The sequence below is a fragment of the Aeromonas sp. FDAARGOS 1407 genome (assembly GCF_019048725.1).
GTDB lineage: Bacteria > Pseudomonadota > Gammaproteobacteria > Enterobacterales > Aeromonadaceae > Aeromonas > Aeromonas enteropelogenes.
The window spans coordinates 2,629,017-2,686,687 of record NZ_CP077399.1 but is presented as its reverse complement, the minus strand read 5'-3'; the positions used below and the strand labels follow the sequence as shown (position 1 = coordinate 2,686,687).

The 57,671-nt window shown below is 60.5% G+C and carries 50 protein-coding genes, 1 tRNA gene and 1 pseudogene (2 of these 52 cut by a window edge); 32 read left to right on the top strand and 20 right to left on the bottom strand.

The annotated features are described in order from the left end of the window. The 4 genes from I6L37_RS12880 to secD all read left to right on the top strand — a co-directional run. Positions 1 to 238: the final stretch of a phosphotransferase gene (locus tag I6L37_RS12880; RefSeq protein ID WP_254203578.1), read on the top strand. 566 nt of this gene lie to the left of the window's left edge; the window shows 238 of its 804 coding nt (coding positions 567–804); the start codon falls outside the window, past its left edge; the stop codon is at positions 236 to 238. Between the two features lie 3 nt (positions 239 to 241). After that, positions 242 to 1,099 (top strand): DUF6279 family lipoprotein, encoded by an 858-nt coding sequence (locus I6L37_RS12875; protein WP_216992037.1) that lies wholly within the window; start codon positions 242 to 244, stop codon positions 1,097 to 1,099. A gap of 94 nt (positions 1,100 to 1,193) precedes the next feature. Further along, on the top strand, positions 1,194 to 1,613 hold the full coding sequence (locus I6L37_RS12870) for a hypothetical protein (protein ID WP_201940106.1): 420 nt from the start codon (positions 1,194 to 1,196) through the stop codon (positions 1,611 to 1,613). 156 nt (positions 1,614 to 1,769) lie between these two features. Further along, positions 1,770 to 3,572, top strand: coding sequence for a protein translocase subunit SecD (gene secD, locus I6L37_RS12865; RefSeq protein WP_216992036.1), 1,803 nt, complete (start codon positions 1,770 to 1,772; stop codon positions 3,570 to 3,572). Here the strand turns inward: secD and I6L37_RS12860 are convergent. Next, positions 3,562 to 3,714, bottom strand: a complete 153-nt coding sequence (locus I6L37_RS12860) for a hypothetical protein (RefSeq protein ID WP_216992035.1) — start codon at positions 3,712 to 3,714, stop codon at positions 3,562 to 3,564. The genes secD and I6L37_RS12860 overlap by 11 nt on opposite strands. Between I6L37_RS12860 and secF the strand changes: the two genes are divergently transcribed. From secF to tyrA, 4 genes are all read left to right on the top strand, one after another. Next, on the top strand, positions 3,692 to 4,606 hold the full coding sequence (secF, locus tag I6L37_RS12855) for a protein translocase subunit SecF (protein WP_216992034.1): 915 nt from the start codon (positions 3,692 to 3,694) through the stop codon (positions 4,604 to 4,606). The genes I6L37_RS12860 and secF overlap by 23 nt on opposite strands. Positions 4,607 to 4,828: 222 nt before the next feature. Beyond that, entirely contained in the window at positions 4,829 to 6,148 is a 1,320-nt protein-coding gene (gene glgC, locus I6L37_RS12850) for a glucose-1-phosphate adenylyltransferase (protein ID WP_216992033.1), read from the top strand. 370 nt (positions 6,149 to 6,518) lie between these two features. Continuing rightward, positions 6,519 to 7,592 carry a 3-deoxy-7-phosphoheptulonate synthase gene (locus I6L37_RS12845; protein WP_216992032.1) on the top strand — a complete coding sequence of 358 codons (1,074 nt, stop codon included), beginning with the start codon at positions 6,519 to 6,521 and terminating at the stop codon, positions 7,590 to 7,592. A gap of 70 nt (positions 7,593 to 7,662) precedes the next feature. Continuing rightward, positions 7,663 to 8,802, top strand: a complete 1,140-nt coding sequence (tyrA, locus tag I6L37_RS12840) for a bifunctional chorismate mutase/prephenate dehydrogenase (RefSeq protein ID WP_216992031.1) — start codon at positions 7,663 to 7,665, stop codon at positions 8,800 to 8,802. A 496-nt stretch (positions 8,803 to 9,298) separates the two neighbouring features. On the opposite strand, the gene I6L37_RS12835 is transcribed toward tyrA, so the two are convergent. Next, a complete protein-coding gene (locus tag I6L37_RS12835) occupies positions 9,299 to 10,357 on the bottom strand; it encodes a porin (protein WP_216992030.1) in 1,059 nt (352 codons plus the stop codon). A 396-nt stretch (positions 10,358 to 10,753) separates the two neighbouring features. On the opposite strand from I6L37_RS12835, the gene dinG reads away from it, so the two are divergent. The 3 genes from dinG (at position 10,754) to I6L37_RS12820 (ending at position 14,636) form a co-directional block, all read left to right on the top strand. Then, entirely contained in the window at positions 10,754 to 12,826 is a 2,073-nt protein-coding gene (gene dinG / locus I6L37_RS12830; protein ID WP_216992029.1) for an ATP-dependent DNA helicase DinG, read from the top strand. A 154-nt stretch (positions 12,827 to 12,980) separates the two neighbouring features. Then, positions 12,981 to 13,640, top strand: coding sequence for a DUF2057 domain-containing protein (locus tag I6L37_RS12825; protein ID WP_216992028.1), 660 nt, complete (start codon positions 12,981 to 12,983; stop codon positions 13,638 to 13,640). Between the two features lie 99 nt (positions 13,641 to 13,739). After that, positions 13,740 to 14,636 (top strand): histone deacetylase, encoded by an 897-nt coding sequence (locus I6L37_RS12820; protein ID WP_216992027.1) that lies wholly within the window; start codon positions 13,740 to 13,742, stop codon positions 14,634 to 14,636. Between the two features lie 129 nt (positions 14,637 to 14,765). Here I6L37_RS12820 and I6L37_RS12815 read toward each other — a convergent pair whose 3' ends face one another. Further along, positions 14,766 to 15,914, bottom strand: a complete 1,149-nt coding sequence (locus tag I6L37_RS12815) for an MFS transporter (protein ID WP_216992026.1) — start codon at positions 15,912 to 15,914, stop codon at positions 14,766 to 14,768. 291 nt (positions 15,915 to 16,205) lie between these two features. Then, positions 16,206 to 17,156: a ribosome biogenesis GTPase YlqF gene (ylqF, locus tag I6L37_RS12810; RefSeq protein WP_010633500.1), complete on the bottom strand. Its 951-nt coding sequence runs from the start codon at positions 17,154 to 17,156 to the stop codon at positions 16,206 to 16,208. A 332-nt stretch (positions 17,157 to 17,488) separates the two neighbouring features. On the opposite strand from ylqF, the gene I6L37_RS12805 reads away from it, so the two are divergent. From I6L37_RS12805 to I6L37_RS12755, 11 genes are all read left to right on the top strand, one after another. Continuing rightward, positions 17,489 to 18,880, top strand: a complete 1,392-nt coding sequence (locus tag I6L37_RS12805) for an alkaline phosphatase (protein WP_024942425.1) — start codon at positions 17,489 to 17,491, stop codon at positions 18,878 to 18,880. A gap of 11 nt (positions 18,881 to 18,891) precedes the next feature. Beyond that, positions 18,892 to 20,274: an alkaline phosphatase gene (locus I6L37_RS12800; protein ID WP_216992025.1), complete on the top strand. Its 1,383-nt coding sequence runs from the start codon at positions 18,892 to 18,894 to the stop codon at positions 20,272 to 20,274. A 53-nt stretch (positions 20,275 to 20,327) separates the two neighbouring features. Beyond that, positions 20,328 to 21,011, top strand: a complete 684-nt coding sequence (locus I6L37_RS12795) for a hypothetical protein (protein ID WP_216992024.1) — start codon at positions 20,328 to 20,330, stop codon at positions 21,009 to 21,011. Positions 21,012 to 21,094: 83 nt separating this feature from the next. Then, a complete protein-coding gene (locus tag I6L37_RS12790; protein ID WP_216992023.1) occupies positions 21,095 to 21,835 on the top strand; it encodes an ABC transporter substrate-binding protein in 741 nt (246 codons plus the stop codon). Between the two features lie 227 nt (positions 21,836 to 22,062). Beyond that, positions 22,063 to 22,458, top strand: coding sequence for a nucleoside diphosphate kinase regulator (gene rnk, locus I6L37_RS12785; RefSeq protein WP_026456481.1), 396 nt, complete (start codon positions 22,063 to 22,065; stop codon positions 22,456 to 22,458). 180 nt (positions 22,459 to 22,638) lie between these two features. Then, on the top strand, positions 22,639 to 23,229 hold the full coding sequence (gene uhpA / locus I6L37_RS12780; RefSeq protein WP_042025474.1) for a transcriptional regulator UhpA: 591 nt from the start codon (positions 22,639 to 22,641) through the stop codon (positions 23,227 to 23,229). Beyond that, positions 23,226 to 24,746 (top strand): signal transduction histidine-protein kinase/phosphatase UhpB, encoded by a 1,521-nt coding sequence (gene uhpB / locus I6L37_RS12775; RefSeq protein ID WP_216992022.1) that lies wholly within the window; start codon positions 23,226 to 23,228, stop codon positions 24,744 to 24,746. The genes uhpA and uhpB overlap by 4 nt, the downstream gene beginning before the upstream one ends. A gap of 27 nt (positions 24,747 to 24,773) precedes the next feature. Continuing rightward, a complete protein-coding gene (locus I6L37_RS12770) occupies positions 24,774 to 26,108 on the top strand; it encodes an MFS transporter (RefSeq protein ID WP_216992021.1) in 1,335 nt (444 codons plus the stop codon). Positions 26,109 to 26,500: 392 nt separating this feature from the next. Continuing rightward, complete coding sequence (locus I6L37_RS12765; protein ID WP_026457279.1) at positions 26,501 to 27,301, top strand: transporter substrate-binding domain-containing protein; 801 nt, start codon at positions 26,501 to 26,503, stop codon at positions 27,299 to 27,301. A gap of 98 nt (positions 27,302 to 27,399) precedes the next feature. Further along, positions 27,400 to 28,359 carry an amino acid ABC transporter permease gene (locus tag I6L37_RS12760; RefSeq protein WP_026457278.1) on the top strand — a complete coding sequence of 320 codons (960 nt, stop codon included), beginning with the start codon at positions 27,400 to 27,402 and terminating at the stop codon, positions 28,357 to 28,359. A gap of 89 nt (positions 28,360 to 28,448) precedes the next feature. Then, on the top strand, positions 28,449 to 29,192 hold the full coding sequence (locus I6L37_RS12755; RefSeq protein ID WP_216992020.1) for an amino acid ABC transporter ATP-binding protein: 744 nt from the start codon (positions 28,449 to 28,451) through the stop codon (positions 29,190 to 29,192). A gap of 110 nt (positions 29,193 to 29,302) precedes the next feature. Here the strand turns inward: I6L37_RS12755 and I6L37_RS12750 are convergent, their stop codons facing one another. Further along, positions 29,303 to 30,094 carry an ABC transporter substrate-binding protein gene (locus I6L37_RS12750; protein WP_254203487.1) on the bottom strand — a complete coding sequence of 264 codons (792 nt, stop codon included), beginning with the start codon at positions 30,092 to 30,094 and terminating at the stop codon, positions 29,303 to 29,305. Between the two features lie 194 nt (positions 30,095 to 30,288). On the opposite strand from I6L37_RS12750, the gene I6L37_RS12745 reads away from it, so the two are divergent. After that, positions 30,289 to 31,134, top strand: coding sequence for a sterol desaturase family protein (locus I6L37_RS12745; protein ID WP_216992019.1), 846 nt, complete (start codon positions 30,289 to 30,291; stop codon positions 31,132 to 31,134). Between the two features lie 57 nt (positions 31,135 to 31,191). Here I6L37_RS12745 and I6L37_RS12740 read toward each other — a convergent pair whose 3' ends face one another. The 7 genes from I6L37_RS12740 to tadA form a co-directional block, all read right to left on the bottom strand. Further along, complete coding sequence (locus I6L37_RS12740; protein ID WP_216992018.1) at positions 31,192 to 31,734, bottom strand: hypothetical protein; 543 nt, start codon at positions 31,732 to 31,734, stop codon at positions 31,192 to 31,194. A gap of 20 nt (positions 31,735 to 31,754) precedes the next feature. Continuing rightward, entirely contained in the window at positions 31,755 to 33,077 is a 1,323-nt protein-coding gene (locus I6L37_RS12735) for a hemolysin family protein (protein ID WP_216992017.1), read from the bottom strand. A 188-nt stretch (positions 33,078 to 33,265) separates the two neighbouring features. After that, a complete protein-coding gene (gene phoU / locus I6L37_RS12730; protein ID WP_042025462.1) occupies positions 33,266 to 33,976 on the bottom strand; it encodes a phosphate signaling complex protein PhoU in 711 nt (236 codons plus the stop codon). A 102-nt stretch (positions 33,977 to 34,078) separates the two neighbouring features. Next, complete coding sequence (pstB, locus tag I6L37_RS12725; protein ID WP_042071957.1) at positions 34,079 to 34,897, bottom strand: phosphate ABC transporter ATP-binding protein PstB; 819 nt, start codon at positions 34,895 to 34,897, stop codon at positions 34,079 to 34,081. 204 nt (positions 34,898 to 35,101) lie between these two features. Next, positions 35,102 to 36,751 carry a phosphate ABC transporter permease PstA gene (gene pstA / locus I6L37_RS12720; protein WP_216992016.1) on the bottom strand — a complete coding sequence of 550 codons (1,650 nt, stop codon included), beginning with the start codon at positions 36,749 to 36,751 and terminating at the stop codon, positions 35,102 to 35,104. A gap of 16 nt (positions 36,752 to 36,767) precedes the next feature. Continuing rightward, positions 36,768 to 39,005, bottom strand: coding sequence for an ABC transporter permease subunit (locus I6L37_RS12715; RefSeq protein ID WP_216992015.1), 2,238 nt, complete (start codon positions 39,003 to 39,005; stop codon positions 36,768 to 36,770). A 217-nt stretch (positions 39,006 to 39,222) separates the two neighbouring features. Further along, positions 39,223 to 39,777, bottom strand: a complete 555-nt coding sequence (gene tadA, locus I6L37_RS12710) for a tRNA adenosine(34) deaminase TadA (RefSeq protein ID WP_216992014.1) — start codon at positions 39,775 to 39,777, stop codon at positions 39,223 to 39,225. 225 nt (positions 39,778 to 40,002) lie between these two features. Here tadA and I6L37_RS12705 point away from each other — a divergent pair. The 4 genes from I6L37_RS12705 to aceA all read left to right on the top strand — a co-directional run bounded on the left by I6L37_RS12705 (position 40,003) and on the right by aceA (position 44,121). Further along, positions 40,003 to 40,079 (top strand) — tRNA-Pro (locus I6L37_RS12705). A gap of 221 nt (positions 40,080 to 40,300) precedes the next feature. Continuing rightward, the gene (locus I6L37_RS12700) at positions 40,301 to 40,441 is read left to right on the top strand and encodes a hypothetical protein (protein WP_167335331.1); all 141 of its coding nucleotides are present in this window, start codon (positions 40,301 to 40,303) and stop codon (positions 40,439 to 40,441) included. 685 nt (positions 40,442 to 41,126) lie between these two features. Then, positions 41,127 to 42,734 (top strand): malate synthase A, encoded by a 1,608-nt coding sequence (aceB, locus tag I6L37_RS12695; protein ID WP_216992013.1) that lies wholly within the window; start codon positions 41,127 to 41,129, stop codon positions 42,732 to 42,734. Positions 42,735 to 42,807: 73 nt separating this feature from the next. Beyond that, positions 42,808 to 44,121: an isocitrate lyase gene (gene aceA / locus I6L37_RS12690; protein ID WP_026456134.1), complete on the top strand. Its 1,314-nt coding sequence runs from the start codon at positions 42,808 to 42,810 to the stop codon at positions 44,119 to 44,121. Positions 44,122 to 44,223: 102 nt separating this feature from the next. Here aceA and hda read toward each other — a convergent pair whose 3' ends face one another. From hda to upp, 3 genes are all read right to left on the bottom strand, one after another. Then, entirely contained in the window at positions 44,224 to 44,925 is a 702-nt protein-coding gene (gene hda / locus I6L37_RS12685; protein ID WP_042071964.1) for a DnaA inactivator Hda, read from the bottom strand. A gap of 102 nt (positions 44,926 to 45,027) precedes the next feature. Then, complete coding sequence (locus I6L37_RS12680; RefSeq protein ID WP_216992012.1) at positions 45,028 to 46,047, bottom strand: DUF2066 domain-containing protein; 1,020 nt, start codon at positions 46,045 to 46,047, stop codon at positions 45,028 to 45,030. Positions 46,048 to 46,188: 141 nt separating this feature from the next. Continuing rightward, complete coding sequence (gene upp / locus I6L37_RS12675; RefSeq protein WP_026456137.1) at positions 46,189 to 46,815, bottom strand: uracil phosphoribosyltransferase; 627 nt, start codon at positions 46,813 to 46,815, stop codon at positions 46,189 to 46,191. A 176-nt stretch (positions 46,816 to 46,991) separates the two neighbouring features. Here upp and purM point away from each other — a divergent pair, with 176 nt between their 5' ends. Together purM and purN are read left to right on the top strand one after the other, a co-directional pair. Further along, complete coding sequence (purM, locus tag I6L37_RS12670; RefSeq protein ID WP_216992011.1) at positions 46,992 to 48,029, top strand: phosphoribosylformylglycinamidine cyclo-ligase; 1,038 nt, start codon at positions 46,992 to 46,994, stop codon at positions 48,027 to 48,029. Further along, positions 48,026 to 48,664, top strand: a complete 639-nt coding sequence (purN, locus tag I6L37_RS12665) for a phosphoribosylglycinamide formyltransferase (protein ID WP_216992010.1) — start codon at positions 48,026 to 48,028, stop codon at positions 48,662 to 48,664. The genes purM and purN overlap by 4 nt, the downstream gene beginning before the upstream one ends. A 118-nt stretch (positions 48,665 to 48,782) precedes the next feature. Here purN and I6L37_RS12660 read toward each other — a convergent pair whose 3' ends face one another. The 5 genes and pseudogenes from I6L37_RS12660 to I6L37_RS12640 all read right to left on the bottom strand — a co-directional run bounded on the left by I6L37_RS12660 (position 48,783) and on the right by I6L37_RS12640 (position 54,677). Beyond that, positions 48,783 to 49,544, bottom strand: a complete 762-nt coding sequence (locus tag I6L37_RS12660) for a Nif3-like dinuclear metal center hexameric protein (protein WP_216992009.1) — start codon at positions 49,542 to 49,544, stop codon at positions 48,783 to 48,785. Positions 49,545 to 49,664: 120 nt separating this feature from the next. Then, complete coding sequence (locus I6L37_RS12655; RefSeq protein ID WP_216992008.1) at positions 49,665 to 51,005, bottom strand: sigma-54 dependent transcriptional regulator; 1,341 nt, start codon at positions 51,003 to 51,005, stop codon at positions 49,665 to 49,667. Beyond that, on the bottom strand, positions 51,002 to 52,036 hold the full coding sequence (locus I6L37_RS12650) for a PAS domain-containing sensor histidine kinase (RefSeq protein ID WP_216992007.1): 1,035 nt from the start codon (positions 52,034 to 52,036) through the stop codon (positions 51,002 to 51,004). Before I6L37_RS12650 ends, I6L37_RS12655 begins: the two co-directional genes overlap by 4 nt. 106 nt (positions 52,037 to 52,142) lie before the next feature. Then, positions 52,143 to 53,565: pseudogene (locus I6L37_RS12645) on the bottom strand (sigma-54 dependent transcriptional regulator). A 242-nt stretch (positions 53,566 to 53,807) separates the two neighbouring features. Beyond that, on the bottom strand, positions 53,808 to 54,677 hold the full coding sequence (locus I6L37_RS12640; RefSeq protein WP_216992005.1) for a DUF2726 domain-containing protein: 870 nt from the start codon (positions 54,675 to 54,677) through the stop codon (positions 53,808 to 53,810). 235 nt (positions 54,678 to 54,912) lie between these two features. On the opposite strand from I6L37_RS12640, the gene I6L37_RS12635 reads away from it, so the two are divergent. From I6L37_RS12635 to ppx, 3 genes are all read left to right on the top strand, one after another. Beyond that, positions 54,913 to 55,425, top strand: coding sequence for a glycine cleavage system protein R (locus I6L37_RS12635; protein ID WP_042025450.1), 513 nt, complete (start codon positions 54,913 to 54,915; stop codon positions 55,423 to 55,425). 72 nt (positions 55,426 to 55,497) lie between these two features. Beyond that, positions 55,498 to 57,567 carry a polyphosphate kinase 1 gene (gene ppk1, locus I6L37_RS12630; RefSeq protein WP_026456854.1) on the top strand — a complete coding sequence of 690 codons (2,070 nt, stop codon included), beginning with the start codon at positions 55,498 to 55,500 and terminating at the stop codon, positions 57,565 to 57,567. Further along, on the top strand, positions 57,557 to 57,671 hold the start of the coding sequence (gene ppx, locus I6L37_RS12625) for an exopolyphosphatase (protein WP_216992004.1). The gene runs 1,376 nt beyond the window's last position; only the first 115 of its 1,491 coding nucleotides appear in the window; it begins with the start codon at positions 57,557 to 57,559; the stop codon falls past the right edge of the window. Before ppk1 ends, ppx begins: the two co-directional genes overlap by 11 nt.

Here is a 57,671-nt window from a genome sequence, read left to right as displayed (position 1 = left end):
GGGCTTCGAGGTCGCCAGCATCCAGCGCACCCACGGCTGGCAGCCACAGGAGCGGGAGGCGCTGGAGGAGCACTATCTGCGCACCCTGCCCCGGGAACGACGGTTTTCCTTTCACGGCGAAGCGTTCCTGCCCTGGGTCGATTACATCGCCCTCCTGTGGGCTCTGCTGATGGCCGAACAGCAAGACCATCCCGATTATCACGGGCTGATTGATCTCAATCGGCAACGACTGGAGTAACCGATGACAAACAAGGTACGCTGGTACCAACCGAAAACCTGGGGTCTGTTGCTGCTGACGCTGATGCTGGTGGGCTGCTCCACCCGGATCATCTACTACTGGCTCGACACCGCCATCATCTGGCAACTGGATGACTATTTCGCCCTCTCCTCCTCGCAAAAGAGCCTGCTCAGCCGCGAGGTGAAGGGGTTGATGGCCTGGCACCGGCAACACGAGCTGCCCCGCTATGCTCAGGATCTCGATGTGCTGGCAAAAGCGGTGGCCAGCCCCATGACCCCGGCACAAATCGAGACCAATCTCGATGCGGTGCAGGGGAGCCTGACCCGCACCCTGGAGAACACCATCCCCCGGGCGGTGCGGCTTGCGCGCACCCTGACCGACGAGCAGGTGACCCGCTTCATGCAGGACAGGGTCAAGCGCCAGCAGGAGCGGCAACAGGAATTTGCCGATCAGCCGAAGGAGCAGATGCTGGCGGAGTTTCGCGACAAGATGAACAAGCGGCTCGCGTTCTGGATTGGCGAGGTCAAACCGGCCCAGGCACCGCTGGTGGCCCAGTGGGCCGAGTGGCAATACGAGCTGATGCCCCCCTGGATCGAGTTTCAGACCTCCTGGACCCTGGAGCTGGAGCGGTTGATGAAGCAGCGCCAGAGCCCGGATTTTACCCGGGAGCTGACCGATCTGCTGGCTCAGGGGGATGGCCTGATGGATGGCCGCTTCACCGGCTACACCGAGCAGTCGCGCCAACGCACCATCAAGTGGCTGAGCGCAATGAGCCAGTCGCTGGACATCTCGCAACGGGCCCACCTCTACAGCCTGCTCAAGGGGTATGCCCGCGATTTTTCGCAGATGACCGGCAGTTGATTCACTCCCAAGCCGGCACGGCAGGACTGTGCCGGCTTGTCCGACCCCGCCTCCTGTGATAGCTTGCCCCTCTCGTTTCTCTGGAATTGATCGTTTGCGTCCCATCGACAAAGTCAAACTGGTGCTGATGACCCTGGTCATCTCCTTCACCCTGCTTTGTTCCATCGTCCAGGTGGAAGGGCCACGGCTGCCCGCGGCGACGCAAACCCATACCCTCTCCCAGGCAAGCGACAGCGACGACGGCATCATCAAGTTTGTCGCGTCCCATCAGAATCATCTGCTGCGCCTCGAGCAATCCCAGCGCAATGACACTCAACCCAGAACCCTTGTCTATGAACTGGTGCACAGCTGGTCTGCCGAGGCCATCCTGCTGTTGCTGCTCGGCTGGCTGACGCCTGTCATCCTGCTCTATCACAGACAGAGTTTTCGGGACTTTTTCGGTGCCATTCACCGGCACCGCTTGCAGCGTCAGCACCTGCAATACCGCTTCAGCCAGAGCTATCTGACCGCCTGACCCCGAGGGGTTGGCACATCTCTTTTTCGCGCTTCTCCTCCCCTTTAACGGGTTGCACCCAGGTGTCATCCCGCCCTGTTCGCATCTCTATTTTTTAGCGCCTTGCCTGCCCCAAGGGCCGGCCCGCGCGCCTTCTCCTGACAGAGGCGATTTGCCATGAGAAAACATCACAGCGCCATTCTCAACCGCATGAGCAGATGGCAGTACGCACTGCTGCTGCTGATGCTGTTCACCTTTACCTTTTACTCCCTGCCCACCTTCTTCGGTGAGCAGCCCTCCCTCGGCCTGCACGGACAAGCGGCCTTGACCGTCAGTCAACATCAGCTGCTGGCTGAAAACCGGATTGCGCCGGTCAAGACGGTGCAGCAGCAAGACAAGGTCGAGCTGGTGTTTGCCACCCAGCAAGAACAGCAAAGAGCCAAGCAGTTGCTGGAGCAGCAGGGGGTCGACAGCGCCGCCCTGACCCTGGAGTTTCACTCCAACGCCCCAGGCTGGATCAGCCGGCTCGGCGCCTCCCCCATCAAACTCGGGCTGGACTTGCGCGGTGGCTCCCAGCTGCTGATCGGGGTCGACGTCAATTTCGTCATCGACGCCCAGACCAACAATCTGGTGGACTCCCTGCGCAGCCGCTTTCGTGATGCTCATCTGCGCGGCGCCAACGTGATGCGGAGCGAGCAGGGCACCGTGATCGTGACCCTGCCGGAGGCGGCCGAGCAGGCCCCCTGGCTCACCATCGTCAAGGAGAGTGCCGGTACCCTGCAGGGGCAGTGGCAGCTCACCCGCAGCGGCAACGAGCTGCGCCTGGTGTTGAGCGAGGCCGAGCGTACCCTGCTGGTCAACAACGCCGTGACCCAGAACCTGTCGATCCTGAAAAAACGGATCAACGAGCTCGGCATCGTCGAGGCCTCGGTCCAGCGTCAGGGGCAGGAGGGCATCCGCATCGAGCTGCCCGGGGTGCACAATCCCAAGCAGGCCAAAGAGGTGATCGGGGCCACCGCCTCCCTGGCCTTCTACGAGACCAAGGCAGACAGCCACTTCTATATGTCCGATCGCCACGGGCAGGCCATCCCCATGGCACGCAAGCCGGTGCTGACCGGCGAGCATATCGTCGACGCCCGCGCCAGCATGGGCGAGATGGGTCAGCCCCAGGTCAATATCGTGCTCGACACCCTGGGGGGCAGCAAGATGAACCAGTTCAGCCGCCAGCACGTGGGCAAGGCGATGGCCACCGTCTTCACCGAGTACAAGACCAATGCCCAGGGGCACCTGAGAGCCCACAGCGAGGTGATCAACGTCGCCACCATCCAGACGGCCCTTGGCAACCAGTTCCGCATCACAGGCCTTGCCAGCATGCCCGAGGCACAAGAGCTGGCCATGCTGCTGCGGGCCGGTGCCCTCACCGCGCCGCTCAAGATCCTGGAAGAGCGCAGCATAGGCCCGACCCTCGGCATGCAGAACATCGAGGCGGGCTTCACCGCCCTGGCTTTTGGCATGGCGGGCATGATGCTGTTCATGATGGCCTGGTATCGCAAGTTCGGCTGGGTGGCCATCACGGCGCTGATCGGCAACCTGTTGATGCAGGTCGGCATGCTGGCGGTACTGCCGGGCGCCGTGCTGACCCTGCCGGGGATCGCCGGCCTGGTGCTGACCGTGGGCATGGCGGTGGATACCCATGTGCTCATCTTCGAGCGGATCAGGGATAGGCTGCGTGAAGGTGGCAGCCTCGCCAATGCCATCGATTTCGGCTATCGCTCGGCCTTTCGCACCATCTTCGATGCCAACATCACCACCCTGATCTGCGCCGTGGTGCTCTACTCCATCGGCTCCGGACCGCTGCAGGGCTTCTCCATCACCCTCATTCTGGGGCTCGTCTCCAGCATGATCACTGGGATCTGGGGTACCCGCGCCATCATCAATCCCCTGTGGGGACGCAGCCGCGAGCGCACCCTCAGGGTGTGATGGGCCAGCGCCCTCTCAGGTAGCTTCGCAACCAGCCGGCACCAAGGCCGGCCACCCTTTTTATCTCGCGCAGGTCCGCCTGCGCGAGCAAGGCCACTTCGGTGGCCAGGAGAAACAACATGTTGAGAATGATTGTTGCCATGGGCCTGACCCGTTGGCGCTACATCGGTCTGTGGGCTTCCATCCTGCTGACCCTGGCCAGCATCGCCATCCTGCTGGTGAACGGCCTCACCCTCGGGCTCGATTTTACCGGCGGGATCTTGCTGGAGTTTCACATCCAGACCCTGAAAGAGGCCCATGAGCTCAACGCCATGCTGACCTCCCCGCTGGCCGGCGCGCTGGAGCTCTGCTCAGCGGGCGTGCCGGGGGAGTGGCTCATCAAGCTGCCCCCCCACGAGCTGCCCTGGGCCGCCCCCGAGCTCGCCGCCCTGCTGGGGGAACAACTCGGCATGCCGGTCGAGCTCTTGCGCACCACCATCGTTGGCCCGCAGGTGGGGGCCGAGCTATTCCAGCAAGGGATGCTGGCGGTGCTGGTAGCCTCGGTGGCCATGTCGGCCTATCTGGCGTTTCGCTTCGAGTGGCGTCAAGCCATCGGCATCCTGCTCTCGGTGGTGCACGATGCCATCGTCGCGCTTGGGCTGCTGGCGCTATGCAACATCGAGTTTGATCTCAATGTGATCGCGGGCTTGATGGCGGTGATCGGTTATTCGCTGAACGACAGCATCGTCATCTCGGATCGGCTGCGGGATCTGCTGAGCTCCCGCACCAGGATGAACATTCATGAGTGTTCCGATGTCGCCATCAAGGCCACCTTCAGCCGCACCATGATCACCTCGGGCACCACCCTCTTCACCGTGGGCGCCCTGCTGCTGTTCGGGGGGGATGCCCTCTACGGCTTCTCCTTCATCCTGTTTGTCGGCATCCTGGTGGGAACCATCTCCTCCATCACAGTCGCATCGACGGTGCAGGAGCTGCTGGGACTGACACCCCAGGCGTATCAGAAACAGGCGGAGCCTCTGCCTCAGGAGGCATAACCCTGGCGCCCCTGCCACCGCTGGCAGGGGCCATCCTTCTTTCCCCCTTCCCTTTGCCATTCCGTCTGACTCTCGAAAGTCTGATTTCCCCCTCGGTACATCACATTACTGACAACAAAGTCACTTAATAATCGTCACGACGAATGTTCTGTGATTGAAAGCACTTTCATTGGGCCTCAAAAGAGGCATTATCAGGATAAGTTAGCCACAAAGGGATAGAAGATGTTGTTACAACCTGCCAATACTGCAAGATCCAGACAGTTGCTGAACGAGACCATGGCGTTGGTGCTCGCAGGAGGGCGGGGCAGTCGCCTCAAGCAGTTGACCGATAACCGGGCAAAACCGGCAGTCCATTTTGGCGGCAAATTCCGCATCATCGATTTCGTGTTGTCCAACTGCATCAACTCCGGCATTCGTCGGGTTGGCGTGGTGACCCAGTACAAGTCCCACAGCCTGTTGCGCCACCTGCAATCCGGCTGGTCCTTTTTACGCTACCAGATGAATGAATTCATCGATCTGCTGCCCGCCCAGCAACGGGTGGACGAGGTGCACTGGTATCGCGGCACCGCGGATGCGGTCTACCAGAATCTGGACATCATCCGTGATCACGCCCCCAAATATGTGGTGGTGCTGGCCGGGGATCACATCTACAAGATGGATTACGCCGCCATGCTGCTCGATCACGTCAATCAGGGCGCCAAGGTCACGGTGGCCTGCATAGAGGTGCCTCGCAGCGAAGCCAGCGCCTTCGGGGTGATGGCCATCGATGAGGATCGCAAGATCAACGCCTTCGTGGAAAAACCCCTCAACCCGCCAGCCATGCCGGGCAAGCCCGACACGGCGCTGGCGTCCATGGGGATCTATATCTTCGACGCCGACTATCTCTACCAGCTGCTGGAAGAGGACATCGCCAACGAACACTCCCACCACGACTTCGGCATGGACGTGATCCCGCGGGTCGTTGAGGAGGGCACCGCCTATGCCCACCCGTTTGGCATGTCCTGCGTCGGCTGCTGCTCGCAAAAGCGCCCCTACTGGCGCGACGTGGGCACCCTGGATTCCTTCTGGGAAGCCAACATGGATCTCGCCTCCGTCACTCCCGAGCTGGATATCTACGATCAGGAGTGGCCCATCTGGACCAGCCAGAACATGACGCCCCCCGCCAAGTTCGTGCAGGACAGAAACGGCCAGCACGGCATGGCCATCAACTCCATGTTTGCCGGCGGCACCATCGTCAGCGGCTCCTTTATCGTGAGTTCGGTGCTGTTCACCAATGTGCGGGTCGACTCCTTCTGCACCCTGGATCAGGCGGTGATCTTCCCGGGTGTCGAGATTGGCTCGGGTTGCCGTCTGCGCCGGGTGGTAGTCGACAAGGGGTGCAAGCTGCCGCAAGGCATGGTGATCGGTGAGAATGCCGATGAAGATGCCCGTCGCTTCTATCGCTCGCCGCAAGGAATTGTGCTGGTGACCAAGGAGATGCTGGACGCACTGGCCCGCAGCCAGCGGGTCGCTGGCGCCGCCAAGGTGACCGTGACGGTATAAGCAGGGCTTAACAGATCTGGTTTGTGACGGGGGGCCTTCGCCCCCCGTTTCTCTGCCTGACAATCAGGCCGGAGCACCAATTGTAATTATAAGTTTACAAAATCATATTCCACCTACCTTTAATCTTTCTTTTTCATGCCATTTAACGCTATCTGATTTTTACTTAGATACTTTTGTAGCGTAAAAGCGCGCTTTTCACTTGCTTGTTTGCCATTCCTTGCTATGGTGGGCAGCAATCCGTAACAAGAAGTGGACAGTGTAATTAAATATTCACACCTCTCTCTTGGTTTGCTGACGATGCGATGACGCATCACCCAGTGGCAACCCGGATCCAGAATCAATATGCGACACCCAGCAGAGAGAAGCCGCCATGCATCGAGATCCCCTGAACAACATCCATATCCAGTCCGAGCAAGTGATGATCACCCCGGCCCAACTCAAGGAGAAACTGCCCATCTCCGAGCGCGCGCTGGCCTTCGTGCAAGGTGCCCGCAACACCATCGCCGATATCATCCACCGTCGTGACCACCGTCTGTTGGTGATCTGCGGCCCCTGCTCCATCCACGACATGGACGCCGCCAAGGAGTACGCCACCCGGCTCAAGGCGCTCCATGATGCCTATCAGGATTCTCTCTACATTGTCATGCGGGTCTACTTTGAGAAGCCGCGTACTACGGTGGGCTGGAAGGGCTTTATCAATGACCCGAACCTGGACGGCACCTTCGACGTGGAGCTGGGGCTGCACCGGGCCCGCGAGTTGCTCTGCTGGCTCGCCGAGCTGGAGCTGCCGCTGGCAACCGAGGCGCTCGACCCCATCAGCCCGCAATACCTGGCGGAGCTCTTCTCCTGGTCGGCCATCGGTGCCCGCACAACAGAATCCCAGACCCACAGGGAGATGGCGTCCGGCCTCTCCATGCCGGTCGGCTTCAAGAACGGCACCGACGGCAACCTGGGCACCGCCATCAATGCATTGCAGGCGGCCTCCAGCCCCCACGCCTTCATGGGGATCAACCAGCAGGGCCAGGTCGCGCTGCTGCAGACCCAGGGCAACCCGGATGGCCACGTGATCCTGCGCGGCGGCAAGCACCCGAACTACGATTCGGTCAATGTGTCGCTGGCGGAAGAGGCGCTGGAAAAAGCGGGCCTGCTGCCCGGCCTGGTGGTGGATTGCAGCCACGGCAACTCCAGCAAGGATCACCGTCTGCAGCCCAAGGTAGCCGACAACGTCATCCACCAGATCCAGGAGGGCAACCGCTCCATCATCGGCATCATGCTCGAATCCAACCTGTTCGAGGGCAACCAGTCCAGCGAGCAGCCCAAGTGCGAGATGCGCTACGGGGTCTCCATCACCGATGCCTGCATCGACTGGGAGACCACGGACGCGCTGCTGGCCCGTTGCCACAGCCAGCTGGCGGCGCCACTCAAAGGCAGAACCGCCTCTTGAGTCGTGGTATCTTGTTGTAACCTATTGAATCACAGGGCGTCGCAGCCAGCGGCGCCGACAGGGACTGGATATGGCTGAAGAGTTGAATGCCCTCAGGGACAAGATAGATGCGGTAGACAAACAGCTGATCGATCTGCTGGCCGCCCGTCTCGCCCTGGTGGGGGAAGTGGGTGAGGTGAAGAGCCGGCACGGCCTGCCCATCTATGCCCCGGATCGGGAGGCGAGCATGCTGGCTCGCCGCCGAGCCGAGGCCGAGACACTGGGGGTGCCCGGCGATCTCATCGAAGACGTGCTGCGCCGGGTGATGCGCGAATCCTATATTCTGGAATCCGCCAGCGACAAGGAGCACCACTTCAAATGCATGAAGCCGGACCTTGGCAAGGTGGTCATCATCGGCGGTCAGGGCCAGCTTGGCCGTCTGTTTGGCAATCTGTTCAGCCTCTCTAGCTATCGGGTCGAGACCCTCGAGCAGGAAGACTGGCCGCGAGCTGACGAAATCCTCGCCGATGCGGGACTGGTGATGGTGGCGGTGCCCATCGACATCACCTGCCAGATCATCGACCGGCTCGGCAACCTGCCCGCCTGCTGCCTGCTGGTGGATGTCACCAGCGTGAAGGAGGCGCCGCTTGAACACATGCTGGCGGTGCACAAGGGGCCTGTGCTGGGACTGCACCCCATGTTCGGGCCGGATGTGGCGAGCCTCGCCAAGCAGGTGATCGTCTGCTGTCAGGGGCGCGACGCTGCCGCCAGCCAGTGGCTGCTGGATCAGATGACCATCTGGGGAGCACGGTTGCAGCAGGTAGAGGCCAAAGCCCACGACGAGGCCATGACCCTCATCCAGGCGCTGCGCCACTTTGCCACCTTCGCCTATGGCTGGCACCTCTCCCGCGAGCAGGCCAACATCGACCGTTTGCTGCATTTAAGCTCCCCCATATACCGGCTGGAGCTGGCCATGGTGGGACGGCTGTTTGCCCAGGATCCGCACCTCTATGCCGACATCATTTTGTCGTCACCGCAGAACCTCGCGATGATCCGCCGCTACTACCAGAACTTCGGCGAGGTGCTGGGGTTGCTGGAGCAAGGGGACAGGGCCGGCTTTATCGATGCCTTCAGCCAGGTATCCGGCTTCTTCGGCGAACATGCGCAGCAGTTCCTGAGGGAAAGCCGTACCCTGCTGGCCCAGGCCAACGACCGTCGTCACCACGGCTAAGCCCGGTTTGTCATCTTGCATACATAAAAAGAGGGAAGGCAGAGCCTTCCCTCTTTTATTGCTCCCGCCCAGTAATCCCAGCAGGCCCTCTTCCTGATAAGAACTTGTCAGTATTCCCAATCCTGCTTACCAGGCTTCTCCTCCTGCTGCCTGACCCCAATATCTGTAACCTAGCCCCTCACTCTGTCAGCTACAGCTTCTGTTTACACCAGCATGGGTAACTCTCACAGCCAATAACGAGACTCTTTAGTGGTCAACTAAATCCTGACAAGCTGAAGGCTTCTTTCGCGTGATGGGACAGGATAAGGAGACAACGGAAACCACTTTAGAAAACATCCAGGGGCATATCGGAATAAATGGTGAGGTCATCAGGGACAGGAATCAGAAGGGTTCTGGGCCGTATCGGGGTAGTAGAAATGAAAATGGCCAGACTGAACAGTCTGGCCATTCAAGCGTCGAGTCAAAGACTCAAGCTAGGACTTCATGCAAACACAACTTAGAAGTTGTACTGCAGAGCAACAGTCCACTCGTCGTCTTGCTTGTCGATGCCCTGGATCTTGTACTCGGTGTAGGCTTTCAACTTCGGAGTGAAGGCGTACTGAACACCCAGCAGGGTTTCGTCGATCAGGTCCTGATAGCTTGCACCGGCAGCTTGGGCATTGTCCTTGCCTTCTTTGAAGTTGTAGCCAGCCAGGAAGGTCCAAGCGTCTACGTTGTAGGAAGCAGCCAGTTCATAGCCACGGCCTTCGTCCTTCATGCCCAGAGTCTTATTCTTCACTTCACCATCAGTGTAAACACCGGCGAAGTAGAAGCCGTTGATGGCATAGTGTGCACCAACAGCCCACTCTTCTTTCTTACCAGTGTTGCCATTGGTTTTGTGTGCCAGGTCAGAATAAGCGTAACCTGCGTTGAAGCCCAGACCGAAGTCGAAGTCGTAACCGGCAGCAACTGCATAAGCATTCTTACGCTTAACATCCGGACCAAAAATCGGATCTGTTTTGATACTCTGTCTTACGTCAGTAACTTTAACAGCTTCTTCATCGTTGGTTTGATAAGAGACTTTGCCCTTGAAACCACCGAAGCTATTGGAGTAGATGATCTGGCCTTCTTGACGACCATCATAGAAGTTACCGTAGCTACCCCACTCATTGAAGATATCGGTGGCTTCCAGCACGTCGTAGAAAGCGGTGTCGGTCTGACCGAAGATGATCTGACCGTACTGGGAACCATCAAAACCCGCATAAATATGACGTGAGTTGAACTTGTTATCGGAGTTTTCAGCAGCCACTTGCCACTCGGTCTTGGCGATACCGGACCAGGTGTCGTTCAGCGCCACTTTACCGGACCAACCCAGACGGGAAGAACCGATCAACTCTGCAGAGCTGTTCTTGTCAGCGCCAGAGAGCGGGTTAGGGTTATCACTTTCACCGTAGTAGTTAGCCTGTACACGGCCGTATACGTCGAAAGTGGTACCGTCTTTGTCATAGATCACTGCGGCGTTAGCGGCGGATGCAAACAGAGCCGGAATGGCAATAGCCAGAATTGTCTTTTTCATAGTTTCCAATGCCTACTGTAATTAAACACTAAGTCGTTGTTATTCCCTGTGTTAGCGATGTACTTTGCATCACTATGGCGCCGAGACTAGCACCCAGATTTCTGAACCGCAATGAAAAAACTTGGAACTTTTTATGGAAATCATGGTCACCGAGGGAAAAATGTGAGCCAAGTCCCATATTGCCTACCCACGAAAGGAAAACGTTTACAACCCATTTTGCTGTATTTTTGGCCTTGAATAGCTTGTTTCACAGGCTATGTCGTTTAACTGCCTGATAAACCACCAAAGTGGTCTGATCTGCACGAAAAAGCCGTGATCATGGCCTCCATCTCGACCCCGACAGTGCGTTACAGGTATCCTACCTCTTTGATTGATTTCCTGACTGGCCTCTTCCTTATGTTGTCAACTCGCCTCAAAGCGACCATTCGCCATACCTATCGCCAGATTGCCGATGGATTACCCGGTTTCATGCCCCGCAAGGAGCAGAATTTCCTGGTGGCGGAAATCGCCAAGACTCTGACCGGAGAGTATGACAAGCAGCGCCGTATTCTGGTGGCCGAGGCGGGTACCGGTATCGGCAAATCTCTTTCCTATGCCCAGGGTGCTATCCCGGTGGCCCGTCTGACCCAGAAAAAACTGGTGATCTCTACCGCCACCGTGGCCTTGCAGGAACAGTTGATCCACAAGGACCTCCCTTTTTACCATCAACATAGCGAACTGCCGTTTCGTTTCATGTTGGTCAAGGGACGCCAGCGCTACTGCTGCGAACATCTGCTGGAGCAGGCGGCGAGTGGCAGCGAGATGGCCAACTTCGAATTCGACTTCACTGCGCTCAGCAAGCACAAACCGTCGGATGCAGACAAGGATCGCTACCAGGTCCTGTGGCAGGCCTATACCCATGGCAAATGGGACGGAGACAGGGACAACTGGCCCGATCCTATCCCGGACTCATGCTGGGATCGCATTGCCGCCGACCGCCATACCTGCAACAAGGCGCTCAGTCACCATCAACACTGTCCCTTTCATCGTGCCCGCAATGACATGGATACGGCTGACGTGCTGGTGGTCAACCACGCCTTGCTGCTTTCCGACCTCACCATGGGGGGCGGCATCATATTGCCGCCCCCAGACGAGTGTATCTATGTGCTGGATGAGGCCCATCATTTGCCCACCATCGCCCGGGATCACGGCGCCGCCAGTGCCAGCGTGAAAGGTTCACGCCGCTGGCTGGAAAAACTGGTGCAAAGCGCCGGCAAGCTGGGGCGAACCCTGAACAAGGAGAGCCTGCTCGACCCGCAACTGAAGTTGCAGGATGCCCTCGCCTCCATCCAGCCCGACTTGAAAGCCGTCGAGCAGTGGCTGGCTGCCAACGATCGGTTATTTGGCAGCGAGCCCCATTACCGCTTCAGTGACGGCATCTTGCCGGATCCTCTGCCCATGCTGGCGGAGAATCTGAAGGAGTCGAGCAAGAAGGCGCTGCGGGCACTGGATCGGCTGCAGGGCGCCATTGGCGAGGCCCTGAAGGATGGCGAGATCCGCCGCAAGGAGGCCGAACCTCTGTTGGCCGAGAGTGGTTTTCACCTGCAGCGGCTGGAAAACTTTTGCGCCCTGTGGGAGATGCTTAGCCGCCATACGCCAACAGGCAAGACTCCCCTCGCCCGCTGGATGGCCAGGAGCGAGGATGGCGATATCTGGCTGCATGCCTCCCCCATCGAGGTGGGCTACCTGCTGGAGGAGTGGCTCTGGTCCAAATGCCTGGGAGCCGTGCTGGTCTCTGCTACCCTCACCGCCCTCTCCTCCTTCAGCTATTTTCGCCATCAGGTGGGGCTCAAGGAGCATGACGGTACCCGCTATCTGCGCCTGCGATCCCCGTTTGATTACCAGAAAGCCGAGCTCTATTTGCCAAAGATGGCCCACGAGCCCAACTCCCCGGCCTTTACCCAGGAGTTGATCGATACCTTGCCACGCTTGCTGGCAGGCAAGGAGGCAAGCCTGGTGCTCTTCTCTTCCTACCGACAAATGAATGAAGTGGCGCAGGGTCTGCGGGCCAAGGGGCTGTCACTGCTGGTACAAGGAGAAGCCTCCCGCCACGCCCTGCTCACCCTGCACAGGCAAAAGTGCGACGGGGGACAAGCCAGCATACTATTTGGCACCGGCAGCTTCTCGGAAGGGCTGGATCTGCCGGGCCACTACCTCACCAACCTGGTGATCACCAAGCTCCCCTTCGCGGTCCCAAATTCACCTGTGGAAGAGGCCACGGCCGAGTGGGTCGAACAGCGGGGAGGCAACCCCTTCCTGCAGCTGACGGTGCCTGAAGCCTCTCGCAAACTGATCCAGGCCTGTGGTCGTCTGATCCGCAAGGAGGCGGATCGGGGGCGGGTCACCATCCTCGATCGTCGCCTGCTGACCAAGCGTTATGGCAAGGGGCTGCTGGATGCCCTCCCTCCGTTCAAGCGACGCATCGAGTAGACCAAGCCTCGATTGTTGACAAAAAAGCGGGTAACGGGACGAATGCCCCTCACTATAACGTGCAGTTGAAAGAGCAATTGCCGCCATGGGTCAAACCTGCAAGAATGAGCCCCTGTTTTCAGTGGGCAAACGCCTGACTGTTCAAGGAGATGAGATGAAACTGACTGTTCTGGTGCCAGCGCTGGCTGGTCTGTTATGGGCAGGTAGTGCCCTGGCCGATGCCCAATTGGAAGTCACCAACCCCTACGTGGTTCAACTGATCGATGGCCAGTCCATCAATCCCAAGCTGCTCGACAAGACCAACAGCTTCCCGCTCTCTGCCGGCAAGCACCAACTGGTGATCGCCTTTGAAGGCAACTACTCCAGCCGTAGTGATATCAAACTGGTCACCGCCGAGCCGCTGGTGATCAACTTTACCGCCGCCGACAACCAGCAGCTGATGCTGGATTACAAGAAGCCCCGCAACGAAACCGAAGCCAAGCAGTTCACCAAGGATCAGAAGGTGGTGCTGAAAGACAAGGCCAGTGGTCAAGTCGTTGCCAGCGAGCAGTTTGTGATGCCGAAAGTGGAAGGCTTCCAGCTGACCCGCGACTATCAGCAAGAGCTGATCAACATGGGCAAGGCATTCAACCAGCCCAAAACGGTAGCTGTCTCCACTGCCGCCGTGATGGCCGCCAACAGCGCACCGCTACAGGTGGCACCGAGCAAGGCCATGAGCAACCCGGAAGCCCTGACCCAGCTGCAAAACTGGTACAACAAGGCCGATGCAGAGACCCGCAAAGCCTTCCAGATCTGGGTTATCCAGCAGCAATAATCAATCTGTCCATCTCTATGATGGAGCAGCGACAAGGGGAGCCTGGCTCCCCTTTTTCATGACACAATTTCAGATAACTGCATCCACCCCATCGACCTTATGTCACTGCAGATCTTCTACCACCCTTTCTATTCCGCCCTGACGCTGCCCGAGCGACACCGCTTCCCCCTGGCCAAATACCAGGGTCTGTTTGAGCGACTCACCTCGGAGGGTTATCCTCTTGTCCGGGCACCTGCGGCAAGCACCGCGCAGATCTGCCGCATCCATGACAAGGATTATGTGGCGGCCGCCCTGGCCGGCCAACTGGATGATCGCGCCATCCGCCAGCTCGGTTTTCCCTGGTCACCCATGCTGATTGAACGTACCCAGCATTCGGTCGGTGCTACCATAGCCGCCAGTCATCATGCGCTGGCACAAGGCTGCGGCCTGCAGATCTCCGGTGGCTATCACCACGCCCACCGGGACTTTGGCAGCGGCTTTTGCCTGTTCAACGATCTGGTGATCGCCGCCCAGACCTGTCTGGACGAAGGGCGCTGCGAACAGGTATTGATCGTCGATCTCGATGTCCATCAAGGGGATGGCAGTGCCGCCCTGTGCCAGGATCGGCGCGACATCATCACCCTCTCCCTGCACGGGGAGCACAACTTTCCCCGCCACAAGTCCGCCTCCCACATGGATTTTCCCCTGCCAAGCGGCATGGAGGACGATGCCTACCTCACTACCCTGGCCCAGGCTCTCGACCTGGCGCTTCGTCTCTACGCACCGGATCTTATCCTCTATCAGGCCGGGGTGGACGTGCATCATGCCGACGAGCTTGGCTATCTCTCCTTGAGTGATGAGGGGGTGCGCCAGCGCGATGCCATGGTCTTTGACTGCGCACAACGGCACGGGCTGCCCATTGCCGCCGTACCGGGCGGCGGCTACCGCCGTGACTGGCAACAGCTGATCCCGCTGCATATGTCCTTGTTTGAAGAGGCGAACAGGCGCTACGGCTAGCCGTTGAGCTCTGCCTGGCCACCGTTGCAGACAACAAGAAGACGGCCCTAGGGCCGCCTCTACTTTATATGGCGTGCCATCCAGCCCCCTATCGGGAAGCGAGGATGGTGTCCTGCCGCCGACCACAGTTCAGGCGTGGGCCACCGGTGTCGAGTATTTCCCCATGGGGCGCAGCAACATCAGCAGATAGAGCAAGGCCACGCCGGCGATCATGATAAACAGCAGGTTGTCCGAAAGGTGCTGCATCAGGAGCGCGGTATAGGCCGGACCGAGCAGGCTGCCAATGGTGTAGCTCAGCAGCAGCGCCTGGTTCATGGCCACCAGCTGATGGTGCTCGACCTTCTCGCAGGCCCACGCCATGGCCACCGGATAGAGGGTAAACCCGGCGGCGCCCAGGATGAACAGCGCCGGCCCCATCGCCACGCCGCCTAGCATGGCCCCGCACCCCAGGATCACCACCAGCACCTGCACCCGCAGCACCGGCAGGCGGCCGAACCTGTCCGCCAGCCGGCCCACCGGCCACTGCCCCAGGATGCCGGCACTCACCATCACCGCCATCCAGTAACCAATGCCGGCATCGCTCACCCCCTGATGGTTCAGGTAGAGCGGCATCAGGCCGTAGAGGGAGCCCAGCACGATACCGGAGATGATGCAGCCGTCGACCCCGAGCCGTGCCTGACGCAGCCGCAACATGGACCAGATCCGGGTTGAGCCCTGCGCTTCGCTACGCTCACTGACGATGCGGGTGAACAACAGCGGCAGGATAGCCGCCAGGATCAGCCCACTCGCCCAGGGCAGTACCTCCATCAGGCCGGTCGGCAACTTGCTGACCAGCAGCTGCCCGAGCACGGTGCCCAGGTAGTAGACCATCATGTAGGCGGCCAGCAGGCGCCCCCGATTGTGCGCGTTGCCGCTGCACATCAGCGCGCTCTCCACCACCACCCAGATCATGGCGCAGCCGATACCGGCGAGGAATCGCCAGCCGAGCCAGCTCCAGAAATCAAGGGTAATGCCGAGCCCGACACAACCGGCGGCAAAGATGGCGGAGGCCAGGTAATAGCTTCGGTTGAAGCCGCAGCGCCTGATCAGGGTGCCCGCCAGCAGGGTGCCCAGCAGGTTGCCGCTGAAATAGGAGGAGCCGACCATGCCCACCTGCCAGGTCGGCAGCTGTTCATGGGCAAGCCAAAGCGGTACCAGGGTATTGAGCACCGCGATGGAGAGGGTCAGCAGCAACAGGCCACAGAGCAATAACAGCACTGGCCGGGTGTATGTGGTCATGGGTAAAACCGTGAGGAGAGTCAAAAATGCGAGCGCATCATGCCACCGCCAATGCCATTGTCAATCGGCACTGAAAGCAGGATCGCAAGGTTTTATCGAATGCTGCTGGTGCGGTGCTGCACTGCACTGTTTGGCGCCTAGCTTATCCCCTTGATTCACGGCCTCTTTGGCCATGATGACGGGCAGATGCCGGTTGCCTATCGGCCTCTTGGCCTCCCCCTCAATCCAGGACGCCATAACGAGAAGAGGCGACCCCGGGTCGCCTCTTCTTTATACCTGGCACAAGGCCGGTCAGCGCTGACGCTTCTTGGCGTACTTGCGGCGGGCCCGCGCCTGACGCTCCTCTTCCCGCTCCGCCTTCTCCTTGGCCTTCTGTTCGGCCTCGGCATCGGCCTCCACGATCTCGCTGCTCACCATCTGCGGGGTCTCCAGCGAGATGCGGCCCAGCAGGCCAGAGCGGAACTCGTTGACCAGGATCTCGGACGCCTTGTGCAGATCCGACAGCCCCCCCTTGCGCATGAAGCCGCGCTGACGAGCAATGAGATCCAGCAGTTCGATCTCGGTCTCGGGCAGCGCGTCAATCTGATAGCGCGCCTGGATCCGCTCCGGATAGGCCTTGAGGAAGTAGTCAGCGGCGAACATGGCGATGTCCGCATAGTCATAGACGGTGTCCTTGATGGCGGCCGTGATGGCCAGCCGATAACCGCAGGAGGGCGGGTTGAGTTTGGGCCACAAGAAGCCCGGGGTGTCGGTCAGGATGACGTTGTTGTCGAGCTTGATCCGCTGCTGGGACTTGGTCACCCCCGCCTCGTTGCCGGTGCGGGCGATGATGCGCCCCGCCAGGGTGTTGATCAGGGTCGATTTGCCCACGTTGGGAATGCCCATGATCATGGCGCGCACGCCGCGCAGCTCCAGATTGCGCTCCGGCAGCATCTCGTGGCAGAGGGTCAGCAGCTGCTTGATCTTCTCCGGCTCCTGCTGGGTCAGGGGCAATGCCTTGATCCCCTTCTCCTGTTCCATGTGGGCCACCCACAGCGCGGTGATCTCGGGGTCGGCGAGATCCGCCTTGTTGAGCACCTTGATCACCGGAGTATCGCCGCGCAGCTCGGGCACCAGCGGGTTTTCGCTGGAGAAGGGGATGCGGGCGTCGAGCATCTCTATGATGACATCGACCTGGGGCATGACCTCGGCAATCTCTTTGCGGGCCTTGTGCATGTGGCCGGGGAACCAGTTGATGGACATATCCGTTACTCTCATCTAGGGACTGCGGGCGCGGGCTTGCGGTGGCGCGAGCGGCGGGCGATGGCGGACGCAGGGCGTCGCAAGGGGGCGCATTTTACCTGCACCCGCCCCGATTTGACAGGCCATTCTAGCCGCCAGCCGGCAAACCGGCCAGATTTTCGCCAGCCCCCTCCCCTCGTCAGCTGATGTGACCGGCCCCGGCTATTGATAGATAAGTGATTGATACAACATAACATTCACGTAACACCTTCATCGGATTGTCATCCAGTTTCACTAAAAGTGTCATCTGCGACCTCTAGGCTGCGCTCAGGTTTTACAAGGAGCGAACCCCAATGAGAAAGATGGCAGGACTTGCATTGATGATCGGCGCCGCCCTGGCCGCCGGCTGCAACTCCAACAACGACAGCAGTGCGCCCGAGCCCGGTGCCAAGAACGTGATCTTCTTCCTCGGCGACGGCATGGGTCTCAACACCCTGACCGCCGCCCGCATCTACGGCGTCGGTGAAGAGGGCAGCCTCACCATCGATACCCTGCCGGAGACGGCCTTCATCAAGACCTTCTCCCACGACGCCCAGGTGACCGACTCGGCCCCCTCCATGTCCGCCTACATGACCGGGGTCAAGAGCAACAACGGTGTCATCAGCATGGACGGCGATGCCACCCAGGAGAACGACTGCAGCAAGAGCGCCGGCAAGCCGGTCACCACCTTGCTGGAGCTGGCCAAGGCCGCCGGCCGCGGCACCGGCGTGGTCACCACCACCCGGGTGACCCACGCCACCCCGGCCGCCACCTATGCCCACCTCTGCAACCGGGATCTGGAGGCGGACATCGCCGCCCAGCTGGTACCCGGCGGCGCCGGTTACAACAGCGCCCTTAAAGAGGGGGTGGACGTGGTACTCGGCGGCGGCAGCAGTTTCTTCTTGCCCAAGGCCGACAAGGGCAAGCGTGAGGATGGCCGCAACCTCATCGACGAGATGAAGGCCAAGGGCTATCAGTTTGCCGCAACCCTGGACGAGCTGAACCAGGCCGATGCGAGCAAGCCGCTGCTGGGGCTGTTTGGCTCAAGCCACATGAAATATGACCTGGACCGACCCGCCAGCGAGCCCTCCCTGACCCAGATGACCCTGGCCGCCATCAAGCAGCTCAAGGACAAGAAACAGGGCTACTTCCTGATGGTGGAAGGGGGTCGCATCGACCACGCCCTGCACGACACCAACGCCAAGCGTGCCCTGCAGGACACCCTCGCCTTCGACAACGCCATCAAGGCGACCATCGACGAGGTGAAGAAAACCGATCCCGAGCTGAAAAACACCCTGATCGTGGTCACCGCCGACCATGACCACACCTTGGTGCTGAACGGCTACGCCAAGCGGACCGGCAAGACCACCGCCGACAACCCAGGCGTACTCGGGCTGGTGAAGAACTACGAAACCGGCGAACCGAGCAAGGATGCCGACGGCATGCCCTACACCATCATCGGCTTTGGCAACGGCTACAACCGGGTGGATGGTCCGCGCAGCAGCGTGGCACCGCTGGACGACGCCACTGTCTCTGCCAACGACTATCACCAGGAGGTGGTGGTCAAGGTAGGCGAGATAGGCAACGAGACCCACGGCGGCACCGACGTCTTCCTCGGCGCCATCGGCCAGGGAGCAGAGAGCTTCCACGGCTCACTCGACAACACCGCCGTGTTCGGCAAGGTCAAGGCTGCGGCCGGGCTGTAAGGAGCATTCCCATGAAAAAAATCATGCAAAAAAACCTGGTCTGCACCGCCCTGCTGAGCGCACTGGGCACTCTCTCCCAGGCCCAGGCGGCCGATGCCAAGAATGTGATCCTCTTTATCGGTGATGGCATGGGCCCCACCGTCCTCACCGCCACCCGCCTCTACAAGGTGGGGGAAGAGGGCAATCTGGAGATAATGAAGCTGGCCCGCAGCGCCCGCATCAAGACCTTCTCCAACGACGCCCAGACCACCGATTCGGCCCCCTCCATGGCGGCCTACACCACAGGGGTCAAGATGAACAACGAGGTGATCGCCATGAGCAGCGACACCAAGGCCGTCGCGCCCGGCAAGGACGTCAACGGCAACAAGGGCATCAACAACTGCAGCAGCGATAACGGCAAGCCGGTGCCCACCATTCTTGAGCTGGCCAAGGCGGCCGGCAAGTCGGTGGGGGCCGTCACCACCACCGAGCTGACCCATGCCACCCCGGCTGCCACCTACTCCCACATCTGCCATCGGGATGCTGCCTACGCCATCGCCGAGCAGGCGGTACCTGGCGGCGCCGGCTTCAACACCGCGCTGGGGGATGGGGTCGACGTGCTGATGGGGGGCGGCGCCAACCACTGGACGCCCTACAACAGCACCAGCAACAAGGGCGGTCGCGCCGACGGGCGGGATCTCACCGCCGAGCTGACTGCCCAGGGCTACCACTACGTCACCACCAAAGAGGAGCTCTCTGGCGTCAACTCGGGCAAGGTACTTGGGCTGTTCAGCGCCAAGTCCCACCTCGACTACGAGCTGGACCGGGTCGCCAAGGGGGCGGCAAGCACCCAGCCGTCCCTGTCCGAGATGACCGCCAAGGCGATCGATCTGCTCAGCCAGAACAGTCAGGGTTACTTCCTGATGGTGGAAGGGGGACGTATCGACCACGCCCTGCACGGCACCAATGCCAAGCGCTCGCTCACCGATGCGGTGGCGCTGGACGAGGCGGTCAAGACGGCGCTGGGCAAGGTCGATTTGAACGATACCCTGATCGTGGTCACCGCCGATCATGACCACACCATGACCATCAACGGCTACGCCGCCAAGGGCAACCCTGTGCTGGATCTGGTCAAAAACGGCGACGGCTCGACCCAGAACGACGTGGATGGCAAGCCGTTCACCACCCTGGTGTTCGGCAACGGCCCCAACCGCGCCGACGTGCGCCCCACCCTCACCAGCGATCAGGTGATGGCGGACGACTACCTGCAGGAGACCGGGGTCAAGCTCGGCTCCGAGACCCACGGCGGCGGCGATGTGATGCTGTTTGCCGATGGTGCCGGCAGCCGTCGCTTCAAGGGGACGCTCGACAACACCGGGGTGTTCGGCAAGCTCAAGGAGGCGCTCGGCCTGTAAGCGGCAGGAGCCTGGACGCAACATCCGGGCCCCTTCCTCTCGAGCGAAACCACATGATGCGATTGTTACTTCCGTTGTGGCTGCTTGGCAGCACCCTCTCATTTTCGCTGTACGCCGCCGACATCCCCGACCTGGCCGCCCGGATCCACTATCAGGAGAGGGTCACCAGCAACGACGGCATCGCCAGACAGAGCGAATGGCGGGAAAACTGGCTGCGAGTCGGCAACCAGGTGTGGAGCCAGCGGCTCATTCCCCTGCCTCTGGCCCGCGCCTATCATGCCGCCCACGATGCCAACCCGGGTCACAAGCACTTTATTCACCAGATGGCGGCCCGCTGGGTGACGCGAACCAAAATGGGTGAGCTTGAGCTGCGCTACGCCGATGGCTGGCACAAACAGCTGGTGGAGGTGCCGGTGGAAGAGTATGGCCAGGTGGCCTTCAAGCCCGACTGGGCGCGCATTCGCCATCTGGTGGACCCAGCACTGCTGCAGACCATGACCCCGCTGGAGGATGCCGCCCCCGAGCAGGCCCGCTGGTATGAAAAGCGCGAGGGCAAGCAGCGCACCCGCATCCTCTGGTCGAGTCAGTGGCAGATCCCTCTGGTGGTGGAGTCCGCCAGCCTCGACGGCTACCGCAGCTACCGGATGGAGGTGACCCTGCGCAAACTGCCGAGCCAGTATCCCTGGCGGCAACTGGCGGATCACGAGGTGCGCGATCTGCGGGATTTCTTCGACTGAGATCCCATCCCTCCTTGCCGAGGGAACGTTTTCAAAGGCAGGAGTGTTACACTCGATTCATTCCCCCCTGGTTCACTCGATGAATGCGTACATCCTGCCTGTTCTTTACCGCCCTGCTGCTGATGCTGATCCCGTCAGCTGCCCAGGCCATCGTGCTGGTGGCGGCAGAACTTCCTCCTTATGTGATCCGTGCCAAGCAGGGCAACCCCAGCGGCATGATCATCGAAATCATGGAAGAGGCGGCCCGTCGCCTGGGGGAGCCGCTGACCGTGGAACTGATGCCACTGGCCCGCGCCCTCACCGAGACCAATCATCGCCAGGATGTCTTGTTCGTCCCCCCGGTGCGCAGCGCCCGGCGCGAACACCTCTATGACTGGATAGCCCCCCTGCTGGAGGAGGATTTCGTCATCGTTACGGATCGCCGTCATCACCCCGTCCCCCTCAAGGTTCGGGAACTGCCAGCCCTTCGGGTGGGCACCCTGCGCTACTCCTTTGGCGAGACGCTGCTCAGGCAGCGACTCAATCTCGCGAGTCAGACGGTCGCCACCGAGGTACTCAACGCCCACAAGCTCCATCGTGGCCGCATCAATGCCTGGGTCGCTGCCTGGGACACCATCCTCTACAACCAGCAGCTTGGCGGATATGACGAGGCCCGGCTGGTACGAGGGGAGACCCTGATGAGCACTTCCCTGTTCGTCGCCGCCAACAAGGCGTTTCCTGCCGAACAGAAGCGGCGCTGGCAGGCTACCCTGGCCCGGATGCGCGCAGACGGCAGCCTGGCACGGATCATCAAGCAGTACCACTATCAGGCGCCCGCTCGCTAATCCAATCCGGTTGCCAAGGGTGATCAGAATGGTTATGGTATCCACATGAAAATATTCGTTATTTCTCCCTGTTTGCTCACACCCTGTTAAGCCCCCGCCTCGCTCCTTCGGCCGCGAGTCGCCAGGGGGCATGGTGTTTCCCGTCTGTTTTTTTCAGCACTGACATCCGAATTTCGACCAGCTTGCCTGCCATCCTGGTCATTTAACCCATTGATAAGGAATATCCTATGAAACAACCCCATCTCGTCATCTCCAGCCTGGACCTGGATCGTATCGAACAGCTGCTCGGCAACCACCCCCAGCACCTGGCCCTGCAAGAGGAGCTGGATCGCGCCGAGATCCGCGAGCCGGCCGACATGCCGCCGGACGTGGTCACCATGAACAGCACGGTGCGCTTCAAGATGCAGAGCAGCGGCAACGAGTTTTGCCTCAATCTGGTCTATCCCCGCGATGCCAAAGGGGACGAGAGCAACATCTCGGTGCTGGCGCCGGTCGGCAGCGCCCTGCTGGGGCTGAAAGTCGGTGACAGCATCGCCTGGCCCGGCCCTGCCGGTCGCACCATTCAGGTGGAGATCCTCGAAGTGGTTTATCAGCCGGAGCGCGCAGGCGAGCTGCACCGCTGATCCCTCGGTGCGGGTCCGGGCAGCGCGACCCACCCGCACCAACTGATCCCGATCAAGCTTTGCGCCGACAGATAGGCGCTTTCCTCCTTTCACTCCCACTGCGGCTTGAGCCTGACCCGCCGGGCAGGTATCTTGTTGGCCGCGTCATGGTCATGACGCCCCGAATTTCAGGCTGACATCATGATTAAGATTGCCCTCATCGACGATCATCAGATCGTCCGATCCGGTTTTGCCCAACTGCTCAATCTGGAGCCCGATCTGCAGGTGGTCGCCGAATTCGGCTCCGCCAGCGACGCCCTGGCCGGTCTGCCCGGCAGCGGCGCCCGGGTCTGCGTCTGCGACATCTCCATGCCGGATCAATCCGGGCTGGAGCTGCTCAAGCAACTACCCTCAGGCCTCGCCGTGGTGATGCTGTCGGTGCACGACAGTCCGGCCCTCATCGAGCAGGCGCTGCAGAGCGGGGCCAAAGGGTTTCTCTCCAAACGCTGCAGCCCGGACGAGCTGATCGCCGCGGTGCGCACCGCCGCCCTGGGTGGCTGCTACCTCACTCCGGACATCGCCCAGAAGCTCGCCAGCAGCAGCCGGGATCCTCTCACCAACCGGGAGCGGGAGATAGCCCAGCTGCTGGCTCAGGGGCTGGAGGTGAAGAGCATCGCCGAGCGCCTCGGCCTCTCCCCCAAGACGGTGCACGTGCATCGCGCCAACCTGATGGACAAACTCAAGGTCAGCAACAACGTGGAGCTGGCCCACCGCATGCTGGACAGCTGGTGATCTCGCGTCTGGCCAGCTACGTCGCCATCACCCTGGCGGCCTGCTTCATCTTTGCTGCCGGCTGGTTTTGCCTGTGGAGCATCAGCCTGCACCTGGCGGGTGGCCCAGCCCTGGCAGTGCTGCTGTTCCCCTTTGGCCTGCGCCTCGGTTTGTTGCTGCAAAGCCCCACTGCCTACTGGCCGCCGCTCCTGCTGTGCGAAGGGGGGCTGCTCTACTGGCTCAACCTTGAGGTGGGGCTGCCCCACTGGCCCTGGCTGGTGACAGGCAGCCTGCTCACCTTGCTGCCGCTGCTCATCGCCCGCCGTCAGCAGGTGCGCAACGACTGGCAGCAACTGCTACTACTGCTGGCGACGGTCACCGCCGCGGCCCTGCTGCAATCCCTGCTCTGGCATCTGGCCGGGGAGGATGGCCTCTCCGCCCTGCTGCTCACCCTGACTGGCGGCCTGACCCTCACCTCCACCTGCATGCTGATCTGGCACTACCTGACCCGTGCCACCTGGGTGCCGCTGGGCCCTGCCCTGGTGGATCAGCCGGTGGATTGGCGCTTTCGCCACCTGATCTGGTATCTGCTGCTGTTCGTGCTGAGCCTCTGGCTGCAGCTGGGGCTACCCAACTCTCTGGTGCGCTTCACCCCGTTTTGTCTGGCCATTCCCATCATCGCCATGGCCTGGCGCTACGGCTGGCAGGGGGCTCTGCTCGCCACCCTGATGAACACCATCGCTCTGCTGGCGAGCCAGGCCTGGCACGATCATCCGCTGGACTTGCTGCTCTCCCTGCTGGCCCAGAGCCTCACCGGCCTGCTGCTCGGCGCCGGCATCCAGCGCCAGCGGGAGCTCAACCAGGCACTGACCCGCCAGCTTGCCCACAATCGCCAGCTCACCGAGCGGCTGCTGGAGACCGAGGAGAGCATCCGTAAAGAAGTGGCCCGCGAGCTGCACGACGACATCGGCCAGACCATCACCGCCATCCGCACCCAGGCGGGCATAGTGCGCCGACTGGCACCGGACAACGCCGGCGTGGGCCAGAGCAGCGCCCTCATCGAGACCTTGTCCCTCGGCATCTATGATGCGGTACGCGCCCTGCTCGGCCGGCTGCGCCCCCGCCAGCTCGACGATATGAGTCTGGAGCAGGCGGTGCGCGCCCTGCTAAGAGAATTGGAGCTGGATCGCCACGGCATCGTCACCCGGCTGGAGTGGCAGCTGCCCGACGCAGATCTCTCCGACGCCCAGCGGGTCACCCTGTTTCGGGTCTGTCAGGAGGGGCTCAACAACGTGGTGAAACACGCCAACGCCCACTCGGTCACCATTCGCGCCAGCCAAAATGGTGAGCTGCTGAAACTGGTGCTGGAGGACGACGGCCGCGGCCTGCCCCAGCCTAGCCCCACGCAGGGTTACGGCCTGCTCGGCATTCGCGAGCGAGTGCAGGCGCTGGGAGGCAGCCTGCAACTCTCCTGCACCCACGGCACCCAGCTCACTGTCAATCTGCCCAGCCGCAGGCGGGAGGAGGCCCATGATTAACCCCCGCGGTCACCGGAGCGCCGTCCCATGCTGAACTTTATGAAGAGTGCGCCGCCCCGGCCACCTCTGCGCGATCAGGCCGAGATTGACACCACCTATCGCCACTGGCGGCTGCACCTGCTGCTGACCATGTATCTGGGCTATGCGGTCTTCTACTTCACCCGCAAGAGCTTCAACTTCGCCATGCCGGACATGCTGGCAAACGGCATGCTGGACAAGGCCGACATCGGCATGATGTGGACCCTGTTCTACATCACCTACGGCTGCTCCAAGTTCTTCTCCGGCATCATCAGCGACCGGGCCAACCCGCGCTACTTCATGGGACTGGGGCTGATGGCGACCGGGGTCATCAATATCCTGTTCGGCCTCTCGTCGTCCCTTTGGCTGTTCGCCGCCCTCTGGGTCGCCAACGCCTTTTTCCAGGGCTGGGGCTGGCCCCCCTGCTCCAAGCTGCTCACCAGCTGGTATTCGCGCAGCGAACGCGGGGTCTGGTGGTCTGCGTGGAACACGGCCCACAACGTGGGCGGGGCCCTGATCCCGCTCATCGTCAGCACCCTGGCCCTGCAGCATGGCTGGCGCTACGGCATGATAGTGCCCGGCCTCATCGCCATCGTGGCCGGGCTGTTCCTCTGCTGGCGGCTGCGGGATACCCCGAGCGCCATGGGGCTGCCCACGGTGGGCGTGTGGCGCAACGATGCCATGGAGCTGGCCCAGCAGACTCAGGATGCGGGTCTCTCCCATCGCCAGATCCTGCGCAAGTATGTGCTGGGCAACCCTTACATCTGGCTGCTCGCCTGCTGCTACGTGCTGGTCTATGTGGTGCGCACCGCCATCAACGACTGGGGCAACCTCTATATGACGGAGCAGCGCGGCTTCGATCTGATGAGCGCCAACTCGGCCATCTCCATGTTCGAGGTGGGGGGCTTTATCGGCGCCCTGGTGGCGGGTTGGGGGTCGGACAAGCTGTTCAACGGCAATCGCGGCCCCATGAACCTCATCTTCGCGGTGGGGATACTGCTCTCGGTGGGGTCGCTGTGGCTGATGCCCTTCTTCAGCTATGTGATGCAGGCGGCCTGCTTCTTCACCATCGGCTTTTTCGTGTTCGGCCCCCAGATGCTGATCGGCATGGCGGCGGCGGAGTGTTCCCACAAGAATTCGGCGGGAGCGGCCACCGGTTTCGTCGGCCTGTTCGCCTACATGGGGGCGGCGCTCTCCGGCTATCCCCTGGCCAAGGTGATGGAGATCTGGCACTGGAACGGCTTCTTCGTGGTGATCTCGGTGGCCGCCGGGGTCTCGGCCTTGCTGCTCCTTCCCTTCCTCAAGGCCCAGGCCCCCAGAGTGGCGCAAGTCGACCTCCCCTGAATCTCGCACCGTGCCCGCCCTCCCATGCATGAATTCAATCGAGGCTCTCCATGATGATGGGGCGGTTCAATTGTCTCCTCTTTTGGCCTCAATGGCCCTCGAACACATTTTGCGCTTGAACCCACTCTATTAGATAGATATGTTGTTTTCGTGTGATTTTATGAGTGAAGCCATGAGCAAAAAATGCCTCTAACCTCTTGAGTCTTCTGACACAATTCGGTTTTGGTACATTTTTCACTCACTTCGTTATTCATAGCATCTCATATGGGGCTTTTGCTCCGCTCAAGACATTCATCCTGTCTTGCCTGTTGCCGGATGCAGCAGTCTCTTGTGCCACGGAGTCGCACGGGATCAGGTTCAAGGCCGAACACAACATCGACAGAGACGTCACTATGATCAAAAAACTGCTTCTTTCTACCCTGCTGTTTTGCGGGCTGGCCAGTGCGGCCCCGACCCCAGCCCCCACTTCTACCCTGGATGCCGTGCTGGAGCGCGGTGTGCTGCGAGTCGGCTTCGACGCCGGCTATCAGCCGTTCGAGATGACCAACAAGCAGGGCCAGTACATCGGCTTTGACGTGGATCTGGCCAAGATGGTTGCCAAGGAGATGGGCGTCAAGGTCGAGTTCGTCAACACCGCCTGGGATGGCATCATCCCGGCACTGCTGACCAACAAGTTCGACGTCATCATGGGCGGCATGACCGTCACCCCCCAGCGCAACCTGCGGGTCAACTTCGCCGATCCCTACATAGTCGTCGGCCAGACCATTGTCCTGCGCAAGGATAAAGCGGGCGAGATCAAATCGTTCCAGGATCTGAACGATCCCAAATACAAGATCGCGGTCAAGCTGGGCACCACTGGCGAGCAGGCGGTCAAGCGCCTGATCCCCAAAGCCACCCTGCTGCAGTTTGAAACCCAGGATGACGCCAAGCTGGAAGTGATCAACGGCAAGGTCGACGCCTTTGTCTACGACCTGCCCTACAACGCCATCTTCGCCTCCCAGAACCAGGGCGCCGTGGTGCATCTGGACAAGCCATTTACCTTCGAACCGCTGGCCTGGGCCATCCGCAAGGGGGATCAGGACACCCTCAACTGGTTCAACAACTACCTGCGCCAGATCAAGGGCGACGGCAGCTACGACCGCCTCTACAAGAAGTGGTTCGAATCCACTACCTGGCTGAACCAGCTGAAATAACCTCCCGGGGGGCGGCATGCCGCCCCCGCACCCCGCTCCTCCCCCAACAATAACGAGAAGAGGTTGTGACTGTGCACATCCCCAAACTGACAAGACAGATGGAAAAGCAGCCCAACCAGCTGCTCTGGCACGGCGTGTTTCTACTGATCGTGCTGGCAGCCATATTCGGCATCTACAAAGCGGTCCAGTCCATTGACTACACCTGGCGCTGGGAGCGTATTCCCCAATACATCGCCTATCAGGCGGAGCAGAAAAACTATGCCGAGTTTGACGGCACCGTGATTGCCGGTACCACCGAGGCCGACAAGGGCAAATTGTTCCTGCAAGATGATCTCGACCCCAACCAGCGCCAACCCATCGCCACCCGTGGCGCCCAGGTCGCCGAAGGGGATACCGTCTTTCGCGGCGACGCCCTCGACATTCAACTGAGCTGGACCGCCGGCCCCATCGCCTGGGGCGTCTGGGTCACGGTCAAGCTCTCCCTGGTGGCCGGGGTGTTCGCCATCCTGCTCGGCACCCTGGCCGGCTTGGCGCGGCTCTCCCCCAATCCGGCCCTGCGCAACCTGGCGGTTACCTATGTGGAACTCATTCGCGGCACCCCGCTGCTGGTGCAGATCTTCATCGTCTATTTTTTCATCGGTACCGTGCTGAACCTCGATCGCTTCACCGCCGGGGTAGCGGCGCTTGCCGTCTTTACCGGTGCCTATGTGGCAGAAATCGTGCGCGCCGGCATCAGCTCCATCCATAAAGGACAGATGGAGGCTGGCCGCAGCCTCGGGATGACTTCGGCCCAGACCATGCGTTACGTGATCCTGCCCCAGGCTTTCAAGCGTGTGCTGCCGCCCCTGGCTGGCCAGTTCATCAACCTCATCAAGGACTCGTCGCTGGTCTCGGTCATCTCCATCACGGATCTCACCAAGGCTGGGCGCGAAGTGGTGAGCTCCACCTTCAGTCCGTTCGAGGTGTGGTTCACCGTGGCCCTGCTCTATCTGGTGCTCACCGGCACCCTCTCTTTCCTGGTGCGTCGTCTGGAGGTGAAATATGCGCGCAGCAACTGATCCCATTATCCAGGCGCAACCGGTGTCGAGAAGTTCTGCCATCACCGACACACCCTGCCCCTTCCCAGTGTGTCGTCTGGAGGTACAACATGCGCGCAGCAACTGATCCCATTATCCAGGCGAGCGGCGTGGAGAAATTCTATGGCAGCGAGGTGCATGCCCTGAAGAACGTCAGCACCCAGGTGGCCGAAGGGGAAGTGGTGGTGATCGTGGGCCCCAGCGGCTCTGGCAAATCCACCTTCCTGCGCACCCTCAACCAGCTGGAGACCATCAACGATGGCCAGATCGTGGTCGACGGCATCAGCCTGACCGAGCCTGGCGACGTCAACAAGCTGCGGGAAGAGGTGGGCATGGTGTTTCAGTCCTTCAACCTCTTTCCCCATCTGAGCGTGCTGGACAACATCTGCCTCGCCCCGCAAAAGGTACGCGGGCTGTCCCGCAAGGATGCCGAGGACAGAGCCAAAAACCTGCTGCTGAAAGTAGGGCTCTCGAACAAGGCCCAGAGTTACCCCTCCCAGCTCTCGGGCGGCCAGCAGCAGCGGGTGGCCATCGCCCGGGCACTCGCCATGCAGCCGCGCATCATGCTGTTTGACGAGCCCACCAGTGCGCTGGACCCCGAAATGGTCGGCGAGGTGCTGGACGTGATGAAGGGGCTGGCCCGGGAAGGGATGACCATGGTGGTGGTGACCCACGAGATGGGTTTTGCCCGCGAGGTGGCCGACCGTGTGCTCTTCATGGAGAGCGGCGAACTGCTGGTGGACGAAAAACCGGGGGATTTCTTCGACAACCCTTCCTCTCCGCGGCTGCGCCAGTTCCTGAGCCAGGTGCTCTAACAAACCGGACAACCGGAGAAGAAAAAACAGAAAGAGGGGCCAGGCTGCCCCTCTTTGCCGTCCGGAACCTGGCCATTTTCCCGCTGAACCTATTTGCGCCGGTTACCAGTTCAGCGTGGAGACTTTCCCAGATATTTCTCGACGATGGCCCTGATCCCGTCCTGTTTCTTCAACTGGTAGAGCCCCTTGTCAAATTGCCCGGCAAAATCCTCCCTGAAGGGAAACGCCCCCTTGCGACTGTAGCCGAGAAACCCCTGCTCCCGACTGATCACGGGCCCCTGCTTGAGCCGCGACATATCGGCCACCGCCAGCTGGTTGTTCTGGATCATGCTGAGCAGTTCAAAGAGCAAAGAGAGGCGATCATTGACAGTACAATCCACCCGCCCCCGGACTATCTTGAGCAGATTTTCCCGATTACCCTTCACCTCTTCCACCTCTATCTTGCGCTCTTTCACCAATTGCCAGAAGGGGGGACTGCCGATGGCAAACCCTGCGTTGATGCCAAAACGAAGGCCCTGGTAATCGCCGGGGAAACGGGCCTGCGGGGTATTGACCGCCACGCCCTCGCCACACATCACCACCAGTTCCTCATCGAGCATCGGTTGCGAATAGGGCCAGATCCAGGGCCGGCTGTCCGACATGTAGTAGGGCGGGAAAATGGCGAAGGCCGCCCCTTGCTCTATCATGCTGAGGCCCCGTCGCCAGGGGACTGGCTTGATCACCACCTCGTACTCCTCCATGGAGGCGGTCACCTGGCGCACTATGTCGGCATAGATGCCCCTGACTTCCTCTCCCTCCTGCCAGGAGTAGGGCGGATAACTGGCATCGGCCAGGATCTCGACCCGGGTCTTGGCCTGAGCCAGCAGGCAGACCCCCATCAACAAACAGCACCACAGCCGCATCGTCTGCTACTCCAGAGGTAGAAAGCTCCACCAAGCATAGTCACTGCGCCGGACCGTCAGGGACGCCATCCCTCATTGCTGGCGAGTTGGCGCCACTTGCCGATCTAGCCGTGCGGATAACAGGACAAATTGTTAATGAAAGATGACATCCATCCTTTATGCTGGAGAGCAATTGCTCTGGATGGATGCCCGACATGGATGTGCAACTGCTCTTGCTCTACCTCTCCCCTGTCTTTGTGGCCTTTATCGGCTGGGAGATGCTCTATCTGCGACGCCATGGCGCCGCTTTTCCCACCGCGACCTACCAGTGGCGGGATCTCCTCGCCAACGCCACCCTGGCCCTGATGCACCAGGGGAGCGACGCCCTGGCAGCCATCGCCATCGCTTACCTGTATGACGCCCTGTGGGGATGGCGGCTGCTGGACATAGAGCTCAACGCCTGGAGCCTCTTGCTGCTGTTTTTGCTGCAGGATTTCTGCTATTGGCTGTTCCACTTCGCCAGCCACCATGTGCGCTGGTTGTGGGCCTCCCACGTGGTGCACCACAGCTCGGAGCGGCTCAACCTCTCCACCGCCTTCCGACAGAGCCTGATGTATCCAGTCTCCGGCATGTGGCTGTTCTGGATCCCCATGATCCTCATCGGCTTTCCGCCCGAGGCCGTGGTCGCCACCGTACTCTTGAGCCTGGGTTTTCAGTTCTTCGTCCACACCCAGGTGGTGGGCAAGCTTGGCCGCCTTGAGTGGGTCTTCAATACGCCCTCCCACCACAGGGTGCACCACGCCAGCAACGCCAAATACATAGACCGCAACTTCGCCGGTGTGCTCATCATCTGGGACAGGCTGTTTGGCACCTTCGTCGAGGAAGACCCCGCCGAGTCGTGCCGCTTTGGTATCACCAAGCCCATCCACAGTTTCAACCCGCTCACTCTCACCTTTCACGAGTGGCGCGACATGCTGCGGGACGCCCGTGGCCTGCCCTGGCGTGCCAGGCTCAAGGTGCTGTTTGGCAAGCCGGCGGGGCCGGCCTCTTCCGACCGTTGACGACAAAAAACAAGGCCACCCTAAGGTGGCCTTGTTGCAACATGACGTTCGGACGACTCAACGCCCTGCCAGTATCCGCTTGGTCTGCTTGACCCAGTCGGAGACCCTTCCCTGCTGGGGCAACCCCTGCCAGATCTGCTCCCACTGGGCAGGACTGAGAGGGCGACCCAGGCGACGCTGCACCCCGGCGTAGAGGTAATCGTGGGCCGTGGTGCGGGCCTGGGCCGAGGTGAGGAACTTGGCGACCGGATCGGTCAGACGCACATCCCGCATGCCGAGCAGCGGATAGTCGTTGTGCACCGCCGCCAGCATGGTCTCGCGCATGGCCGACTCGATATAGCCGCGGGCAAACAGGGCGGTCACCGACTCCAGAGATCCCTGATCCGGGCCGTGATACTCCTCATCAAAGATGGGGCTCGGCTCGACCATGGCGCTTTGCACCACGGCATCGGGATCCGGCTGCGGCACCACCACGGCAGCCTTGGGGGCGGCGGGCCTGGTGGCCACAGCTGCCTTTTGCGGCGCGCTCTGGCTACAGGCACCCAGTGTCAGGGCGAGCGCCACACAGGCCAGCGCACGGGAATGAGACTGCATCTTCATGACTCCTTGTGTCGATCCTTTTACGATTCCTGCGCGGGCTTCTCGGCTGCCGCCACCGGATCCAGCCGGGTGACCAGCAGCTGGTCAATCTTGTAGCTGTCGATATCCACCACTTCGAACTTGTAACCGGCATATTTGACCGAGTCGGTCCGCTTGGGGATCTTGCGCAGCATGTACATTATGAAACCGGCGATGGTCTCGTAGTTCTGGTTTTCCGGAAACTCTTCGATATCAAAGGCGCGCATCACGTCGGAGATGGGGGTCACCCCGTCCACCAGCCAGGAGTTCTCGTCGCGCTGGACGATCTGCTCCTCCACCACATGGGTCGCCCACTCGCCCATGACGGTGCTCATCAGATCGTTCATGGTGACGATCCCCACCACCAGGGCATACTCGTTCATCACCACGGCAAAGTCACCACGATGGTTCTTGAAGTACTCCATCGCCTCGTAGAGGTTCAGGGTGTCGGGCAGAATGATGACACTCTGCACCAGGGAGCCGCTGTTGAGATCGATGTTCTGGCCACCGATGACGCGGATCAGCAGCTCCTTGGAATCGACGAAGCCCTTGACGCTGTCGAGGTTGTGGTCACACACCAGGAACTTGTTGTGGGGATGCTCGGCGATCTTGGCCTTGATGCTCTCCTCCCCCTCTTGCAGGGTGAAGTAGATGAGGCTCTCGCGCGCGGTCATGGCGGAGGTCACGCACAGGGACTGCAGCTCAAACACGTTCTCGATGAGCTGGTGCTCCTCGCGCTGGATGACGCCGGCCTCGGCGCCCGCATCCATCACCGCATAGATGTCGTCAGAGGTGATCTCGTCACGGCGCACCGTCGAGATGCGCAGCATGCGGAACAGGGTATTGGCCAGCCCGTTGAACACCCACACCAGTGGCAACAGCACGGCGACGAAGAACATCATAGGGCGCACCACCACCACGGCGATCCGCTCGGGCATGGTCATGGCCAGGCGCTTGGGCATCAGGTCGGCCAGCAGGATGAACATGCCGGTGACGAACACGAAGGAGATGCCCGAGCTGATCTCGCCAAGCCAGGGGCCCTGATAGAAGCCGGAGACGATCTCCTTGATGGCGGGGTTGAGTGAGGATTCCCCCAAGATACCGCCCAGGATGGCGACGGTATTGAGACCAATCTGCACCACGGTGAAAAAGTTGCCCGGCTGGGCTTGCAGTGCCAGCACCTTTTCGGCCTGGCGATTGCCTTCGTCCGCCATCACCTGCAACTTGATCTTGCGGGACGCGGCGAGAGAGATCTCGGAAAGGGAAAAGAACACACTGCCGGCGACCAGCAGTATCAAAAAAAACAAACTATCGGCAAAACTCATGATTAACCTATTGCAACAGCCGCCTTAGCACAAGACGGCAAACTGGGCCCGGGAGGCCGGACCGTGAGTCCATCCGGGACTCACAAGGGGGCTATTCTATCAGAAAACGACCAGCGATGCGCTTTATCTTACTCTGTCCTTCGATGCAATAAAAAAAGGCGCTTTCGCGCCTTTTTATTCATATCGGGTCAGCTTTTCCCCAAAAGAGTGCCCAGATCGTCCGTCTTGGTGTGACGCACGTCCTTGCCCTTGACGTAATAGACGATGTATTCGCAGATGTGTTGGCAGCGATCGCCCACCCGCTCGATGGCCCGCGCCGCCCACAGCACGTTCAGCACCTGGGGAATGGTACGGGGATCTTCCATCATGTAGGTCATCAGTTCACGAATGATGGACTCGTACTCCCGATCCACCTTGTCGTCTTCCTTGTAAACCGCCAGCGCCGCATCGAGATCCATGCGGGCGAAGGCATCAAGCACATCGTGCAGCATCTTGATGGTACGACGGCCCATATTTTCAAGCGACACCAACGGCGGTTGGGGCTTGTTGGCGTTGTCGGTCAGCATGCGGGCGATCTTGTCCGCCACATCGCCAATACGCTCCAGATCCGTGATGGTCTTGATGATGGCCATCACCAGCCGCAAGTCGGAGGCGGTGGGCTGACGCTTGGCGATGATGCGGGTGCACTCCTCGTCGATGGCCACTTCCATCGCGTTCACCTTGTGGTCGTTGGCGACGATCTTGCGCGCCGCTTCCAGATCCTGATCGTGGATGGCCGCGATGGCGTCGGTGAGCTGCTGCTCCACCATGCCGCCCATCACCAGCACCTGGTTGCGCACTCCCTCCAGCTCGGCATTGAACTGACCGGAGATATGTTTGTTGAGGTTCATATTGTCCATACAAATAATCCTTGTTGCTCCGATTATGCCCTAGCCGTTGCACTGACCGGTAATCTGTTTGTTGATGCTCATCTTGCTCATCCTCATGGCACCGGTCAGGCCTTAGCCGTAACGGCCGGTGATGTAGTCTTCGGTCTTCTTCTTGGCCGGAGTGGTGAAGATGGTGTTGGTGTCCGAGTACTCGATGAGCTCGCCCATGTACATGAAGGCGGTCTGATCCGACACCCGCGCCGCCTGCTGCATGTTGTGGGTGACGATCACCACGGTGAACTGGCTCTTGAGCTCGTTGATCAGCTCCTCGATGGTGAGGGTGGAGATGGGATCGAGCGCCGAGGTGGGTTCATCGAGCAGCAGTACTTCCGGCTCGATGGCGATGGCCCGGGCAATCACCAGACGCTGCTGCTGACCACCGGAGAGGCCAAACGCGTTGTCATGCAGACGATCCTTCACCTCCTCCCACAGGGCCGCGCCGCGCAGGGAGCGCTCGGCCGCGTCATCCAGGGTACGGCGATCGTTGATGCCCTGCAGGCGCAGGCCGTAGACCACGTTCTCGTAGATGGACTTGGGGAAGGGGTTCGGACGCTGGAACACCATGCCTACCTGACGGCGCAGGGCGGAGACATCGACGTTCTTGTCGTAGATGTTGTGACCGTGCAGCTGGATCTCGCCATCGATGCGGCAGCTTTCGACCAGATCGTTCATCCGGTTGATGCAGCGCAGCAGGGTGGACTTGCCGCAGCCGGACGGGCCGATAAAGGCGGTGACCTGCCCTTTCGGGATCTTCATGTTGACGTTGAACAACGCCTGCTTGCTGCCGTAGTACAGGTTGAGATCCTTCACTTCCAGCGCTGTCTGGGCCGGGCTCAGGTTGAGCAGATCCAGCGTGGTGTGCTGGCTCGACGGTGTCGTTACGTTGATCATCTGTTACCTCAAAAACGCTCTGGGGTGGCTGGCATCCGTTGTGCCAGCGACCGGGATCCTCGGGTGGCGGCCATGGCCTCTTTTGTCAGAGTGCCATCGACCGCCTGGTCTGTTCTGGGTGGCCGGATTAATGTTCCAGCGACCGGAATTTCTCACGCAGGTGGTTGCGAATACCAATGCCTGTGATGCCCGTCAGGTTCATCATCAATGCTCCAAAGAACGGAACTTCTCCCGCAAGTGGTTGCGAATACCGATGGCCGTCAGGTTGAGGCCGACGATCACCGTCACCAGCAGGAACGAGGTGGCATACACCAGCGGTCGCGCCGCCTCGACGTTGGGGCTCTGGAAGCCGACGTCGTAGATGTGGAAGCCCAGGTGCATGAACTTGCGCTCCACGTGCAGGTACGGGAAGTTGCCATCCATCGGCAGGGTCGGCGCCAGTTTCACCACCCCCACCAGCATCAGGGGGGCCACCTCACCGGCCGCACGGGCAATCGCCAGAATGAGGCCGGTCATGATGGCCGGGCTCGCCATCGGCAGCACGATGCGCCACAGAGTCTCGGCCTGGGTGGCCCCCAGCGCCAGAGAGCCCTGGCGAATAGTGCTGGGGATCCGGGCCAGCCCCTCTTCAGTGGAGACGATCACTACCGGCAGGGTCAGGATGGCCAGGGTCAGCGCCGACCAGATGACACCGGGAGAGCCAAAGGTCGGGCTCGGCAGCGCTTCCGGATAGAAGAGCGCATCGATGGAACCGCCCAGGGTGTAGACGAAGAAGCCCAGACCAAACACGCCGTAAACGATGGAGGGCACGCCCGCCAGGTTGATCACCGCGATGCGGATGATCTTGGTCAGGCTGTTCTTGCCCGCGTACTCGTGCAGGTAGACCGCCGCCACCACGCCGAGCGGGGTCACGATGATCGCCATCAGGAACACCATGAAGACGGTGCCGAAGATGGCCGGGAAGACGCCGCCCTCGGTGTTCGCCTCACGGGGATCGTCGGAGATGAACTTGCCGATTTGATGGAACCAGTAACCGGTCTTGGCGAGCAGGCTCATGTCGTTGGGCCACACCACGTCCAGCACCTTGGACATGGGCATGGTCACCAGCTCGCCACGCATGTCCTTGACGGTGATGCTGTCTCTGTCCGCCTGGGCACGCAGGGAGAAGAGCTCCTTCTCCAGCACCTGATAGCGATCGTTCAGCACCTGGCGCTCGTTCGCCAGCTGGGCCTTGAGCTCATCGGTCAGCTGATCATCCAGCTCGGCCTTGCGCTCTTTGAGGCGCAGCCGTTCCAGCTGATAGTTGATGCTGCCGATGTCACCTTTTTGCAGGTCATTGGCCTGTTCAGAAAGCCCGTTGGCACGTGCCAGCACGCGCTGCAGGGCCGGGTGCAGATCCGCAGTCAGCTCGCGGCCATCCTCCTTCACCCCGACGATGTAGCCGTAGAAGTTGCCGTTGGTGGCGCGCTCCACCATAGCGAGCTCGGCAGGTTGGGTCTGGGACTTGATGTCGGTCTCCAGCACCCAGCGAAAATCGAGGTCGACGAACTCGCGGTTGCCGGTCTTGACCAGATAGCGGGTCAGCAGCTCGCGCTCTTCTCCTTCCAGCGGCAGGCCGGCGGCCCGCAGCCGCTCCACCGGCACCAGCTCGCGATCGTTGATCTCGCCGATCAGCACGCTCTTGTTGCCATTGGCGTCTTCCAACTGCCACTCATAGATGGGGTGAGGCCAGAAGTAGACCAGACCGCGCCAGCCGATGAGCAGCAACAGACCCAGTACCGCGACCAGACTCAGGCTGACGGCGCCGCCGGTCATCCAGATCCAGGGGGCCCCTGATTTAAACCACTTACCCATTGTCATTCCTTGGTCCTTACAGAGAGCTGTATTTTTCACGCAACCGCTGACGGATGAACTCGGCCAGGGTGTTGAACAAGAAGGTGAACACGAACAGGACGAAGGCCGCGAGGAACAGCACCCGATAGTGGGAGCTGCCCACTTCCGACTCCGGCATCTCCACCGCGATGTTGGCGGCCAGGGTGCGCAGCCCCTGGAACATGGAGAAGTCCATGATGGGAGTATTGCCGGTGGCCATCAGCACTATCATGGTCTCGCCCACGGCGCGGCCAAGGCCCATCATCACCGCCGAGAAGATGCCCGGGCTCGCGGTCAGGATCACCACTCGACTCAGGGTCTGCCACGGCGTGGCACCGAGGGCCAGGGAGCCCTGGGTCAGGTGCTTGGGCACCGAGAAGACGGCGTCTTCGGCGATGGAGAAGATGGTGGGGATAACCGCAAAACCCATGGCGATCCCGACTACCAGGGAGTTGCGCTGATCAAACTTGATACCCATGTCATGGGTCAGCCAGATCCGGGAATCGCCGTGCATGAAGGCGTTCTCGATGAGCGGGCTCACCGCGAAGGCCCCCCAGCCGATGAAAAGCAGCACAGGGATCAGCAGGATGGCGTGCCACCCCTCCGGCAACCAGGACTTGCCGCGCTCCGGCAGATAGTTCCATACCAACGCAGTGAGCAGCATCCCCATGGGTAGCAGGATGAGCAGCAGTACCACGCCGGGCAGGGCTCCTTCTATGATGGGCGCGAGCCACAGACCCGCCAGAAAGCCCAGGATAACGGTCGGCAGCGCCGCCATGATCTCGACCGTCGGCTTGACGTATTTGCGCAGCCCCGCCGACATGAAGTAGGCGGTGTAGATGGCGCCGGCAACGCCGAGCGGCACCGCAAACACCATGGCGTAGAAGGAGGCCTTGAGGGTACCGAACACCAGCGGTACCAGGCTCAGCTTGGCTTCGAAGTCGTTGCTGGCGGAGGTGGACTGCCACACATACTGGGGCTCGGGGTAGCCTTCATACCACACCTGTTGCCACAGGGCGGACCAGGTTACCTCGGGGTGATCGTTCTCGACGGCAAACAGCTTGAGCGTCTCGCCCTGCTGCATCAGCAACAGATTGTGACGCGGCGAAATGGCCAGGGCAGAGAGCTCGCCCCCTTCCACCTTCTCGCTCAACAGCTTGCTCTCACCGGTAGCGTGGAAGAAATTGATGTCGCCCTTCTTGTTGGCACTGATGAAGCCCTTGCGAAAATGTTCCGGCGTCAGCAGGTCGACGGCACCGTCACTCTTGAAATCACGGATCTGGGTGAATTCACGCTTGCCATCTTTGGCCACTTCAAACCACTGGGAAATGACGCCGTTGTCGTTGCCCACCAGCAATGAAGAGGCGCCGGAGAGCAGATCAATCCGGGTCACGTTGGCATTGGGGGCATTGACCTCCATGACATCGCGCAGGGAGATCTCGCTCAGGTTGTGGATGTCATAGACGGAGAGACGGTTGCCCTCGCGCACGAACAGGATGCGCAGGTTGGGAGTCAGCAACATCTGATCCACATGACGTGGCAGGGACGGAATGCTGTAGTTCTGGGTGGTCCACTCCACCTCGCCGGAGAGGAAGTTCTCCTCCCCGCTCATCACCATCAGCACGCCGCGGCCATCCTCGGTCACGGCAGCAGCAGCCATCTTGTCCTTGGTGGCCTCGAACACCATGCGCGAGAGCGCCTTGCCCTCGGGATCGATCACCATGGGTTCCTTGCCAAACGGATATTGCAGGCTGGGCTCGATGACGCGCACGTCCTTGGGATAGGAGACCTTGAAGTAGGGCTGCACCACCTGGGCCTTACCATCGGCAAAGCCATAGGCGATGAACTTCTGGCCCGGCGCCGGTGCGGCCACGGTCGTGACCTCTCCTGCGACCCGATCCTGGCCCAGTATCTGGCCAACCTTGACCTCTCCCTCAGCCTGGAGGGCGAAGAAGTCGACCTGCCCCTTGTCGCTGAAGCGGTAGCCGATCTCGTTCTGCTCTTCGACGCCAAGCCAGGCGGTCTTGCCCTCTACGGGCAGCGAAAATGAGGCGGTCTGCTCCATGGAAGCACCATTGAAAATGGGCTTCACCACGTAGAGCAGATAGAAGAAAATAAGCAGCAGGGCCACCAGTACCAGGGCTCCCCCCGTGGTGACCCCGTATTTGGCCAACTTATCCTTGATACGGCGCTTTCTGCTGCCCGCCATACCTAAGTTTATCGATTCCGATGACATGCAAGACCTCAATGTGAGCTAGGCTTGGCGGCATTATATGGCGGTTGCATGACAGTTTTGTTACATGGAAGCCGCTTTTGCAGCGGCAGTAGGAGGGGATTTTACAGCATCGAAGATGGGTAAGATTTTGCCCATGTTGGCAAGGCTAACAGACTGTTTGAAAAGGCATAATTGACAAGAGTCGCGTGGGAGGCTGGAGGCAACCTCCCTCTGCGGATCAGCTGGATGAGCCGGCGGATTGTTGCAATGCCTGCTTGGCGGCTTTCTTCTCGGCGCGGCGGCGCTTGAAAAAGGCCGACAACTGAGCCGAGCAGGCCTCTGCCAGCACCCCCGCCGCCAATTCCACCCTGTGGTTATGACGCGGGTCCTGCAGGATCTCGAACACAGAGCCGGCCGCCCCCGTCTTCAGATCCCGCGCTCCGTACACCACCCGCTTGACCCGGCTATGAATGAGGGCGCCGGCGCACATGCAGCAAGGCTCCAGAGTCACATAGAGGGTGGTATCCAGCAGGCGGTAGTTCTCAAGGCGCTGTCCAGCGGCGCGGATGGCCATCACTTCGGCATGAGCGCAGGCATCGTGCTCGCTGATGGAGCGGTTCCAGCCCTCCCCGATCACCTCATTACCCAGCACCAGCACGGCCCCGACCGGGATCTCGCCGATCCCTTCGGCTCTGGCCGCCAATGCCATGGCGTGACGCATCCAGTGTTCGTCCTGCTCTGCCTGTGCCAACTCTGTCGGTGTTTGCACTGCGGCGACTGCTGATGGTTCCACCCATGCCTCTCTTGATTGATAGCTATGTCTCTGCCCCGGCTCGCGGCACCTTTTACAATAGACGCCCATGACGGGGCGGCGATTATGCCAAATCCGGCCGCAAGGCCCAAGTTGCATCTTGGTTGCACAAGAAAGAAGCAGTCGGCATCTCTATGATAAAAAAGGAGTTGCACCCATAGCGCCAGAACATTAGACTTCCTCTCCGTCAGCTCAGACTGACCTTGTCGGCGTGTAGCGCAGCCAGGTAGCGCACTGTCATGGGGTGTCAGGGGTCGGAGGTTCAAATCCTCTCACGCCGACCATCATTCCCCGAAATAGCCCAGTCAAACGACTGGGCTATTTTTTTGCCCGCATTTTCTATCGCCAGCCATCCCCACTTCGCAGGAACAAAAAATATACAGAACCGCTTGAATCTTTCATGTGAACTCATTAATATGCGCGACTTTCCGCCGGTAGCGAGACAAGGAGGTGGAAAATCGGTGAAGGGATCACACACCGGCTTGCGTTCAACCAAGGACCAAGCATGAAACAGACCACAGAGACCAGCCCCACCATCGCGCTTTTTACCGTCCCCCAAGACACCACCTGCCCCGCTGCATATGAAGATGTGCAGGTCATTCAACTGGATGTGATCGATCTGGCAGAGCCGGAAGAGGAGTACTAATCCCTTCCGGGGACATCGCCATGCACTTCACGACAGGCCTTTATGGCCTTTTTTTCCCCGATTTGAGAGCGTGCACACAAAAAACGATAAATCACTGCATCGACAGACAATCGCAGGATTATCCACCAATATGTCGCCCCCCTGCTCTCCTGACATTTTTCTCATCACCTGATACAAACCTACGTTATTGCCCTTCACTTTCCACCAGGATGGCAACCTGCGCCATTCATACCCATTAATGGTCATTTAGTTTAAAACAGACGTTCATCAGCAATAGCCAGAAAGGCCTGAGGCTGCATAGAGGCTTTCAAACTAAATTAATACAGCTGTTTTTCAAAAGCTTGGAGTAAGGTCGGGATTTGTTTTTGCATTTGTAATTTTATTACGTAATAAATTACATGGTAAGCCTATTTTCACCAGACCGAATTACCCATCACCCCGCGATGAAAAGCAGAAGCATAACCATCTGCGTAGAGCTTTTACACCAACTACATAAATCATTAAAAAACATAAAGTTAATCATCACCCAAAAACGGGTGTTTAAAAAAAGTTGTTGACGCAATCGGCAATATTTCGCACCGTATGAAACGTGTTATCCCGTTGTTACGGGAAGATTACAGGAACAGGGATCGACTTTAGTCGTAGTTAATAAGTTCAAAATGTAATTCTCAAAGGAGTGAATCTTATGTCGGCACCAGCCCAGACCCACTGCAGCGCACGCCTTCGCATCCAGGGCGCCATGCTTCCCGATTACGCGCAAATCCTGACGCCGGACGCAGTGGCCCTGGTATCCGAACTGGTGGAACGTTTTGCCCCCCAGCGAGACGAATTGCTGAAACAACGTGTGGCCCGTCAGGCTCGCATTGATGGCGGTGAGCTGCCGGACTTCCTGCCGGAGACTGCCCACATCCGCGAGGGTAACTGGACCATTCGTGGTATCCCTGCCGACCTGCAGGATCGCCGCGTGGAGATCACCGGCCCGGTCGAGCGCAAGATGGTGATCAACGCCCTCAACGCCAACGTCAAGGTCTTCATGGCTGACTTCGAAGACTCCCTAGCGCCGGCCTGGAACAAGGTGATCGAGGGTCAAATCAACCTGCGCGATGCGGTGAACGGCACCATTGCCTATACCAGCCCCGAGGGCAAGGCCTATACCCTCAATGCCGATCCGGCCATACTCATCTGCCGGGTGCGCGGTCTGCACCTGCCGGAAAAACATGTCACCTTCGATGGGGAACCCATCCCTGGCGGCCTGTTCGACTTCGCCCTCTACTTCCTGCACAACTATCAGGCGCTGCTGGCTAAAGGCTCCGGTCCCTACTTCTACGTACCCAAGTTGCAGAGCCATCTCGAGGGGCGCTGGTGGAGCGAGGTGTTCGCCTGGACCGAAGACAAGTTCGGCCTGCCCCGCGGCACCATCAAGGCCACCGTGCTGATCGAGACCCTGCCGGCGGTGTTCGAGATGGACGAACTGCTCTATCAGATGAAGGATCATATCGTCGCCCTCAACTGCGGCCGCTGGGACTACATCTTCAGCTACATCAAGACGCTGAAGAATCACCCGGATCGCGTCCTGCCGGATCGCCAGGTAGTGACCATGGACAAGCCGTTCCTCTCCGCCTACTCGCGGCTGCTCATCAAGACCTGTCACAAGCGCGGCGCCCTGGCCATGGGCGGCATGGCGGCCTTTATTCCGGCCAAGGATCCGGCGGTCAACGAACAGGTCTTTGCCAAGGTGCATGCCGACAAGCAGCGTGAGGCCGACAACGGTCACGACGGCACCTGGGTGGCCCACCCGGGGCTGGCCGACACCGCCATGGCGGTGTTCAACGCCGCCATCCCGGCCGGTGCACAGAACCAGATCGGCGTGCTGCGTGAACAGGATGCTCCCATCACTGCCGCCGACCTGCTGGCCCCCTGCGAGGGCGAGCGCACCGAAGCTGGCATGCGCACCAACATCCGGGTTGCCCTGCAGTATCTGGAGGCCTGGATCAACGGTAACGGCTGCGTACCCATCTATGGCTTGATGGAAGATGCGGCCACCGCCGAGATCTCCCGTACCTCCATCTGGCAATGGATCCGCCACGGCAAGAGCCTCTCCAACGGCCAGGTGGTGACCAAGGATCTGTTCCGCCAGATGCTGGCCGAAGAGCAGGAGGTGGTCAAACGCGAAGTAGGTGAGGCCCGCTGGCAGGCTGGTCGCTTTGCCGAGGCGAGCGAGCTGATGGAGCAGATCACCTGCGCTGATACCCTGATCGATTTTCTGACGCTGCCCGGTTACGAGCGGCTCTGAATCACGGGCCCCGGAGGGGGCTCGCCAATAACAAGTCAATGGAAACGTGAAATCAATGAAAGAGGGAACTGATATGGCACTGACCCGTGAGCAACAGATCCAGGCTATCGAGAAAGACTGGGCCCAAAACCCCCGCTGGAAAGGGATCAAACGCGGCTACAGCGCCGAGGACGTGGTGAACCTGCGCGGCAGCTTGCAGCCGCAGCACACCCTGGCCCAACGCGGCGCCGACAAACTGTGGGAGCTGATCCACGGCGAGGCCAAAAAAGGTTACGTGAACTGCCTCGGCGCCCTGACCGGCGGCCAGGCGGTGCAGCAGGCCAAAGCCGGCATCGAGGCCATCTACCTCTCCGGCTGGCAGGTCGCAGCGGACAACAACCTCTCCTCCACCATGTATCCGGATCAGTCCCTCTATCCGGCCAACTCGGTACCGTCGGTGGTGGAGCGCATCAACAACTCCTTCGCCCGTGCCGACCAGATCCAGTGGGCCAACAAGGTAGGGCCGCAGGATGAGGGCTTCATCGACTACTTCCTGCCCATAGTGGCAGATGCCGAAGCCGGTTTTGGTGGCGTGCTGAACGCCTTCGAACTGATGAAGGGAATGATCGAGGCAGGTGCCGCCGGCGTACACTTTGAAGATCAGCTCGCTTCCGTGAAAAAATGCGGCCACATGGGTGGCAAGGTGCTGGTCCCGACCCAGGAAGCGGTGCAGAAACTGGTGGCAGCCCGTCTGGCAGCCGACGTCTGCGGCACCACTACTCTGGTGATCGCTCGTACCGACGCCAACGCGGCGGATCTCCTGACCACGGATGCAGATCCTTACGATGCCGACTTCCTGACCGGCGAGCGCACCGCCGAAGGCTTCTACAAGGTACGTGCCGGCATCGATCAGGCGATTGCCCGTGGTCTGGCTTACGCCCCCTACGCAGACATGGTGTGGTGTGAAACCGCCAAGCCGGATCTGGACGAGGCACGCAAGTTTGCCGAAGCGATCAAGGCCAAGTTCCCGGATCGCATCCTGGCCTACAACTGCTCCCCGAGCTTCAACTGGAAGAAGAACCTGGACGATGCCACCATCGCCCGCTTCCAGCAAGAGCTGTCCGACATGGGTTACAAGTACCAGTTCATCACCCTGGCGGGCATCCACAACATGTGGTTCCACATGTATGAGCTGGCCTACCAGTACGCCCGTGGCGAAGGGATGAAGCACTATGTCGAGATGGTGCAGCAGCCCGAGTTTGCCGCCGCCGAGCGTGGCTACACCTTCGTGGCGCACCAGCAGGAAGTGGGTACCGGTTACTTTGACAAGGTGACCACCGTAATCCAGGGTGGCCAATCCTCGGTGACCGCTTTAACGGGTTCCACCGAAGAGGATCAGTTCCACTGATTATCTAACGGTAGCAATCAAAAACCCCGGCCTGATGCCGGGGTTTCTTTTTGTCCGCTTGCCAGCTCACTCCAAAGAGAGTCACCAAACGTGACGGGGGTATCAGAGCTCGAGGATCTCTTTGACGAAGGGGATGGTGAGCTTTCGCTTGGCGCGAAATGAGGCATTGTCGAGCTGATTGAGGGTAGTAAGCAGGGTGCGCATGTCGCGGGAGAGGCGGTTTAGCAGGAAACGACCCACGTCGATGGGCAGTTTGAAGCCCCGCAGCTCGGCACGCAACTGCAGGGCACTGAGCTTGCCTTCATCATCCAGCTCATCGAGATGGAAACTTACCCCCCAGTCGAGGCGGGAGGCGAGATCCGGCAGTTGCAGCCCCAGTTTGCGCGGCGCACTGCAGCCGGTCACGATGAGGGTTCCCTCGCCCTTCTCCTTCCAACGATTGTAAAAATCGAACAGGGCGCGCTCCCACAAGTCATTGCCGGCGATGGCTTCCAGGCTGTCGAGACAGACCAGCGGCAGGCTCTCGAGGGCATCCAGCATGCTGGGATCCAGCTGTTCGAACTGATCGAGGGAGAGATAGGCAGCGGCTGCGTCGCGGGCGTTGACCTCGGCACAGGTCGCATGGAGCAGGTGGGAACGCCCCGACCCCTTGGCTCCCCAGAAATAGAGGAAAGGAGCCCCCTGACCAATGGCCGCGTTTTTCAGGGCGGTGATCAGATGAGCATTGTTGCCGGGATAAAAACTGACGAAGGTTTCATCGTCCGGTAGTTGTACGGCTAAAGACAGTTGGGCCGGTTGCTTCACTCGTTAGGCTTTGACTGTGACATTTGCTACCAAGTGTATCATCGCCGGGCCGGATAGAGAACCGCCCGGACGAGCCGGGCGGTATACAAAAGCCTTATAAAATCAGGGCTGCGACCATTGGTAACGCAATGCGCTGCCATTATCGTCAACCCGATGCAGGCGGCTCTCGAGCTGAAGCATGCGGGCCAGCTCGGCCTGATCACCCTGCAGGGTGAAATTGAAGGTGACCTGGTCCCCTTCCAGTTTGCCAATCTCCACCTTGCTCACGTTGGCCATCCCCTGCAGCATCTTCTGCACGGCGATCATGCTGTCCACATCGGAAAGCCCACTCACCACCAGACTCTGGCTGGAGGCCGGCCCCGAGACGCGGGCACCATAGTTTTTCACCAACCAGCCTGCCAGGGTATCGGCAAAGCCCTGTGCCACCTCGGCCTGGGAGCCAGCACCATTGCCCCGGGTCAGCTCGGCCACCTCACCACCGGCCTTGGGTCCGTAGAGACCCCAGTCGATGTTCCACTTCTCCCCTTCCGGCGTCAGCTTGCCCAGCACCACCATCTCGGCGCCATAGCGCTGACTCGCCTTGAGGATGGGATCGGCGAAACGGCCCCACACATCGGTCGCACTGACCGCCATGTTGTCGTCCAGATCCATCAGCGGAATGCTGACTGGCAGCCCCAATGTCTGGGCCTGTTCACGCAGGGCCCTGGCCCAACCATCGGCGGATTGATCCGCAAGCAGGCGGCGCTCCCCCTGATCCACTACCAGCCAGATCGCCACCTGGGGGCGCACCGGACCCAGCAGGGCATACTGGCTGTCGGCCACCAGCCGGCTGACCTTGTCGCTCTTGAATTCGGCCTTCAGATACTTGACCGAATCCAGATCCTGATAGCCGTAGCTCTTTACATAGTCGCCGGGAGCCGCCAACGCCTTGGCCACCGCTGGCTGGCTGAGGATATCCCGCTTGCCGGTCACCTTGACCAGAACTTCTCCCAACGCCTGGGACTGGGCCGCCGTCATATCGCCGCTGGTGGGCGCCTTGCCCTGATAGAGATCGGTCACCTGGGCGGCAGAGGCCATGAAGGAGAGACCGCAACAAAGAGCGGTGATTGCGCGTTTGAACATGAATATCATCTCGAACAGGGAGCCTGTGGCTATGGTAGCGGCAAGGCGCGCCATGCGGCAAGGCTGCCAGAAACAACAGAGCCGGCAGAACGCCGGCTCGGAGTGCCGCTCACCCGAACAGGGGCGGCTGATTGCATCGGCTTACTTGGTGCCGAAGATCTTGTCACCGGCATCGCCCAGACCCGGGACGATATAGCCCTTCTCGTTCAGCCCCTTGTCGATGGAGGCACAGAACAGTTCCACGTCCGGGTGAGCGGCTTCCAACGCCTTGATCCCTTCCGGGGCGGCAACCAGCACCAGCACCTTGATGGAGTGGCAGCCTTTCTTTTTCAGCAGGTCGATGGTGGCGATCATGGAGCCGCCGGTGGCCAGCATGGGGTCGATAACCAGGGCCAGACGCTCGTCGATGTTGCTGACGATCTTCTCGAAGTAAGGTACCGGCTGCAGGGTCTCTTCATCGCGGTAGATGCCGACCACGCTGACGCGAGCGCTCGGCATGTGCTCCAGCACGCCGTCCATCATGCCCAGACCGGCACGCAGGATGGGCACGACTGTGACCTTCTTGCCCTTGATCTGGTCAACTTCTACTGGCCCATTCCAGCCATCAATGGTAACCTTCTCCGTTTCGAAGTCAGAGGTCGCTTCGTAGGTCAGCAAACTGCCCACTTCTTTGGCCAGTTCACGGAAACGCTTGGTGCTGATATCGCCTTCACGCATCAGACCGATCTTGTGTTTGACCAGGGGATGTTTGACTTCAACGACTTTCATTATTATCTCCTCTAACTGCCGCAAAAAAAATCGCGGAATCATACAACAAAAGCCGCCGCTTGTAGAGTTTTTCCGCGCAAAAATGCGCAAACGATTTCCTTTCTGGTTTTTCCCCCGCACTGCTAGAATACGCCCCGAATTTTACCCTCCACTTCTTCACATGACGGGGAATACTCGTGACAGACAAAACCTCACTGAGCTACAAGGATGCTGGCGTGGATATTGATGCCGGCAATGCACTGGTTGAACGTATCAAGGGCGTGTCCAAACGCACTCGTCGTCCTGAAGTCCTTGGTGGTCTTGGCGGCTTTGGGGCCTTGTGTCAAATCCCTGCGGGCTACAAGGAGCCGGTGCTGGTCTCCGGCACTGATGGGGTGGGCACCAAGCTGCGCCTGGCCATCGATCTGAAAAAACACGACACCGTGGGCATCGATCTGGTGGCCATGTGCGTCAACGATCTCATCGTGCAGGGTGCCGAGCCTCTGTTCTTCCTCGACTACTATGCCACCGGCAAGCTGGATGTGGACACAGCCGCCGCCGTGGTCACCGGCATCGGTGAAGGTTGCGAGCAGTCCGGATGCGCCCTGGTGGGCGGCGAAACCGCCGAGATGCCGGGCATGTATGAGGGGGATGACTACGATATCGCCGGTTTCTGCGTCGGCGTGGTCGAGAAGAGCGAGATCATCGACGGCAGCAAGGTCGGCGAAGGGGATGCCCTGATCGCCCTGGCCGCCAGCGGGCCCCACTCCAACGGCTTCTCCCTCATTCGCAAGATCCTGGAAGTCTCCCAGGCCGACGTGCATCAGCCGCTGGGTGACACCACTCTGGCAAATGCCCTGCTGGAGCCGACTCGTATCTATGTGAAACCTGTGCTCAAGCTCATCAAGGAGTGCGAGATCCACGCTCTGTCCCACATCACCGGCGGCGGCTTCTGGGAAAACATCCCGCGCGTGCTGCCGGCCAACACCCAGGCGGTGATCGACGAGCAGAGCTGGCAATGGCCGGCGGTGTTCAGCTGGCTGCAAGAGGCCGGCAACGTTACCCGTCACGAGATGTATCGCACCTTCAACTGCGGCGTCGGCATGATCATCGCCCTGCCGGCAGATCAGCTTGAAAAAGCGCTGACCCTGCTCAAGGCCGAAGGCGAGAACGCCTGGCACATCGGCCATATCGCCAAGGCGGCCGATGGCGAGGAGCAGGTCATCATCCAATGATGCGGATCCTGGTCCTTATCTCCGGCAGCGGCAGTAACCTGCAGGCGATTCTCGACAGTTGCGCCGCTGGCAAGATTGCCGGGGAAGTGGTTGGCGTCATCAGCAACAAGGCCGATGCCTATGGTCTGGTGCGCGCCAGGGAAGCCGGCGTGGCCACCAACATCCTCGCCCAGCAGCAGTTTGCCGACCGGGCGGAGTATGACGCCGCCCTGCTGGCACTGATGGCGGACTATCAGCCCGATCTGGTGGTGCTGGCCGGGTTTATGCGGATCCTGAGTGCCGCTCTGGTACGTCACTTCGCGGGGAAGATGATCAATATCCATCCCTCCCTGCTGCCCAAGTATCAGGGGCTGCACACCCACCAGCGCGCCATCGACGCAGGTGACGACGAACACGGCGCCAGCGTCCACTTCGTCACCGAAGAACTCGATGGCGGCCCGGTGATCCTGCAGGCCCGCGTTCCCATCTTTGAGGGGGATGAAGCTGATGAAGTGGCAGCAAGGGTACAGGCCCAGGAGCACAGCATCTACCCGCTGGTGGTGCAGTGGTTCTGTCAGGGTCGGCTGCGGATGCAGGAGGGCGCCGCCTTCCTGGATGGCGCACGACTCGGCCCGGCGGGTTATGCCAGCGAGTAACCGCTAACTGCAGCATGCGCAATGTCACAAGGGAGGCTTTGGCCTCCCTTGTCATTTCTATCGACCACCACAATTGCTGCTGTCAGGTCCGATTACGCCGCTACGCAGCTAATCGAACTTACACCGGATTGTCGATATCGATAAAGGTCACATCCAGCCCGTGCACGGTGGCGAGCCACTCCCCCAGCGCCTTGACGCCGTAACGCTCGGTGGCGTGATGACCGGCGGCGTAGAAGTGCATCCCCATCTCGCGGGCGGTGTGGATGGTCTGCTCGGACGCCTCGCCGGAGATGAAGGCATCGATGCCCTGCTCCGCCGCCAGATTGATGTAGCTCTGGCCACCGCCGGTGCACCAGGCCACGGAGCGAATAAGCTCGGGGCCACAGTCACCGCAATGGAGTGGCTCACGGCCAAGGCGCTCGGCGATGAGCCTGGCAAAATCGGCTCCGCTCATGGGCTCATCCAGCTTGCCCACCATGGCGACGCTCTTGCTGTTCCAGGGCTCCAGCCCGCGGCGCACCTTGATGCCCAGCAACTGGGCCAGCTGGGCGTTGTTGCCCACCTCGGGATGCACGTCCAGCGGCAGGTGATAGGCGAACAGGTTGATGTCGTGGGTCAGCAGGGTCTTGATGCGGCGCTGCTTCATGCCGGTGATCTGGGCCGGTTCGCCGCTCCAGAAGTAGCCGTGATGGACCAGGATGGCATCGGCGTTGGCGGCCACTGCCGCATCGATCAGGGCCTGGCTGGCGGTGACGCCGGTCACCACCTTGCGAATGCGCTCACGCCCCTCCACCTGCAGGCCATTGGGACAGTAATCCTTGATGGCGTGCGGTTCGAGCAGATGATTGAGTACGGTTTCGAGTTTTCGATGAGAGATCATAAGGGTCCCTTATTAAGGCTCGAGCCCCTGTTTTACCAATAAAAACAGGGCCCAGGCTCAAAGCGCCAAGGGCCCCATGATAATCGAGCCGGGCCGGCAAGACCATGACAGCCCCTACATTCAGGCAGGCAGGTCGATCCCCGCCTCCCGCATCTGCGCCAGCTTGTAGCGCAGGGTACGCGGGCTGATGCCGAGCCGGTCGGCCACCTCCTTGCGACTGCCATTGCAGTCCTGCAGGGTGTCGAGAATGATCTGGTGCTCCTGCTGTTTGAGCTCGCTGCCGAGGCGATCCCCGCCATAACTGCGATCGGGCATGGCCCCCATCTCCTGCTCGTCCACCTCTTCCAGGATGAGATGCCCCTCGCCGATGACGCCGTCCGGACTCAGGATGAGGGCACGCTGCACCACGTTGTCGAGCTCGCGCACATTGCCGGGCCAGGGGTGAGCCAGCAGACACTCGCGTGCGTCGGCCTCCAGTTGTGGCGTTGGCAAGCCCTGCTGGCTGGCATGCAGCGCCAGCAGGTGTTCCGCCAGCGGCAGTATGTCGCCGGGGCGTTCGCACAAGGACAACCAGCGCAGCGGAAAGACGTTGAGGCGGTAGTACAGGTCTTCACGGAACAGGCCGTCCTGCACCGCTTTTTTCAGATCCCGGTTGCTGGTGGCGATAACCCGCACATCGAGGGGGATCATCTTGCGACTGCCGAGCCGCTCCACCTCTTTCTCCTGCAGTACCCGCAGCAGCTTGGCCTGCAACCCGAGATCCATCTCGGTGATCTCGTCAAGGAGCAAAGTGCCTCCCTGGGCCTGCTCGAACTTGCCCGGGCACCCCTGCACCGCGCCGGTGAAGGCCCCCTTCTCGTAACCGAACAGGGTCGCCTCCAGCATGTTTTCCGGAATGGCGGCACAGTTGATGGCGATGAAGGGTTGCTCGGCGCGGCTGGAGTTATCGTGAATGTAGCGAGCTAGCACCTCCTTGCCGGTACCGCTCGGGCCGGTCACCATCACGGTCGCCTCGCTTCTGGCCACCCGAGTCGCCAGCTGGAACAACTCGGCGGTCTTGGGATCCCCGTACACCACGGCGCGTTTTTCCACCTTCTGGGCCGGCACGTAACGGCTGACCTGATTGAGCAGCACCTCGGGGGAAAAAGGCTTGGCCAGATAGTCGATGGCCCCCTCGCGCATGGCGCGCACCGCGCCGTCGATGTTGGCGTAGGCGGTCATCAGGAGGACCGGCAACTGCGGATATTGCTGACGAATGGTGGCCAGCAGGGTCAGGCCATCCATGCCCCCCATCTGGATATCGGAGATCACCATGTCAAAGTTCTGGCGCGAGAGGGCAAGCAGGGCCCGCTCGCCGCTGTCCACCTCACGGCACTCGTAGCCGCCGAGCAGCAGGGTATCCACCAGCGCCTCGCGCAGGCCATTGTCATCTTCAACTACCAGGATCCTGGCCTGTGTCATGCTACACCTCCAAGCTGCACCGACTGCTGATGCAGGGGGAACGACAGAGTAAAACAGGTGCCTTCACCAAGCACGGAGGCCACGCTGACCTCCCCCTGGTGGGCACGTACGACGGATTGCACCACCGCCAGCCCAAGGCCTGTGCCCTGGGAGCGGGTGGTAAAGAAGGGTTCGAACACCTGGCCGAGCTGATGGCTCGGGATCCCCTTGCCATTGTCGATGACGCGCATCTCCACCCGGGTACCACTGCGCACCGCGCTCACCAAAAGCGAATCGGCCCCCGCCTGCTGGGCGTTGGCGATCAGGTTGTTGATGGCTCCCGACAGCGCGTTGCTGTTGGCCAGCAGGCAGAGATCGGGCTCCGGCGCCTGTATGTGCAGCTCACATCCTTGCTGCAGGCAGAAGGCCTCGGCCCCCGCCTGTACCTCGGCCATCAGTCCCTGCACCGAGATGGGGGTGACCACCTGATTGTCGCCGTTGCGGGCAAACAGCAGGATGTCGTTGATCTGCTTTTCCAGATCCTTGAGCCTGTCCATCAGCTTTTGCTGAAACTGGCTGCGGGATTCGGGCTTGAGGGTACGGTTGGCCAGGTTGGCGCCATAGAGCATGGCGGCAGAGAGTGGCGTGCGGATCTGGTGGGCCAGCGAGGCGGCCATGTTGCCAAGGGCCGACAACCGCTTCATGTGGTTGACGCGATCCTGCAGCTTGCGGGTCTCGGTGAGATCGTTGATGAACACCAGCTGGCCGGGCTGATCCGGCAGGGGCTGGGTCGAGAGCTGGACCCGGCGACCATCGCGCAGGGAGATCTCGTGGCCGTCATCTTCCCGGGGCTCGAAGCAGCGAGCGATGACCTGACGCCAGAGTTCCCCTTCCAGCGGCTCCCCCAGCAGGGAGAGCGCGGCCGGATTGGCCCGGGTGATCACCCCGGCGCCATCGAGCAGCAACACTCCGGTGGGGAGTGCCGTGAAGATGGCGTAGAGCTGGCTCACTTCGTGGGACTGGAGTGGCATGTCCTGCTGCAAGATTGTCATAAAGCTGACCTCAAACTGGCAATTTGGTCAGCTCATTCAATTTTCATGCCACTAAATTAAATCAATTAAAACAAAGAATTAAAGACAGGCGTCAAGGCATTGACCCTTAGCCCTCCTTGCTCATCCCGTACTTTTTCATCTTCTCGACCAGGGTGGTACGACGCATGCCGAGCAAGTCGGCGGCGCGAGCCACCACCCCCTCCTGGGACTCCAGGGCCTGGCGGATCAGCTCCACCTCGAGGTCGGCCAGCATCTCCTTGAGATTGACCCCCTCCTCCGGCAACTGCATGGAGCGGGCCGAGCTGAAGGCGTGATCCAGCTCTGGCGGGTCCTGGAATACGGCGGCCAGCGCATCGCGCTCGTCCATCTCGGTCAGTCGCTCGTCCCGTGGCTCGCAGGGCAGCAGGCGGTAACGGCTCGGCAAGTCCGCCACATCGACGATCTGGTGCGGATAGAGGATGAGCAGGCGCTCCAGCAGGTTGGAGAGTTCGCGCACATTGCCGGGCCAGGGGTACTGCATCAGGGACTCCATGGCGCGCTGGGTCAGGCGAATAACGCCCTGGTGCTGCTCCGCATGGCGGTTGAGCAGCTCCTGTAGCAACAGGGGAATATCATCACAGCGATCCCGCAGCGGCGGCGTCTCGATGGGAAAGACGTTGAGGCGATAGTAGAGATCCTCGCGAAAATCCTGGGTGCGGATCATCGCCTCCAGATCCCGGTGAGTCGCGGCGATGACACGCACATCGGCCTGGATGGGCTTGCCACCGCCGACCCTGTCGAACATCCGCTCCTGCAATACCCGCAGCAGCTTGACCTGCATCGGCATCGGCATGTCGCCGATCTCGTCAAGAAACAGGGTGCCTCCCTGAGCCAGTTCGAAGCGACCACGGCGAGCGGCGATGGCACCGGTGAAGGCCCCCTTCTCGTGGCCAAACAGCTCGCTCTCGAGCAGTTCGGCGGGAATGGCACCACAGTTGATGGGCACGAAGGGACCAGCACTGCGGGTTGATAGTTCGTGGATGGCCCTCGCCACCACCTCTTTACCGGTCCCGGATTCCCCCAGGATCAGCACGTTGGCATCGGTTTCGGCCACCTGACCGATGAGGCGGCGCACCTCCTGGATCCCCTTGCCCTTGCCCACCAGCAGGCGCAGCAGGGGCCTGCCCCTTATCGTGGGTCTGCTGGCGAGGATGCAGGGAGACAAACGCCTGACAGAAATGCAGATGGCGAGTGAGGGATTCGTAAGTGATGGGGGCCTGCGCCACACCGATGAAATTGCTGTTGTCGAGATCGGCATCGATCAGGGAGAGAAACGGCGTGCGGGGGAAGGCCGCCAGCAGCTCGGGCAAGGGGCGCTCCGTCAGCTCACCCACCAATACCCCCTGCAGCGGGCCGGCGGATTCGATGGCAACGTCGAGGTCCCCTTCGGCCACATCCTGCCACGGGATCCCCATGAACGAGAGCACTGTTTCCAATTGCTGACGCCGTGCTTCATCGGCATCAACAATCAACACGCCCATCTCCACCATATCCACCTCTCGCGATTACATAGCTAACTTATTGTTTTATTTGATTATAAAACGCTCGTTGACGGTTCCTTTGCGGCACACAAAGTGCCAAAAATCCGACACATTGTCAAAAATTGTCGTAGTCAGGGTAAGTGTATCGACACAAAGAGGGGAGAAGATAAATTTTGCCAACGATTTTTTTGCGCAAGCAGAAACGGGGAAAACGGCCCGCCAGGCGGGCCGTGTCGGCACTCCCGATAAGCTCAGTGACGGGAATGGTGAGGAGCTGCGTAACGGCACTCGGGAAAACGACTGCAGGCGAGAAATAGCCGGCCGGCATGAGGGCCTTTTTTGGCTTCCCGCTCCACCAGCGGGGCATCGCAGCGAGGGCAGTGGGGGACGTCTTGCTCCTCATCATCCTCCGGATCGTCGAACAGCAGAGCGGCCAGCTCCTCTTCTGCTGGCTCGGACACGACGGTTGTCCTGGTGACAGCCAACTCGGGTTCGGTTGACGACAGCCCGGCCAGGGGGGCAGCCCGCTTATGCTCTTTGCCTTCCACATCGACCCCATCGAGCAACAACGGGTTGAAGGTAGGTTCTCGCCGCTCCCCGGGCAGCAGCTCATCGGCCTGCGGTTCACGCCTCTTGGTCAACAGCGGCTGAAGCTGCTCGCGCAGATCTTCCACCAGATAGTGGCTGCCTGCGGGGATCTGCAGCAGGGGAAAACCGGCGCCGTCACAGGCCGCCTTCAGGAAGCTGTCACGCACCTTGCGCTTCTGGTGACGGGGGCCGCTTTCATCGAGCTCGATGGCGCAGACAAAAGAGAGATCGGCGGGATGGCATAGCAGGTAATCAAAATGCTTGCCCCCTATCTTGCCTGCATACTGCTGCCATTTGTTCTTGCCAAGGGCGGCCTGTGGCACCAGCACGTCCACCACCGGCACCTTGGCAAAGACCCTGGCCTGTTCCCCTGCCGCCTGTTCCAACACGGTGAGAAAGGCCCGTTCGGCGGGGTTTAGCAGGGTCTCCTGCAGCTCATAGGGCAGACGCTGCGGGCGCCGACCCCGACGCCAGACGATCGCCAGCACGAGCAGCGCCAGCAACAGCAAACCCGAAAGGATGAGGATATTCATGAAAACGCGATCCAGTTCACGACACGACAGGGCGCTCACTCTACCACAGCCGTCGTGGCACAAGGCAGCCGGCAATTGAGGTGGATAAGCAAAACGCCCCGCTTTTTGTCCATTTGCCTGCGAACGGGGCTTCATATGGCCTGCCACAGCAGGCACAATGCTAGGGTCGGTTGAGATGGCGTTGCACTCGCGACGACATCCCGGCCGGACTAAAAACCATTCCAAGGAGAGCAGGATGCAAAAGCAATTGGTGGTCACCGTGATCGGTGCAGACAAACCCGGGATCGTCGAAAGCCTGGCGGCCGTCATCAGCCGTGAGCAGGGCAACTGGCTGGGCAGTGCCATGAGTGAATTAGCGGGCCAGTTTGCCGGTATCCTCCATGTATCGGTGCCCGAAGAGCACTATCGCAGCCTGTGCGAAGCGCTGGCCATGCTGCCAGGCCTCACCATCAGCTTCGCCGAAGGAACCCCCTCGGCAGAGCCAGTCAACCAGATGATGATGACGGTCACCGGCAACGATCGCCCCGGTATTGTCCACGAGGTGGCCAGCATCTTGCGCCAGCTCAACATCAACGTGGCCGACCTCACCACCGGCTGTGAACCGGCCCCCCACTCCGGCGCTCCGCTCTTCTATGCCCACGCGCTGGTCGCCCTGCCCGACGAGCTCGAAATGGAGACCCTGATCGGCGCACTGGAGTCCCTCTCCGACGATCTGGTGGTCGATATCGACGAGGGGTTTGGCGAGTAATATTTTTGTCATTGAACTGTCATATATTCACGCCATACCAGCCCCTAAAACGGATCGACACAGAGGCACAAGATGAGCACCGACAAGCTGTATGAAGAGAAAGAGCTGAGCTGGCTCTCATTCAATGAACGGGTGTTGCAAGAGGCGATGGACAAGACGGTGCCCCTCATCGAGCGGGTCCGCTTCCTCGGGATCTTCTCGTCCAACCAGGACGAGTTCTTCAAGGTGCGGGTATCTGACGTCAAGCGCCGCATCCTGATCAACGAGGTACACGGCGGCGATGACGAAGCCAAGGTGTTGCTGCGGGCCATCCAGCAGAAGGTGATGGCCCTTGGCGAGGCGTTCGACAACACCTACAAGGAGCTGCTGATCGCGCTGGCCCGCCACAACATCTTCTTGGTCAACGAGAACCAGCTCTCCGAGAACATCCAGAAATGGCTGCGGGTCTTTTTCCGGGAGAAGGTGTTGCGCCACATCATCCCGATCCTGCTCAACAAGGAGGTCAACCCGGTCAAGTTCCTCAAGGATGAGTACACCTATCTGGCCATCGAGATGAAGAAGAATGGCCAGGTGATCCAGTACGCCCTGGTGGAGGTACCCACCGACGATCTGCCCCGCTTCTTCCAGCTGCCGCCGGAGGGCACCCGGCGCAAGAAGCAGATCATCATCCTGGACAACGTCATCCGCTTCTGTCTCGACGAGATATTCAAGGGCTTCTTCGATTACGACGAGATTGCCGCCTATGCGGTCAAGCTGACCCGCGACGCCGAGTATGACCTCTCGGATCAGCTGGACTTGAGCCTGGTGGACAAGATGAGTGATGGCCTGAAGCAGCGCCTCACCGCCATGCCGGTACGCTTCGTCTACGAGCGTGAGATGCCGGCCGCCATGATAAGTTTTCTCAAGCTCAAGCTGCAGATCAGCTCCTACGACGCCATCATGCCCGGCGGACGCTATCACAACTTCAAGGATTTCATCGGCTTCCCCAACGTGGGACGGGACTATCTGGAAAACCCCAAGCTGCCGGCCCTGGAGTGCCGCGACTTCGACGGTTTCGTCAACGCCTTCGACGCCATCACCAGGCAGGACATACTGCTCTACTACCCGTACCACAAGTTCCACCACTTCACCGAGCTGGTACGTCAGGCGGCGTTCGATCCGGCAGTCAGTGCCATTCGCATCAACATCTACCGGGTTGCCAAGAAGTCGCGGATCATCCACTCCCTCATCGATGCCGCCAACAACGGCAAGAAGGTGACGGTAGTGGTGGAGCTGCGCGCCCGTTTCGATGAGGCGGCCAACATCGACTGGGCCAATATCCTGACCAATGCCGGAGTCAAGGTAGTGTTCGGGGTACCTAGCCTCAAGATCCACTCCAAGCTCTGCCTCATCACCCGCCACGAAAATGGCGAAGCGGTGCGCTATGCCCACATCGGCACCGGCAACTTCAACGAGAAGACCGCCAAGATCTACACCGACTTCTCCCTGCTGACCCGCCACCCGGACATCACCGCCGAGGTGGAGAGCGTGTTCGAGTACATCGAATACCCCTACCGGCGCTACAAGTTCAACCACCTGCTTGTCTCCCCCATCAACAGCCGCCGCCAGCTCTACCGGATGATCGACAACGAACTGGCCAACGCCAAGGCGGGCCAGCCCAGCGGCATCACTCTCAAGATCAACAACCTGGTGGACAGAGACCTCATCAACCGGCTCTATGCCGCCAGCCAGGCCGGGGTGCCCATCCAGATGATCATCCGCGGCATGTGCGCCCTGCGCCCGGGTGTGCCGGGTCTTAGCGACAACATCCGGGTCATCAGCATCATCGACCGCTTCCTCGAACACCCGAGGGTGATGGTGTTTCACAACAAGGGCAATCCCCAGCTCTACATCTCCAGCGCCGACTGGATGAGCCGCAACATCGACGGGCGGATCGAGGTGGGCACCCCCATCTATGACGAGCGGCTCAAGCAGCGCATCCTCGATATTCTCGAGCTGCAACTGAGCGACACCTGCAAGGCGCGGGTCATCGATGCCGACCAGAAGAACGAATACGTGAAGCGGGGCAACCGCCGCAAGATCCGCTCCCAGGTCGCGATTTACGACTACCTCAAACGTATCGAGGCCAACAATGGACAATAGTCTGTATGCCGCCGTGGATCTCGGCTCCAACAGTTTTCACATGGTGATCGCCCACCTCTCGGAGGGGCGCTTTCGCATCGTCGATCGCATCAAGGAACGGGTGA

Bases quoted from the DNA above. Each gene is read 5' to 3' on its own strand.
- I6L37_RS12765 (WP_026457279.1), top strand. From the start codon at position 26,501: ATGATCAAAAAACTGCTTCTTTCTACCCTGCTGTTTTGCGGGCTGGCC.
- I6L37_RS12760 (WP_026457278.1), top strand. From the start codon at position 27,400: ATGGAAAAGCAGCCCAACCAGCTGCTCTGGCACGGCGTGTTTCTACTG.
- I6L37_RS12750 (WP_254203487.1), bottom strand. From the start codon at position 30,094: ATGCGGCTGTGGTGCTGTTTGTTGATGGGGGTCTGCCTGCTGGCTCAG.
- I6L37_RS12700 (WP_167335331.1), top strand. From the start codon at position 40,301: ATGAAACAGACCACAGAGACCAGCCCCACCATCGCGCTTTTTACCGTC.
- upp (WP_026456137.1), bottom strand. From the start codon at position 46,815: ATGAAAGTCGTTGAAGTCAAACATCCCCTGGTCAAACACAAGATCGGT.
- dinG (WP_216992029.1), top strand. From the start codon at position 10,754: ATGTTGTCAACTCGCCTCAAAGCGACCATTCGCCATACCTATCGCCAG.
- I6L37_RS12795 (WP_216992024.1), top strand. From the start codon at position 20,328: ATGATGCGATTGTTACTTCCGTTGTGGCTGCTTGGCAGCACCCTCTCA.
- I6L37_RS12860 (WP_216992035.1), bottom strand. From the start codon at position 3,714: ATGGCAACAATCATTCTCAACATGTTGTTTCTCCTGGCCACCGAAGTG.
- secD (WP_216992036.1), top strand. From the start codon at position 1,770: ATGAGAAAACATCACAGCGCCATTCTCAACCGCATGAGCAGATGGCAG.
- rnk (WP_026456481.1), top strand. From the start codon at position 22,063: ATGAAACAACCCCATCTCGTCATCTCCAGCCTGGACCTGGATCGTATC.
- I6L37_RS12635 (WP_042025450.1), top strand. From the start codon at position 54,913: ATGCAAAAGCAATTGGTGGTCACCGTGATCGGTGCAGACAAACCCGGG.
- secF (WP_216992034.1), top strand. From the start codon at position 3,692: ATGTTGAGAATGATTGTTGCCATGGGCCTGACCCGTTGGCGCTACATC.
- I6L37_RS12655 (WP_216992008.1), bottom strand. From the start codon at position 51,005: ATGACACAGGCCAGGATCCTGGTAGTTGAAGATGACAATGGCCTGCGC.
- I6L37_RS12845 (WP_216992032.1), top strand. From the start codon at position 6,519: ATGCATCGAGATCCCCTGAACAACATCCATATCCAGTCCGAGCAAGTG.
- aceA (WP_026456134.1), top strand. From the start codon at position 42,808: ATGGCACTGACCCGTGAGCAACAGATCCAGGCTATCGAGAAAGACTGG.
- I6L37_RS12660 (WP_216992009.1), bottom strand. From the start codon at position 49,544: ATGATCTCTCATCGAAAACTCGAAACCGTACTCAATCATCTGCTCGAA.
- I6L37_RS12640 (WP_216992005.1), bottom strand. From the start codon at position 54,677: ATGAATATCCTCATCCTTTCGGGTTTGCTGTTGCTGGCGCTGCTCGTG.
- I6L37_RS12740 (WP_216992018.1), bottom strand. From the start codon at position 31,734: ATGAAGATGCAGTCTCATTCCCGTGCGCTGGCCTGTGTGGCGCTCGCC.
- I6L37_RS12770 (WP_216992021.1), top strand. From the start codon at position 24,774: ATGCTGAACTTTATGAAGAGTGCGCCGCCCCGGCCACCTCTGCGCGAT.
- I6L37_RS12825 (WP_216992028.1), top strand. From the start codon at position 12,981: ATGAAACTGACTGTTCTGGTGCCAGCGCTGGCTGGTCTGTTATGGGCA.
- I6L37_RS12815 (WP_216992026.1), bottom strand. From the start codon at position 15,914: ATGACCACATACACCCGGCCAGTGCTGTTATTGCTCTGTGGCCTGTTG.
- ylqF (WP_010633500.1), bottom strand. From the start codon at position 17,156: ATGTCCATCAACTGGTTCCCCGGCCACATGCACAAGGCCCGCAAAGAG.
- I6L37_RS12680 (WP_216992012.1), bottom strand. From the start codon at position 46,047: ATGTTCAAACGCGCAATCACCGCTCTTTGTTGCGGTCTCTCCTTCATG.
- I6L37_RS12800 (WP_216992025.1), top strand. From the start codon at position 18,892: ATGAAAAAAATCATGCAAAAAAACCTGGTCTGCACCGCCCTGCTGAGC.
- I6L37_RS12790 (WP_216992023.1), top strand. From the start codon at position 21,095: ATGCGTACATCCTGCCTGTTCTTTACCGCCCTGCTGCTGATGCTGATC.
- I6L37_RS12805 (WP_024942425.1), top strand. From the start codon at position 17,489: ATGAGAAAGATGGCAGGACTTGCATTGATGATCGGCGCCGCCCTGGCC.
- uhpA (WP_042025474.1), top strand. From the start codon at position 22,639: ATGATTAAGATTGCCCTCATCGACGATCATCAGATCGTCCGATCCGGT.
- tyrA (WP_216992031.1), top strand. From the start codon at position 7,663: ATGGCTGAAGAGTTGAATGCCCTCAGGGACAAGATAGATGCGGTAGAC.
- I6L37_RS12835 (WP_216992030.1), bottom strand. From the start codon at position 10,357: ATGAAAAAGACAATTCTGGCTATTGCCATTCCGGCTCTGTTTGCATCC.
- aceB (WP_216992013.1), top strand. From the start codon at position 41,127: ATGTCGGCACCAGCCCAGACCCACTGCAGCGCACGCCTTCGCATCCAG.
- pstA (WP_216992016.1), bottom strand. From the start codon at position 36,751: ATGGGTAAGTGGTTTAAATCAGGGGCCCCCTGGATCTGGATGACCGGC.
- purN (WP_216992010.1), top strand. From the start codon at position 48,026: ATGATGCGGATCCTGGTCCTTATCTCCGGCAGCGGCAGTAACCTGCAG.
- pstB (WP_042071957.1), bottom strand. From the start codon at position 34,897: ATGATCAACGTAACGACACCGTCGAGCCAGCACACCACGCTGGATCTG.
- phoU (WP_042025462.1), bottom strand. From the start codon at position 33,976: ATGGACAATATGAACCTCAACAAACATATCTCCGGTCAGTTCAATGCC.
- I6L37_RS12755 (WP_216992020.1), top strand. From the start codon at position 28,449: ATGCGCGCAGCAACTGATCCCATTATCCAGGCGAGCGGCGTGGAGAAA.
- I6L37_RS12650 (WP_216992007.1), bottom strand. From the start codon at position 52,036: ATGACAATCTTGCAGCAGGACATGCCACTCCAGTCCCACGAAGTGAGC.
- glgC (WP_216992033.1), top strand. From the start codon at position 4,829: ATGTTGTTACAACCTGCCAATACTGCAAGATCCAGACAGTTGCTGAAC.
- I6L37_RS12715 (WP_216992015.1), bottom strand. From the start codon at position 39,005: ATGTCATCGGAATCGATAAACTTAGGTATGGCGGGCAGCAGAAAGCGC.
- I6L37_RS12735 (WP_216992017.1), bottom strand. From the start codon at position 33,077: ATGAGTTTTGCCGATAGTTTGTTTTTTTTGATACTGCTGGTCGCCGGC.
- I6L37_RS12875 (WP_216992037.1), top strand. From the start codon at position 242: ATGACAAACAAGGTACGCTGGTACCAACCGAAAACCTGGGGTCTGTTG.
- I6L37_RS12820 (WP_216992027.1), top strand. From the start codon at position 13,740: ATGTCACTGCAGATCTTCTACCACCCTTTCTATTCCGCCCTGACGCTG.
- ppk1 (WP_026456854.1), top strand. From the start codon at position 55,498: ATGAGCACCGACAAGCTGTATGAAGAGAAAGAGCTGAGCTGGCTCTCA.
- I6L37_RS12745 (WP_216992019.1), top strand. From the start codon at position 30,289: ATGGATGTGCAACTGCTCTTGCTCTACCTCTCCCCTGTCTTTGTGGCC.